The 57,671-nt window shown below is 48.6% G+C and carries 52 protein-coding genes and 1 pseudogene (2 of these 53 running past the window's edge); 7 read left to right on the top strand and 46 right to left on the bottom strand.

All coding sequences use genetic code 11. From position 1 onward, the window contains the following. The 14 genes from ACFQ3W_RS07920 to adhE all read right to left on the bottom strand — a co-directional run. On the bottom strand, positions 1-337 hold the start of the coding sequence (locus ACFQ3W_RS07920; protein ID WP_379318369.1) for a metal ABC transporter substrate-binding protein. It extends 635 nt beyond the left edge of the window; only the first 337 of its 972 coding nucleotides appear in the window; the start codon lies at positions 335-337; its stop codon lies beyond the left edge, outside the window. A gap of 194 nt (positions 338-531) precedes the next feature. Continuing rightward, entirely contained in the window at positions 532-2,547 is a 2,016-nt protein-coding gene (gene metG / locus ACFQ3W_RS07915; RefSeq protein WP_379318367.1) for a methionine--tRNA ligase, read from the bottom strand. Between the two features lie 381 nt (positions 2,548-2,928). After that, on the bottom strand, positions 2,929-3,216 hold the full coding sequence (gene yidD / locus ACFQ3W_RS07910) for a membrane protein insertion efficiency factor YidD (protein WP_379318365.1): 288 nt from the start codon (positions 3,214-3,216) through the stop codon (positions 2,929-2,931). A 2-nt stretch (positions 3,217-3,218) separates the two neighbouring features. After that, positions 3,219-3,677, bottom strand: a complete 459-nt coding sequence (locus ACFQ3W_RS07905) for a Fur family transcriptional regulator (protein ID WP_379318644.1) — start codon at positions 3,675-3,677, stop codon at positions 3,219-3,221. A gap of 131 nt (positions 3,678-3,808) precedes the next feature. Next, positions 3,809-6,136: a stalk domain-containing protein gene (locus ACFQ3W_RS07900; RefSeq protein ID WP_379318363.1), complete on the bottom strand. Its 2,328-nt coding sequence runs from the start codon at positions 6,134-6,136 to the stop codon at positions 3,809-3,811. Between the two features lie 254 nt (positions 6,137-6,390). Continuing rightward, entirely contained in the window at positions 6,391-8,004 is a 1,614-nt protein-coding gene (gene nagZ / locus ACFQ3W_RS07895) for a beta-N-acetylhexosaminidase (protein ID WP_379318361.1), read from the bottom strand. Positions 8,005-8,021: 17 nt separating this feature from the next. Next, positions 8,022-9,644 carry a response regulator transcription factor gene (locus tag ACFQ3W_RS07890; RefSeq protein ID WP_379318359.1) on the bottom strand — a complete coding sequence of 541 codons (1,623 nt, stop codon included), beginning with the start codon at positions 9,642-9,644 and terminating at the stop codon, positions 8,022-8,024. Next, entirely contained in the window at positions 9,613-11,463 is a 1,851-nt protein-coding gene (locus ACFQ3W_RS07885; protein ID WP_379318357.1) for a cache domain-containing sensor histidine kinase, read from the bottom strand. The genes ACFQ3W_RS07890 and ACFQ3W_RS07885 overlap by 32 nt, the downstream gene beginning before the upstream one ends. Positions 11,464-11,527: 64 nt before the next feature. Continuing rightward, positions 11,528-12,355, bottom strand: a complete 828-nt coding sequence (locus tag ACFQ3W_RS07880) for a carbohydrate ABC transporter permease (RefSeq protein WP_379318355.1) — start codon at positions 12,353-12,355, stop codon at positions 11,528-11,530. Next, positions 12,355-13,239, bottom strand: coding sequence for a carbohydrate ABC transporter permease (locus tag ACFQ3W_RS07875; protein ID WP_379318353.1), 885 nt, complete (start codon positions 13,237-13,239; stop codon positions 12,355-12,357). The genes ACFQ3W_RS07880 and ACFQ3W_RS07875 overlap by 1 nt, the downstream gene beginning before the upstream one ends. An 88-nt stretch (positions 13,240-13,327) precedes the next feature. Further along, the gene (locus ACFQ3W_RS07870; protein ID WP_379318351.1) at positions 13,328-14,713 is read right to left on the bottom strand and encodes an ABC transporter substrate-binding protein; all 1,386 of its coding nucleotides are present in this window, start codon (positions 14,711-14,713) and stop codon (positions 13,328-13,330) included. Positions 14,714-14,898: 185 nt separating this feature from the next. Next, positions 14,899-15,639 (bottom strand): pyruvate formate-lyase-activating protein, encoded by a 741-nt coding sequence (gene pflA / locus ACFQ3W_RS07865; RefSeq protein WP_379318349.1) that lies wholly within the window; start codon positions 15,637-15,639, stop codon positions 14,899-14,901. A gap of 47 nt (positions 15,640-15,686) precedes the next feature. Continuing rightward, complete coding sequence (pflB, locus tag ACFQ3W_RS07860) at positions 15,687-17,948, bottom strand: formate C-acetyltransferase (protein ID WP_379318347.1); 2,262 nt, start codon at positions 17,946-17,948, stop codon at positions 15,687-15,689. A gap of 254 nt (positions 17,949-18,202) precedes the next feature. Then, complete coding sequence (gene adhE / locus ACFQ3W_RS07855) at positions 18,203-20,818, bottom strand: bifunctional acetaldehyde-CoA/alcohol dehydrogenase (RefSeq protein ID WP_379318344.1); 2,616 nt, start codon at positions 20,816-20,818, stop codon at positions 18,203-18,205. A 476-nt stretch (positions 20,819-21,294) separates the two neighbouring features. On the opposite strand from adhE, the gene ACFQ3W_RS07850 reads away from it, so the two are divergent. Next, on the top strand, positions 21,295-22,011 hold the full coding sequence (locus ACFQ3W_RS07850) for a Crp/Fnr family transcriptional regulator (RefSeq protein WP_379318342.1): 717 nt from the start codon (positions 21,295-21,297) through the stop codon (positions 22,009-22,011). 154 nt (positions 22,012-22,165) lie between these two features. Here ACFQ3W_RS07850 and ACFQ3W_RS07845 read toward each other — a convergent pair whose 3' ends face one another. From ACFQ3W_RS07845 to ACFQ3W_RS07800, 10 genes and pseudogenes are all read right to left on the bottom strand, one after another. Further along, complete coding sequence (locus ACFQ3W_RS07845) at positions 22,166-22,948, bottom strand: formate/nitrite transporter family protein (protein ID WP_379318340.1); 783 nt, start codon at positions 22,946-22,948, stop codon at positions 22,166-22,168. 29 nt (positions 22,949-22,977) lie between these two features. Next, a complete protein-coding gene (gene nirD, locus ACFQ3W_RS07840) occupies positions 22,978-23,316 on the bottom strand; it encodes a nitrite reductase small subunit NirD (RefSeq protein ID WP_379318338.1) in 339 nt (112 codons plus the stop codon). 32 nt (positions 23,317-23,348) lie between these two features. Then, entirely contained in the window at positions 23,349-25,784 is a 2,436-nt protein-coding gene (nirB, locus tag ACFQ3W_RS07835) for a nitrite reductase large subunit NirB (RefSeq protein ID WP_379318336.1), read from the bottom strand. Between the two features lie 226 nt (positions 25,785-26,010). Beyond that, a complete protein-coding gene (locus ACFQ3W_RS07830; protein ID WP_379318334.1) occupies positions 26,011-26,733 on the bottom strand; it encodes a hypothetical protein in 723 nt (240 codons plus the stop codon). 131 nt (positions 26,734-26,864) lie between these two features. Further along, positions 26,865-27,431, bottom strand: a complete 567-nt coding sequence (locus ACFQ3W_RS07825; protein ID WP_379318332.1) for an FAD-dependent oxidoreductase — start codon at positions 27,429-27,431, stop codon at positions 26,865-26,867. A 63-nt stretch (positions 27,432-27,494) separates the two neighbouring features. After that, on the bottom strand, positions 27,495-27,812 hold the full coding sequence (locus ACFQ3W_RS07820; RefSeq protein WP_379318330.1) for a winged helix-turn-helix transcriptional regulator: 318 nt from the start codon (positions 27,810-27,812) through the stop codon (positions 27,495-27,497). Positions 27,813-28,060: 248 nt separating this feature from the next. Further along, a pseudogene (locus tag ACFQ3W_RS07815) lies at positions 28,061-28,250 on the bottom strand (sugar phosphate isomerase/epimerase); the annotation flags it as partial. A gap of 12 nt (positions 28,251-28,262) precedes the next feature. Continuing rightward, positions 28,263-29,345, bottom strand: coding sequence for a Gfo/Idh/MocA family protein (locus ACFQ3W_RS07810; protein WP_379318328.1), 1,083 nt, complete (start codon positions 29,343-29,345; stop codon positions 28,263-28,265). After that, entirely contained in the window at positions 29,338-30,108 is a 771-nt protein-coding gene (locus ACFQ3W_RS07805) for a sugar phosphate isomerase/epimerase family protein (protein WP_379318326.1), read from the bottom strand. Before ACFQ3W_RS07805 ends, ACFQ3W_RS07810 begins: the two co-directional genes overlap by 8 nt. Before the next feature lie 30 nt (positions 30,109-30,138). Further along, on the bottom strand, positions 30,139-31,200 hold the full coding sequence (locus ACFQ3W_RS07800) for a Gfo/Idh/MocA family protein (RefSeq protein WP_379318324.1): 1,062 nt from the start codon (positions 31,198-31,200) through the stop codon (positions 30,139-30,141). Positions 31,201-31,347: 147 nt separating this feature from the next. Between ACFQ3W_RS07800 and ACFQ3W_RS07795 the strand changes: the two genes are divergently transcribed. Then, the gene (locus tag ACFQ3W_RS07795; RefSeq protein WP_379318322.1) at positions 31,348-32,169 is read left to right on the top strand and encodes an AraC family transcriptional regulator; all 822 of its coding nucleotides are present in this window, start codon (positions 31,348-31,350) and stop codon (positions 32,167-32,169) included. 64 nt (positions 32,170-32,233) lie between these two features. Here ACFQ3W_RS07795 and ACFQ3W_RS07790 read toward each other — a convergent pair whose 3' ends face one another. After that, the gene (locus ACFQ3W_RS07790; protein ID WP_379318320.1) at positions 32,234-32,920 is read right to left on the bottom strand and encodes a TerC family protein; all 687 of its coding nucleotides are present in this window, start codon (positions 32,918-32,920) and stop codon (positions 32,234-32,236) included. 461 nt (positions 32,921-33,381) lie between these two features. Between ACFQ3W_RS07790 and msrB the strand changes: the two genes are divergently transcribed. Beyond that, entirely contained in the window at positions 33,382-34,365 is a 984-nt protein-coding gene (msrB, locus tag ACFQ3W_RS07785; RefSeq protein WP_379318641.1) for a peptide-methionine (R)-S-oxide reductase MsrB, read from the top strand. Positions 34,366-34,424: 59 nt separating this feature from the next. Here the strand turns inward: msrB and ACFQ3W_RS07780 are convergent, their stop codons facing one another. After that, complete coding sequence (locus tag ACFQ3W_RS07780; RefSeq protein WP_379318318.1) at positions 34,425-35,006, bottom strand: CGNR zinc finger domain-containing protein; 582 nt, start codon at positions 35,004-35,006, stop codon at positions 34,425-34,427. A 138-nt stretch (positions 35,007-35,144) separates the two neighbouring features. On the opposite strand from ACFQ3W_RS07780, the gene ACFQ3W_RS07775 reads away from it, so the two are divergent. Next, complete coding sequence (locus ACFQ3W_RS07775) at positions 35,145-35,636, top strand: DinB family protein (RefSeq protein ID WP_379318316.1); 492 nt, start codon at positions 35,145-35,147, stop codon at positions 35,634-35,636. A gap of 142 nt (positions 35,637-35,778) precedes the next feature. Here ACFQ3W_RS07775 and ACFQ3W_RS07770 read toward each other — a convergent pair whose 3' ends face one another. The 7 genes from ACFQ3W_RS07770 to ACFQ3W_RS07740 form a co-directional block, all read right to left on the bottom strand. Further along, positions 35,779-36,393, bottom strand: coding sequence for a YitT family protein (locus tag ACFQ3W_RS07770; RefSeq protein WP_379318639.1), 615 nt, complete (start codon positions 36,391-36,393; stop codon positions 35,779-35,781). A gap of 363 nt (positions 36,394-36,756) precedes the next feature. Further along, the gene (locus ACFQ3W_RS07765) at positions 36,757-37,260 is read right to left on the bottom strand and encodes a Crp/Fnr family transcriptional regulator (RefSeq protein WP_379318314.1); all 504 of its coding nucleotides are present in this window, start codon (positions 37,258-37,260) and stop codon (positions 36,757-36,759) included. A gap of 109 nt (positions 37,261-37,369) precedes the next feature. Beyond that, positions 37,370-37,870, bottom strand: coding sequence for a hypothetical protein (locus ACFQ3W_RS07760; protein ID WP_379318312.1), 501 nt, complete (start codon positions 37,868-37,870; stop codon positions 37,370-37,372). Then, a complete protein-coding gene (locus ACFQ3W_RS07755; protein ID WP_379318310.1) occupies positions 37,867-39,135 on the bottom strand; it encodes a DNA polymerase IV in 1,269 nt (422 codons plus the stop codon). The genes ACFQ3W_RS07760 and ACFQ3W_RS07755 overlap by 4 nt, the downstream gene beginning before the upstream one ends. Then, positions 39,135-39,503 (bottom strand): hypothetical protein, encoded by a 369-nt coding sequence (locus ACFQ3W_RS07750; protein ID WP_379318308.1) that lies wholly within the window; start codon positions 39,501-39,503, stop codon positions 39,135-39,137. The genes ACFQ3W_RS07755 and ACFQ3W_RS07750 overlap by 1 nt, the downstream gene beginning before the upstream one ends. A gap of 203 nt (positions 39,504-39,706) precedes the next feature. Beyond that, complete coding sequence (gene map / locus ACFQ3W_RS07745; protein ID WP_379318637.1) at positions 39,707-40,453, bottom strand: type I methionyl aminopeptidase; 747 nt, start codon at positions 40,451-40,453, stop codon at positions 39,707-39,709. A gap of 11 nt (positions 40,454-40,464) precedes the next feature. Continuing rightward, positions 40,465-41,163, bottom strand: a complete 699-nt coding sequence (locus tag ACFQ3W_RS07740; RefSeq protein WP_379318306.1) for a TetR/AcrR family transcriptional regulator — start codon at positions 41,161-41,163, stop codon at positions 40,465-40,467. A 150-nt stretch (positions 41,164-41,313) separates the two neighbouring features. Between ACFQ3W_RS07740 and ACFQ3W_RS07735 the strand changes: the two genes are divergently transcribed. Further along, on the top strand, positions 41,314-41,673 hold the full coding sequence (locus ACFQ3W_RS07735) for a BlaI/MecI/CopY family transcriptional regulator (RefSeq protein WP_379318304.1): 360 nt from the start codon (positions 41,314-41,316) through the stop codon (positions 41,671-41,673). A gap of 10 nt (positions 41,674-41,683) precedes the next feature. Then, complete coding sequence (locus ACFQ3W_RS07730) at positions 41,684-43,141, top strand: M56 family metallopeptidase (protein WP_379318302.1); 1,458 nt, start codon at positions 41,684-41,686, stop codon at positions 43,139-43,141. A gap of 126 nt (positions 43,142-43,267) precedes the next feature. On the opposite strand, the gene ACFQ3W_RS07725 is transcribed toward ACFQ3W_RS07730, so the two are convergent. The 5 genes from ACFQ3W_RS07725 to ACFQ3W_RS07705 all read right to left on the bottom strand — a co-directional run bounded on the left by ACFQ3W_RS07725 (position 43,268) and on the right by ACFQ3W_RS07705 (position 48,861). Then, positions 43,268-43,555 (bottom strand): stage VI sporulation protein F, encoded by a 288-nt coding sequence (locus ACFQ3W_RS07725; RefSeq protein ID WP_379318300.1) that lies wholly within the window; start codon positions 43,553-43,555, stop codon positions 43,268-43,270. A 145-nt stretch (positions 43,556-43,700) separates the two neighbouring features. Then, entirely contained in the window at positions 43,701-45,749 is a 2,049-nt protein-coding gene (gene recG, locus ACFQ3W_RS07720; protein ID WP_379318298.1) for an ATP-dependent DNA helicase RecG, read from the bottom strand. A gap of 44 nt (positions 45,750-45,793) precedes the next feature. Then, entirely contained in the window at positions 45,794-46,663 is an 870-nt protein-coding gene (locus ACFQ3W_RS07715) for a DegV family protein (protein ID WP_379318296.1), read from the bottom strand. Positions 46,664-46,716: 53 nt separating this feature from the next. Continuing rightward, positions 46,717-48,486: a DAK2 domain-containing protein gene (locus ACFQ3W_RS07710; protein WP_379318294.1), complete on the bottom strand. Its 1,770-nt coding sequence runs from the start codon at positions 48,484-48,486 to the stop codon at positions 46,717-46,719. Between the two features lie 15 nt (positions 48,487-48,501). Further along, positions 48,502-48,861, bottom strand: a complete 360-nt coding sequence (locus ACFQ3W_RS07705) for an Asp23/Gls24 family envelope stress response protein (protein WP_379318292.1) — start codon at positions 48,859-48,861, stop codon at positions 48,502-48,504. Between the two features lie 379 nt (positions 48,862-49,240). Between ACFQ3W_RS07705 and rpmB the strand changes: the two genes are divergently transcribed. Continuing rightward, the gene (rpmB, locus tag ACFQ3W_RS07700) at positions 49,241-49,429 is read left to right on the top strand and encodes a 50S ribosomal protein L28 (protein WP_009225259.1); all 189 of its coding nucleotides are present in this window, start codon (positions 49,241-49,243) and stop codon (positions 49,427-49,429) included. A 185-nt stretch (positions 49,430-49,614) separates the two neighbouring features. Here rpmB and spoVM read toward each other — a convergent pair whose 3' ends face one another. The 8 genes from spoVM to fmt all read right to left on the bottom strand — a co-directional run. Further along, the gene (spoVM, locus tag ACFQ3W_RS07695) at positions 49,615-49,695 is read right to left on the bottom strand and encodes a stage V sporulation protein SpoVM (RefSeq protein ID WP_036621610.1); all 81 of its coding nucleotides are present in this window, start codon (positions 49,693-49,695) and stop codon (positions 49,615-49,617) included. A 139-nt stretch (positions 49,696-49,834) separates the two neighbouring features. Next, the gene (rpe, locus tag ACFQ3W_RS07690; protein WP_379318290.1) at positions 49,835-50,506 is read right to left on the bottom strand and encodes a ribulose-phosphate 3-epimerase; all 672 of its coding nucleotides are present in this window, start codon (positions 50,504-50,506) and stop codon (positions 49,835-49,837) included. A 4-nt stretch (positions 50,507-50,510) separates the two neighbouring features. Beyond that, positions 50,511-51,416: a ribosome small subunit-dependent GTPase A gene (gene rsgA / locus ACFQ3W_RS07685; RefSeq protein ID WP_379318288.1), complete on the bottom strand. Its 906-nt coding sequence runs from the start codon at positions 51,414-51,416 to the stop codon at positions 50,511-50,513. 32 nt (positions 51,417-51,448) lie between these two features. Beyond that, a complete protein-coding gene (pknB, locus tag ACFQ3W_RS07680; protein ID WP_379318286.1) occupies positions 51,449-53,605 on the bottom strand; it encodes a Stk1 family PASTA domain-containing Ser/Thr kinase in 2,157 nt (718 codons plus the stop codon). Further along, the gene (locus tag ACFQ3W_RS07675) at positions 53,602-54,375 is read right to left on the bottom strand and encodes a Stp1/IreP family PP2C-type Ser/Thr phosphatase (RefSeq protein ID WP_379318284.1); all 774 of its coding nucleotides are present in this window, start codon (positions 54,373-54,375) and stop codon (positions 53,602-53,604) included. Before ACFQ3W_RS07675 ends, pknB begins: the two co-directional genes overlap by 4 nt. Before the next feature lie 6 nt (positions 54,376-54,381). Next, on the bottom strand, positions 54,382-55,428 hold the full coding sequence (gene rlmN, locus ACFQ3W_RS07670) for a 23S rRNA (adenine(2503)-C(2))-methyltransferase RlmN (protein ID WP_379318282.1): 1,047 nt from the start codon (positions 55,426-55,428) through the stop codon (positions 54,382-54,384). A gap of 252 nt (positions 55,429-55,680) precedes the next feature. Then, on the bottom strand, positions 55,681-57,060 hold the full coding sequence (rsmB, locus tag ACFQ3W_RS07665) for a 16S rRNA (cytosine(967)-C(5))-methyltransferase RsmB (RefSeq protein ID WP_379318280.1): 1,380 nt from the start codon (positions 57,058-57,060) through the stop codon (positions 55,681-55,683). Next, positions 57,057-57,671 carry the 3' portion of a methionyl-tRNA formyltransferase gene (gene fmt, locus ACFQ3W_RS07660; RefSeq protein WP_379318278.1) on the bottom strand. The gene runs 330 nt beyond the window's last position, so 615 of the gene's 945 nt are visible here — the last part of the coding sequence; the start codon falls outside the window, past its right edge; its stop codon occupies positions 57,057-57,059. Before fmt ends, rsmB begins: the two co-directional genes overlap by 4 nt.

Here is a 57,671-nt window from a genome sequence, read left to right as displayed (position 1 = left end):
ATTCCGAACCTAACCCTTTGAGAAAATTCGGTACCCAGCCCTCCAAGCCCGCTCCGTTATACAAAAAAAGCTGTGCTTTGGAAGTATTTAAAATATCCTGGCTCCGCGGGGTCCAGTCATGAGGCTCAACGCCCGTCGGAAGCAGGTTGATAACGTTCGCGTTTTCCCCGCCGATCTCCTTAGCGAACTCATAGATCGGATAGAAACTCGTGACTACGTTTACTTTGCCAGCCACGATCTCTCCACCGGATTTTTTACTGCAGCCGGACAATACCATAACTCCTGCTAGCAGCAGAATAATCGCCAGGCTCCAGCTTTTTTTTATATGAAAATTCATTCCGTTCTCCCTTTCTTAATCGTAATGATTACCAAAAGGATTATAGGACCTTTATTAAATCATTGTCAACTATTAATTGAAAGTTTCAATATAAAATACATTTAGCCTCTCGATTAGTTAGTTGTACCTTCATGCGCGCACAAAAAGCGAGCGAGGAAACTCTAAGTTTCCTCGCTCGCGTGGGCTTCCAACAGTTATTTCACAATCGCGCCATTTGGCATGGAGTTCGGTACTGTCGCCAGCGTCAGCTGATCTCCTTGGGAAGCCGCCAGGATCATCCCCTGCGACAGCACTCCGCGAAGCTTCACCGGCTTTAAGTTGGTTACGCAAATCACTTTGCGTCCAACCAGCTCCTCGGGCTTGTAATACTTCGCGATGCCCGATACAACCTGGCGCTGCTCAAACCCCAGGTCAAGCTGCAGCTTCAGCAACTTGTCGGCCTTCGGCACCGACTCGCAAGCGATTACCTCTGCTACACGCAGCTCCACTTTGGCGAAATCGTCGATGCCAATTTCATCCTTCAGCTCCGGCTTCTCTACCGTCTGGGCCGCTTCCCCTGCCGGAGCGGCTTCCGGTGCCGGTGCCGGCGCTTCGCCCCCGGACATCGAGTTCACGATGAACTCGATTTCTTGCTCTGCATCGAGCCGCGGGAAGATCGGCTCGCCTTTAACAAGCCGCGTTCCGACCGGAATGAGGCCAAACGTCTTGGCGCTCTCCCAGGCGGTCAACTCTGGCGAGAAAATACCCAGCTGCTCCCAAATTTTTGCCGGAGCTTTCGTCAAGAACGGTTGCAGCAAAATCGAAGCGATGCGCAGCGATTCAACCAAATGCACCATGACCGAGGCAAGCTCCGCTTTTCTCGCTTCATCCTTGGCGAGTACCCATGGCTGGGTCTCATCAATGTATTTATTCGTCCGGCTGATGAACGCCCCGATGTGGGTGAGGGCTACGGAGAATTCCATTCTCTCCATGACTTCCTCCACCTTGCTGACCGTACTTAAAGCCATCTCCGACAGCTCCGCATCAAATGGCGTTACGTTCGGCTGATACGCAGGAACCTCTCCGCCAAAATATTTATCCACCATGGCCACCGTACGGTTGAGCAGGTTGCCAAGGTCATTAGCAAGGTCGGAATTTACCCGCTGTACAAAGCTTTCCGGCGTAAACGATCCGTCCGAGCCAAAAGGAACCTCACGCAACAAGTAATAGCGTGTTGCATCCAAACCATAGCGGTCAATCAGCACATTCGGATCGACTACATTGCCTTTCGATTTAGACATTTTCCCGCCCTTCATCAGCAGCCAGCCGTGACCGAACACCTTTTTCGGAAGCGGCAATCCGAGCGCCATCAGCATGATCGGCCAGTAGATCGTATGGAAGCGGACGATTTCTTTCCCAACCAAATGGACATCGGCCGGCCAGTACCGATTATACAGCTCGGAATGATCAGTTCCATAACCAAGTGCCGTAATATAATTGGACAAAGCATCGATCCAGACGTATACGACATGCTTCGGATCGCCTTTGACCTTGACACCCCAGTCGAACGTTGTGCGAGATACCGCCAAATCTTCGAGCCCTGGTTTGATGAAGTTATTAATCATCTCGTTTTTACGCGATTCCGGCTGGATGAACTCAGGGTTATCCTCGTAAAATTTCAACAACCGATCAACATAGTGGCTCATCCGGAAGAAATACGATTCTTCCTTCACCAACTCTACCGGATGCCCGCTTTCCGGACTTTTCCCTCCGATTACATCGCCATTTTCATTGCGAACGACATCGACCAGCTGGGATTCGGTATAGTAGGTTTCATCAGGGATACTGTACCAACCTTCGTATTCTCCTTTGTAAATGTCACCCTGTTTTACTAGACGATCAAAAATCTCTTCGACTACTTCCTTATGACGAGGTTCAGTTGTACGGATGAAATCATCATAGGAAATATCGAGCTTCTGCCACAGCTGCTTGATCCCAGCCACGATCTCATCCACGAACTGCTGCGGTGTTTGCCCTTTCTCCTGGGCTTTACGTTCAATTTTCTGCCCATGTTCGTCTGTTCCTGTCAAGTAACGCACATCATAACCCCGCAGCCGTTTATAGCGAGCCATTGCGTCCCCAGCGACCGTTGTATACGCATGACCGATATGCAGCTTGTCGCTTGGATAATAAATCGGCGTCGTAATGTAAAATGTAGGTTTGTCAGACATACAAAATTCATCTCCCTTTTCGAATAAAAAAACAAAAAACTCCCGCCCCTAATGGGACGAGAGATTTACTCACGTGATACCACCCAAATTCCCCGCGTCTTCACAGACGGCGGACTCTGCCAGTCGTAATCGACCCTCCGTTAACGCCGGACTAAACGCCGCACCCTTACTTCAAGCATACGCACTAACGCAGCATGGCAAGCTCGAGAGCAGTTCCTCCCGGACCATTTTCCAAAGGTGACTCAGGCCGGTTTGCAGCTTCCCCGGCTCTCTGCAGCTGAATCCAATCTTTGTACTTATCCGTTCACTGGAAGTATATAGCTTTCTTCTATCTTAAAAAAAGACGAAAGTAGTGTCAAGCCGAAAGCGGCAAGTATAGCCTTATTTTCTTGCTTGCCCGCCATCCAATGACGGTGTCCTGTGATTGTCGCGATGCTTCTTCTCAGATTTCGGCGGTACAAGATCGATCCCACCGGGATGAAAAGGGTGACATTTGACGATACGTTTCGCCGCCAGCCAAGAGCCCTTAAGCGGACCGTGTACTTCAATCGCCTCCAGCGCATAAGCGGAGCAGGTCGGATAGAAACGGCAGGTCGGCGGCTTTAGCGGAGATATAAATTTACGATATACATGTATCGGAGCCTGAAACGTTTTGCGTACTACGCCCATAATCAGGACACCTCATTCTGGCCCGAGAGCGGCTTTCCAACGCCATCCCGTCGGCAGTTTTTACAATACCCGAAAACCTCAAATTTATGTTTGACCACTTGGAACTGCTCCGGTGCATCGGTCAGCGGCATGGGGCAAAAATGAATCGGATACGTTTTTTCGCACTGCAGGCAAATCATATGATGATGGTGCTCGCCTTCGCTGCTGCAGCTCACTCTGAACTTCAGCCCATCCTCAAAAACAACCTGCTCCAGTACGCCAAGCTCCTCCATAACTCGCAGGTTCCGATAAACCGTATCAAAGCTTAGTCCGCTGTACTCTTTGCACATATATTCATATACGTCTTTTGGGGTTAAAAAAGCATCTCGCTCCGCGAACAGCTTGGCTAAACTTTTGCGCTGGTCTGTTATTCGCAGGCCACGGTTAGACATCACTTTAATGATCTCATTAGTCGACAGCATGTGACATTCCTCCCGTCTAAACCACTCCATGCGTCTCTCCTAATAATGCCCCAAATCCAGGACCTCGTCAATGTGACCGGGTACACAAACAAGGCTGCCACTCGGGCAGCCTTGTTGTTACTTAAGATACCTTACTGATTTTTCTTTGGAGGAATTTGCTGGAACAACAGATTGACGGACAAGTTGCTGCCCGGCGCTGCTGTAAACAGAAACTCCACAGTTTGCTCACGGTCACCAGACCGGAATAACACCACATTTTCGCTCGGCGTATTTAAACCGCCCGAATTAGGTATTTGTACAATATCGCCGTTCACCATAATACTTCCGGCATAATAGCCCCCACGACCGTTAAATGTGATCAATGTATTAGGTGCTACACGGTATAGCTTGATGCGATAGAGCACGCCGAAGTTTCCTGCATTCAATCGGTATTCTCCATTTTTTAGTGCATCCGAACCGATCAGGTATGGATCAATGGAGTTATCGCCGATTAATAGGCGAGTCGGTTTTTCGCCAATCAAATCGTTGAACTCGATGTTGCGGTTCGCTTCCATGTAGGTCCCGCGATTATGAATATCTGGTTCAAGCGCTGTTAGATAAGGTAAAGAGTTAAACGGATCCTTCTCACTTCCGAGCATGATAACGCTATATTGCAAAGTATGATCACTGTATAAGTCCGCAAGCAGGGAAATAACATCCCCTTGTTTCATACTGGAGGCACTGAGGTCGTTCAAAATAATTTTGCTTTCTCCTGGAGCAATCCACATATCCTTATATTTGTTACCGAGCTGCAATGATTCGTAATAACGTGATACCGACGCTTTACCAGCGGCTGCAGCATAAGTGCTAGGACCGCCGAAGCCAAGACTACTTTGTGTCAAACGAGCGGTTTCCGAATTGTCGTTCGTAGCGATCACATACATCTTCACCGACTTACCGGTGGAGTTAGCATGGTGAATCATAAACCGGGTATTGCCGATCGCATTTTCGCGGTACAGCACACCCTCTGAGTAGACCGTTTCCGGACTGTTGCTGCGGATCAATGTCACAGGCTCAGATACAAAGGAATATCTAACTTTATCCCAAGTCGGAACTTGTGAACCGTCAAAGGTATATTTTTCGCCCGCAGGGACAAAGATTTTATTAAATTCATCCTGCGTATAAAGCGTTTCGTTCGTAATCGTAATGGTCTTCTCTACCGTGGTAGAAAGGCCGAACACGTTCACTACATTCAACCGAATCGTCATGGTGCCTGGAGTGAAGAAAGCAAGCTGCTTATTCTCCCAAACACGATCTTTAATACCTACTTCATCCGTACTTAAATCTGTGTACGTAATGAGTTCACCCATTTTATACGTGTCTTTATCCGTTTTAAAATCGGCTACTGGAGGAGTATGCGGTTTGTTTACGGTGACGTTCAACGTGTAGGGTTCGCTCCATTGTCCGCTGGAATCCTGTACACGGTATGTAACTGGATAAGTTCCCGGGGTATCAAACATATCCTGGCGGCCGGTCCATTCTTCATTTACGATTGGCAAACCGATCGGTGACGTTGAACTGGTGACGTACTGAACCTGGGTTTCCCCAGCGATGATCTCCTTATTGCTGATCGTAAACGACGCAACCGGGAGGGTAGACAGGTTCACAATCACTCGTTTGCCTACGGAATCCACCTTATAGGTGATGCTTAGCGCATTGGTTATTGCCGTCAGTGGAACCATGAAGTTGCCCTTAACGTTGTAGGACTTGCCCTTCATCGCTTTCGTGACGCCGTTCACTTTATACGAATTCGTATTAACTTTAAATCGAAGTTCATCGGCTGCACGCTTAATGATCGTTTCTTTTGTTTTGCTATCATAAGAAAACTTGAATCCAGCCCGCTCCACAATCGCGCGAATGGAAATATACGAAACTCCGTTCTTGACCTCCATCGGATAGCCGGCAAGGTATTCCTTTCCGTTTTGGTACATCTTCTTGCTGTTCATCATCAGGATCAGTTGACCTGAATCAGAGCCTTCAACGCTTTGATCGGTTGACGGGGTTGCCGGCTGAGTAGCCGGAACGGCTGAACCATTATTGCCCGTATCTGTGCTGCTGCCTGTGTCAGTACCGGAATTTGTCCCGGTATTCGTTCCATCCGTTGTTGTAGGATTTGTATTTGTTCCCGAGTTTGTATTCGCTCCGCTATTCGTGCTCTGTTGATTATCAGATGGTTTAATCTCGGTTCCCTGAGGTACGGCCGTACCGGAAGTACCGGACGTTTGACCGGAAGGCTGAACCAAATTTTTGCCGTCATTAACGTTCTGACTCACGGACGGCGATGTTGGTACTGTCGTTTGCTCCGATACCGCCGCGGCAATCGGTTGATTCTGAACCAGTTCGGCGGCATTGGCCGGAATAACCAAAGCTACCTGCGATGCTGCAATAACCGTGGTGACTAACAATCTTTTGAATTTCATGCCTAAACTCCTTTTACTCTCCCATTTTGTACAACTCTCTCATTAACACACATTCTATTAAACGCATAGAAAGATGAAAAGTTGCTCCTTTTTCCAAATTGAACGATTCAAAAACCGGGTTGAAGCCGCCCAAATGCCTGATAAAACAAGGTTTACACAATAAAAACTTTTTTCCACTTGAATAAAGAAAAAGGAAAAGCCGTCCATTTGCGGACGGTTTTTCTGACACAACAAGATTAATATTAATTAGGACTTTAATTCATGCAGTCGAAGCTTACCGGGGATACTCCCTGCGGCTGCAATTTCCCGGCTAGCACCTTGGCCAAAGCCTCCAGCGCAAACTGGCGATTTTCGTATAAACACAGGTATGTGTTAACCTCCGGAAAAGCGTTGATATCGTATGGATTTCTTGTGGATGCCACGATGAGCCGCTTGTCGCTAATCAGAGCCAGCTGCTTGACCAGCGCTTTTTGCCCCTCCGGGATTTGCCCTTCTGCGGTGTAGGTAATGACAACAATTTGCTCATAATCCGCGCTTTGTTCGAGCACTGCCCTTACTTCCGACTCGGACGGGCGGGTGCCGATCGTAGTCAGAACAGTTTCTGCATGTAGAGGACGCAGCGCATCAACCAGCGTGTACTGGTGCACCGACGGCTCATCTACCTCGGTACGGTGGCGAAGCTCCGGCCAAATCACAAGAACAGGTTTGTCTTGCACCAGCGGCAAATTCCCAGAGTCCCGAACAAGCGTAATGCTGCTCTCTGCCGCACGGCGCAAAAGCGCTTCGCTTTCATACTCAGGAGTTAATGGAATTGGTAAAACGTCTTGCTCCTGAGCTTGGACAGCCGCCATATTGCCGATGCGCTTGGCTTTCAAGGCAAGGATTCGCTGGACGGAAGCGTCGATTCGTTCCTCGGATAAACGGCCGCTTTGGATCGCCTCGTAAACATGTTCGATCGCAGCGATTTGTTCGGACAGTGTATGACTGACGAGGACGAGGTCGGCCCCAGCTTCAATAGCCCGGACGGCCCCCTCAGCTACGCCGTAGTGATTCGCTATCGCCTGCATTTCGAGACAATCAGTGACAATCAGCCCGTTAAAACCTAATTCCTCGCGCAATAAATCGGTCAATACCCGCCGCGAAAGGGTAGCCGGAATTTCATCGGGCTCAAAGGCCGGGAATATGACATGTGCGGTCATTATCGCATCAACCTCGGCTTCGATCGCTTCTTTGAATGGTACTAGTTCCACCTGATGCAGCCGCTCCTTATCATGGGGCACAACAGCCAGACCTAGATGGGAGTCTACGGCAGTATCCCCATGGCCGGGAAAATGCTTGGCTGTTGCGCTGACCCCGTTCTCCTGGTATCCCCTGATCGCTGCAGCTCCGTGAACCGCTACATGCTCAGGGTTCTCGCCGAAAGAACGGACGCCAATGACCGGGTTGGCGGGGTTGTTATTGACATCGACACAAGGCGCAAAATTCAGATTGATGCCAAGGGCCCGCATCTCTTTCGCAGCAAGAGCGGCCACCTCTGCAGTCAGCTGCGGATCGTTCGCAGCGCCAAGCGCCATATTACCTGGAATGCGGCTCATTCCCTCATGATCGAGCCTTGCTACCATTCCGCCCTCCTGATCAATGGAGACAAACAGCGGGATCGACGAAACTTCCCTGGTCAGATTTTGCAGACTTCGCGATAACGCCGCGAGCTGTTTCACCGACTCAATATTGCGCCGAAAATAAATCACTCCGCCAACTTGATACTGCTGCAGCAGAGTTTTGATATGTTCGTTTGGGGTCAAGCTATCAAACCCGCAAATAAACAGCTGACCGATTTTTTGCTTCAGGGATAATTTTTGAAAGTCCAACCTCGTCACCTTCTTATTTAAGATACATGGGATTCCCGCTGGCGGAAATCAGATGGGGTCATCCCGGTATATTTTTGAAAAACCTTCGTGAAATATCGCCGCTCCTGATAGCCGATTTCGGCGCCTATTTGGGTGATCGACCGCTCGCTGCTGCGCAGCAGGCACTTTGCCATCTCCATCCGCTGCCGTGTTAAATACTCCACAAACGTTTCGCCAAAATGGTTTTTGAAAAGCAGGCAGAAATAGCTGCTGCTGATTCCGAGATAATCAGCGATGTCCTCGATACCAAAGTCGTTCCCTAAATGGTTTCGAATATAGTCCCCAGCTGAGATCATCAAAAGCTCGGAAGATTTCTTGGACGAGAAGCCGCTGCGCGATTGTCCCATCAAGGAGACGATGAGCGACAACAGTTCCTTCATGCTGAGCGAGCCCTGCAGTCTCTGCCATATAGCCTTCTCACGTTCAACAGACAACATTTGCAACTCTCGCATTTCCCGCAGCATATGAATCAGCAAATAGTGCAGAAGCTTCTCCGCTCCGCCAACCTGTGACTCATCCAAATGGCCGAAATAGGATTTCAGTTCCCCAATCGTCTGGTCAAAGGACTCTTGATTCCCGCCGCGAAGCGCGCTGCCGAGCTGCTCCATCCAGCGCCACTGCGCATCTGCCGCATACATATCGGGACCGAAATCCCCGGCAGGCTTCGTCTCTGCATTCAAAAACCATTCCTCCGAACGGTCTAGGATTAACATTTGCTGCTGGTGATGGTAGGCTGCTGCCAGCTCATGCAGCACGTGCGGCTGCTGATCCAGACAAATTCGCAGCGCTACCTGTTCACTAACCCCATCACCCTCCCGAAGCAGCATCTGCCGCAACCGTACATATTTCGGGAATAGCCGTTCTTTTGTAATCGGTTGGTCAGTTGGTGGAGCCGAAAATATGATGCACCATTCGCCCTCCCGGATTTGCAGCACGGTTAACCCCTCCATCATATCACCGAATACATCCTTAAGAGTACGTTTAATATGAAGGTTCCATGCTTTTCGCTCATGACTATTCCAGGTAATGGAGCGATAAGAATATCCATCCAGATCCAAAAGCATGACACTGTATCGTCGTTCCTCCCCCATGCCTTCCTCTTCGGCCCAGAGAAGACTTTCCCTTTCCGTCTCCTGCCCCAGTAATGTATGAAGCAGCACGTTCTCGTTAGCCAAATGTACCGCCTGGCTCAGGCAGCGCGTTTTGCTTTCCGTCCTCCGCTTCTCGCCGATTTGCCTTGCCATCTCCCTGACCGTGTTCTCCAATTCTACGTAATTGATCGGCTTACATATATAATCCTTAACGCCATAGCGGATGGCCGTTCTGGCATATTCGAACTCCTGATATCCGGTCAGCAGCAGAAATTCACAAGGGAAATTGAGTTCGCGAACCTTTTGCAGCAGGGCAATTCCGTCCATCACTGGCATACGAATGTCGCTTAAGATCAAGTCAGGATGGTGCATAGCAGCGAGCTCGAGCGCCTCCTTGCCGTTTTTGGCTAAGCCGGAAATCATAAAACCCAATTCCCCCCAAGGGAGAACTTTCGCTAAATTGTTGAGAATGTGGATTTCATCGTCCACCAGCAGAGCTTTTAATATCATGGTTATCACCCGCCCCACAAATAGGAATTACACATTGTACCGAGGTCCCTTCTCCAGGCGCCGAGCATATCAACAATCCGTATTTCGGCCCATACTTGATTCTAAGCCGATCATAAACGCTGCGCAGCCCAAGTCCCCGGCGTTCATGGTTCGGATAAGCTCCGAGCGACTGACAGTCAGGATCGTCCCGATCTGCAAACTGGATGTATGCGAGCTGCTCATTCGTCATTCCTATGCCGTTATCCTCGACTCGGAGCAAAATACGGTCTCTGTCCCTTATTCCCATTATGGTGATTTTTCCTTTGTACGAGATCCCCTCAAAGCCGTGCTGGATGCAGTTCTCCACCAGTGGTTGAAGGGTTAGCTTAGGCAGCAGACATTGCATTATTTCCTCCGGAATGTCAATGTCATAATCAAACAGCTCGTCGAACCTGAATTTTTGGATTTCTAAATAGCTGCGTAAATGCTGGGTTTCCATGCTCAGGCTAATCTCTTCCTTATCCTGTACGCTGATGCGCAATATACTTGCCAGACGAAGCACCATTTCGCTCACCTTTCGTCCTTCGTTCTGAACGGCTAGTACATTGATCGACTCTAGAGTATTAAACAGAAAATGAGGTTTGATTTGTGCTTGCAGCACCCTCAGCTCGGCATTTGCTTTCTGCAGCTGCTCCCGCTTAACCTGATCGAACAGTTCATTGATTTTGTCCATCTGGCTATTGAAGCCCTTTTGCAGCAAAAGCAGCTCATCGTGTCCTTTCTCGTCGACTCTGGCGCTAAGGTCCCCGCTCTCTACCTTACGCATAAAGCGGACGATCACACCGATCGTTCCGGTAATGCGGTTCATGAATAACAGATTAAACAGCGTCGCCGTCAGTAAGCATACGCCAATAATGGCCACGAACCATTTGGCAAAGGTCGTTACCTCCTGAGACAAATAAGACCAGGAGGTGACCGAAACCAGACTCCAAGGATATTCCTGAAGGTTGTAAATGGAAATGACGCTCTCTTCTCCGTTGAACTTTCCTTTAAAGCTCTGATAACCCTCGGAAAATGATAGCCGCTTATTCAAATAGTTTCCAATGGGCTGGCCATCCAGTTTAGATTGGTAGTCGTACAAAATAAGGCCTTGATCATTCACCAGCATAAACCTTGTATCCTTCATATTGCTGCCTAACTTCAGGTTTTGAAATATTTTTTCGAACTCCCAATTTTTGATTTGAACGACCAGAACGCCAACACGCTCTAAATTGCTTAATTTCTTAATCAGACGAATTTGAGTAAACACATTTTCCGAGCTGGTTAACTCCGGGTATTCATGCGGAGCAATCCACTTCGGCATGCCGTTCAACGCCATCACTTCACGATATAACGGATGTTCTTTGAATTTCTCGTAGGGAAGCGTTTGAAAATTTTCCTTGTTGAAGATCGCGATGACATTGGAGTCCCGTCCGCCATGGATATTGTACAAAAACGCATAATCGATCGCCGGATGACTGTATAAAAGTGAGCGGAAGTTCTTCTGGTTGGCATTCAGCGTAAGTTGGCTCGTCGCCGTCAAATCCTGCGAATCCGGATCCTTCGCCACGAGTGCCGCTTGAAACACACCTTTAGCAATGCCGTTGTCCGTAACGTTGTCCATCTCATGAAAAACGTTCTTGATGCTGTAGCTGATCGCTTTGAGCGAGTACTCCGCCTGCTCGCTGTACTTGGTTTCAATCGAGTGAAACGTCACAAAAAACGTAATAATGCCAAGTATAAACAAAGGAATAATGACGAGACCAAGAAAAGCAGTTAACAGTTTGATGCGCAGGTTCATTTGGCGGCAGCTCCCAGCTTAACGACTACTTCTAATAACTATCCTTATATTACCACGGTCGTCGTTAACCTTTAACGCTCCCGGCCGTAACTCCTTCAATAATTTTTTCCTGCAACACCGCATAGATGATCATTACCGGCAAGACGCTGAACACAATCCCGGCCGACATTTGCGCGTAGTTCGTGTTGTAAGCGTCGCGGAAACCAACCATCCCTACCGGAAGCGTTCTTAACTCATCGCTCGACAGAAAATAGTTCGCCAGCAAAAACTCGTTCCAGTTCCCCAAAAAATTGATGATGAATACGGTAACGATCGCCGGTATAGTCAGCGGAATGATGATTTTGGCAAACAACCCCGTGGACTTTAATCCGTCCATGACGGCAGCTTCCTCAATTTCGCCGGGGAGTGAGCGCATGAAGGCGGCCAGGATAATGACCGAAAACGGGATTGCGTTCGCCACATAGGGCAAAATGAGCGCCATGTGAGTATCGAGAATGCCCAACGTACGCATGATCCCATAGATCGGCAGCAGCAGGGAATTGTTCGGAATCAGCATGCCGAGCAGAATGAGCTGAAACACTACTGCACTTACCCGGTTATATCGCATCCGCGTCACCGCAAAAGCTAGCATAGCCGCAAAGCCTATGGATAAGCAGGCCGATAATACACCGATATACAAGCTGTTAAAAAAATAGGTGCTGATTTTCGCGTTCACCCAGGCGTTGACGTAGTTATCAAATATGATTGCAGACGGCGGACCAAACGGATTTGCAGCGATCGCCTGATTATCGCTTTTCAGCGAAGAGAACAATACGAACAAGAAAGGATACAGGATGACGAGCAAATACGCCATAAGGAAAAAGTGTGGGATCGATTTTTTCAACACTCTCATCAGTATTCAACCCTTTCTGTGCGTCTTGCGATAAGCAGTTGATACGCTACGGTAATGATAATCGTAAAAACAAAAATAAGCACCGCAATGGCGTTGCCGAACCCATGGCGGAAACTGGTGATTGCGTACCTGATCATATACGTCGCCATCACGTCGGTCGATCCGGCCGGGCCGCCTTTGGTCATCACCAGCACGATATCCGCCGCCTTCATCGCGCCAGCTACGCTTAGCATGACCACGACGGAGATAATCGGCATAATCAGCGGAATCGTGATTTTTACCGCCCGCTGAATGCCGTTTGCGCCATCAATAGCCGCCGCTTCATCCAGTTCTTTCGGGATGGATAAAATCGCCGCCAGCACCATGACAATGTAGAATCCGGTCCACTGCCAGGCGTTGGTGATCAGGATAGAAATCATCGCCCAATTTTTATCGGACAACCAGTAAACCGGCGGAATTCCGAACACGCCAAGCACTTCATTCATCAGCCCAAAGTCCGGATTGTAAATAAACCCCCACAAAATGCCGATCACTGCGGTAGACATGATAGAAGGCATAAACACCGCCGTCTTGTACAATCCTTTCAGCCGCTTGACGTTTGCGATCAATAACGAGAAAAAAATGATAATAGGCACCTGTATAAAGCAGGAGAACAAAATAAAGTACACATTGTTCATCACTGATTTCCAAAAGGCTTGGTCTTTGAAGGCGGTCGCATAATTATCGAATCCGATGTAGTTGATATGCTTGGAGATCCCGTTCCAGCTGGTAAAGCTGTTGTTGATCGCCGTAAAAATCGGGTAAATAAAAAAAGCCAGAAACAAAACAAAGGCCGGGAGTATAAACAAACTATAAATTAGCGGGTTTCTGAGCGCTTTGTTCATGCCAATTACCTCCAGTTGGAAACAAAGGCGCCCCCACGTCAGATTGAGGCGGGTGACGCCCTTGCATATATTTATCAATCGCTTAAGTTTATTCTGCTGCTGCGTTAGCCGTATCCTGAGCGGCCTGCACGTTCTCCAGCATTTTGGCCGGTTCAATTTCTCCACCGATAATTTGCTGAATACCCAGGCTGAGCGCCGTGTTGACCTCCGCTTGGACAAGCGCGTCAAACGCCGGGAACGAGGTTCCGATTTCGCTTACTCCTTTGAAAATATCCTGCATAAGCGGATCGTCGGACGCCGTTTTCATTTGCTCCAGATCCATCTTCATGGCCGGCAGCACGCCGTCTTCCTTCAGACCTCTAAGTTGCATTTCTTCCGTCCACATATTTTTGATGAACTCTTTGACCGCCTGCAGCTTCCGCGGGTCTTCTGCTACAGCGTTGGAGAACCCGTAACCGTTATTCGCGTCCTGCATCACGATCACCGGATCGCCTTCATGCAGGGGAGGCATATTAAAGTAACCAATTTTGCCCACCATATCGCCGGCTTGCGCCGGATCTCGGAAGACTGAGTTGGCCCAGGAGCCATCCATCATCATGATCGCTTCACCCGTAATGATCTGGTTTCTCATATCCGCGTATTCAAGGCCAAGCTCGCCTTTTTTGTAGTATCCTTTCTTCACCCATTCCTGGTGCTTGGCGATCGCTTTGACCATATTTTCATCGGTCCATTTCGTCTTGCCGGTTTTGAAGCCGTAAGTGACTTCCGGCCCGGCATAATACGACCACAAATTGTTCGTCGTCATCAGCGGGATCCAGGCGTCCTTGGATGATTGCGCAAAAGGAATTTTGCCATCGGCTTTAATTTTCTCAGCAATTTGTTCCAGTTGATCCAACGTTTTAGGTACCGTGAGCCCTTTTTGTTTGAAATACTCCTTGTTGTAGAAAAAGCCTTCAATCGAGCCGCCGATCGGCAGCCCATATACTTTCCCGTCCACCGTGAAAGGAGCCAGAGTCGTGAACTTATCTTTGATGCCAAGCTCATCAATGATCGGCGTCAAATCGAGCATCAGCCCTTCTTTCGCATAAAGCGCCGCATCCGGGCTGCCGAACACATCGAAAATTTCCGGTGGTTTCCCAGCGGCCATTTCCCCGCGCAGCTTCTCTTTACGGTTTACTTCCGAATCCACAGCGTCAAGCTTAATTGTTAAGCCCGGAACGGCCGCTTCTGTTTGCTTCACGACATCCTGCAGCATGGCTAAGCGGAACTTCTTGGATTCCCCTACCTGCGTGTGTCGGATCGTAATTTCAAACGGATCATTGTTCTCCACCTTCGATTCTGTGCCGGCTTCCCCTTTGTTTGTCGCATCTTGCCCTTCCTTGACGGAAGTGTTATTTCCGGATTTTCCACACCCCACAAGCAGTGCGGATGCAACGAAAATGACAGACAGCAGCATCAGCAAACTTTTTCTCATATTTCTTGACCCTCCTCCAAAACGGTATGATTTGGTACACCCTCATTATAGAAAGCGTTTTTATCCTTGATAAGGAGGACATTTTTCTAGAATGGGGATAATATCGTCTACAGCGCAAAAAAAACGGTTAAACCAAACACATTGTGTAAGGTTAACCGTTTTTGTTAAGGTTCTATAAAATTACGTTACTTGCTAGCCGCTACCTGCTGCTGCCCCTCACGAATGATCCGGTAAGCACGTTCGATTTCCTCGTCTGTCGGAGGCTCAACCCCTTCAAGAGGGTAATCCCAACCGAGCTCCTGCCATTTAAAGATGCCCATAACGTGGTAAGGGAGGATTTCAAACTTTTCGACGCCTTTCAAGCTGCCGATAAATCTTCCAAGCTCAAGCAGATCTTGTTCGTCGTCATGAATACCAGGAACATATACGTGGCGAATCCACATGCTCCGTCCATGATCGGAAAGCCACCGCGCCATGTTCAGGATACGGTCGTTCGGTTTCCCGGTAAGCTTGATGTGCTTCTCGTTGTTGATATGCTTAATATCAAGCATCACCAAATCGGTGACATCGAGCAAATCGCGGATTTTATCCCCTTCATTGTAGCCGTTCGTATCAAGTGTTGTATGAAGGTTCCACCGTTTCTTCGCCTCGCTGAACAGCTCGGTAACAAACGGAGCTTGCAGTGTCGCTTCGCCGCCAGATACCGTCAACCCGCCGCCTGACGGGCGGTAGTAGCCGAGATAAGGTTCGATCTCGGCCAATACCTCCTCGGTAGTCATTTCTTTGCCTTCCGTCAAGCTCCAGGTATCTGGATTGTGGCAATATTGACATTTCAGCAGACAACCTTGCATAAAGAGAACGAAACGAATACCCGGTCCATCAACTGTACCAAAAGTCTCCAATGAGTGAATACGGCCTTTAAGCATCTTTCGTCACCCTTTCCTCTTTGGTTGCCCGTTTCCAACAATCCAGATTACATTTTTTCGTGGAATGTACGATGGATAACTTCCAGTTGTTGTTCACGAGTCAATTTAATGAAGTTAACGGCATATCCAGATACCCGAATGGTCAATTGCGGATATTTTTCCGGATGATCCATAGCATCAAGCAGAGTTTCACGGTCAAACACGTTGACGTTCAGGTGATGAGCCATGCTGCCGAAGTAGCCGTCCATCATCGATACGAGGTTCGATTGACGAGATTCTGTTTCTTTACCAAGCGCCTTAGGAACGATCGAGAAGGTGTTGGAAATACCATCCAAGCTATCTTCATAAGGCAGTTTAGCAACAGAACTCAAGGATGCAAGGGCACCTTTTTTGTCACGTCCATGCATTGGGTTAGCACCAGGAGCAAATGGTTCGCCCGCTTTACGTCCATCTGGTGTAGTACCTGTTTTCTTACCATATACGACGTTAGAAGTGATCGTCAAGATCGATTGTGTAGGCAATGCGTTACGGTAAGTTTTGTGTTTGCGAATCATACCCATGAAGGTTTTAACCAGATCAACCGCGATTTCGTCAACACGATCATCGTTGTTACCATAGCAAGGATATTCGCCTTCTGTTTCGAAGTCAACGGCGATGCCCGCTTCGTTACGGATGACTTTAACTTTCGCATATTTGATTGCGCTCAGCGAGTCAGCAGCTACCGACAGACCAGCGATACCGCAAGCCATCGTGCGGAGAATGTCGCGGTCATGCAGCGCCATTTCGATCCGTTCATAGCAGTATTTATCATGCATGTAGTGGATGACGTTCAAAGTATTTACATACAATTTAGCCAGCCATTCCATCATTGGTTTGTAGCGTTTCATAACTTCTTCATAGTCGAGATATTCAGAAGTAATTGCTGGCAAATCCGGACCGATTTGCGTGCCGTATCTTTCGTCTTTACCACCGTTGATCGCGTACAGCAAAGCTTTAGCAAGGTTGGCACGAGCGCCGAAGAATTGCATTTGTTTACCGATTTCCATAGCGGATACGCAGCAAGCGATACCGTAGTCGTCGCCATAGATTGGACGCATCAAGTCATCGTTTTCGTATTGAATCGAGCTAGTCTCGATCGATACTTTAGCACAGAATTTCTTGAAGGCTTCAGGCAAACGTTCGGACCAAAGTACAGTCAAGTTTGGTTCTGGAGCAGGTCCAAGGTTGTAAAGTGTATGAAGGAAACGGAAGCTGTTCTTTGTAACGCGAGTTTTACCGTTAACCGACATACCGCCGATGGATTCAGTTACCCAAGTAGGGTCCCCGCTGAACAGGTCGTTGTATTCAGGAGTTCTCAGGAATTTAACGATACGCAGCTTCATGACAAAGTGGTCAACCAATTCTTGTGCAGTTTCTTCTGTCAATGTTCCTTCAGCCAAGTCGCGTTCAATGTAGGCGTCAAGGAAAGAAGATACACGGCCGAGCGACATAGCCGCACCGTCTTGTTCTTTAACGGCTGCAAGGTAACCAAAGTATACCCATTGGAAAGCTTCTTTAGCGTTGTTAGCCGGTCTCGAAATATCGAAGCCGTACATTTCGCCAAGTTTTTTCAACTCGCCAAGTGCACGAATTTGTTCGGACAATTCTTCGCGAAGACGAATTACATCTTCATCGATCGTGTCAACTTCGAGGCTAAGCAGTTCTTGTTTCTTTTGTTCTATTAGGAAATCCACACCATACAGGGCAAGACGACGATAGTCGCCAATGATCCGGCCACGGCCGTAAGCATCAGGAAGACCAGTAATAATCCCAGCATGACGGGCAGCTCTCATGTCAGTAGTATAAGCATCAAATACGCCTTGGTTATGTGTTTTGCGGAATTTCGTAAAAATATCTACGATTTCAGTTGGCAAATCGAAGCCATATGCTTTACAAGCGCTGATGACCATCTTGATTCCACCAAACGGGTGAATCGTACGTTGGAAAGGCTTGGAACCTTGAACACCAACAACTTGTTCTTTCTCTTTATCCAAATAACCCGGAGTATGAGAAGTGATTGTGGAAGGGTTATTAACGTCCACATCAAGCACTCCGCCAGCTTCTCTTTCTTCCTTAGACAGGTTCGATACGATATCCCACAATGCTGTCGTGTTAGCTGTCGGACCAGCCAAGAAAGAATCATTACCAACATAAGATGTAATGTTGGTTTCGATGAAATCGCGAGTGTTAACCTCTTTCATCCATTTCCCTTTTTTAAAGCTTCTCCATGCGCTTTGCACTTCTTGAACTTCTTTTTCCATCACCGACATCTTTATTCCCTCCATTTATATAATTTGGTCGCGGTTGAAGGATTTTTAATCCGCGCCATTGTGATCCCTTAAAATTTGTGATACTTTTCACAACTCAGACAACAATTGTGCCCAACTGGATTCGTCGGGGTAACTTCCATCATAAATGTATGAGGGATCATTTACACTGTAATCATAGCTTAACCACTATAAAAGAGTTGTGACAAATATCACTCTAGGTGATATTTGTCACGTTTTCATTGCCTATTGTTCACTTATTCTTCAAATCTGCCGTAGAAGCCGTCGCGATATACTTCAGCCAGCTCGGTAACGAGCGGCAGCTTCGGATTCGCCGTGGTGCATTGGTCTTCAAAGGCGCGGTCAGCCAGGTAATCGACTTTGCTTTCGAATTCTTTAGCATCAAAGCCCAGAGCTTGGAACGTTTCAGGAATACCAAGCTTTTTGTTGAGTTCGCGGATCGCTTTGATCAAGCTCTTCACGCCTTCTTCTGTAGTGCGAGCCGGCAAGCCCAGAATGCGGGCGATTTCAGCGTAACGCTCGTCAGCTACGAAGTGTGTATATTTAGGCCATGCTGCGAATTTCGTAGGTTTCTTAGCGTTATAACGGATAACGTGCGGCAGCAGAATCGCGTTCGTACGACCGTGCGGAGTATGGAATTCACCGCCCCATTTATGCGCCAAGCTGTGGTTGATGCCCAGGAATGCGTTAGAGAACGCCATACCAGCAATCGTCGAAGCGTTATGCATTTTCTCACGAGCCAGTTTATCGCCTTCGAGAGCCGATTTTTCAAGGTATTGGAATACCAATTGAATCGCTTTGATCGCCAGGCCATCGGTGTAGTCGTTAGCCAGTACCGAAACATAAGCTTCGATAGCGTGAGTCAATACGTCCATACCGGTATCGGCAACAGCCGATTTTGGCAAGCTGTATACAAACTCAGGGTCGATGATCGCTACATCCGGCGTCAATTCATAGTCAGCCAAAGGATATTTCGTGTTGCCGTTCAGTTTGTCGGTAATAACCGCAAACGAGGTAACTTCTGAACCTGTACCCGAAGTCGTTGGGATAGCCACGAATTTCGTTTTTTGGCCCAGGCGTGGGTATTTGTAAAGACGTTTACGGATATCCATGAATTTTTGTTTCAGGTTGAAGAAGTCTTCTTCAGGATATTCGTAGAACAGCCACATCCCTTTCGCAGCGTCCATTGCAGAACCGCCACCGAGTGCGATGATGCAGTCTGGCTGGAATTTAGCCATCATTTCCGTACCGCGTTCTACAGTCGTAGTCGATGGATCTGGCTCAACGTCCGAGAAGATTTCGATCGCTACTGGAACTTGACGTTGACGCAGATAGTGCTCAACTCTAGCCACATATCCGAGTTTAACCATCATTGGGTCAGTTACGATAATAACGCGGGAGATGTCCGGCATTTTAGCAAGGTATTGGGTCGAGTTTTTCTCAAAATAAATTTTGCTAGGAACTTTGAACCATTGCATATTCACGGTACGACGATTCACCCTTTTCACGTTGATCAGATTGACAGCCGTTACGTTCGACGAAGTCGAGTTGCGTCCGTACGATCCGCAGCCGAGTGTCAGCGATGGCAGGTTCGTGTTGTAAATGTCACCGATACCGCCTTGCGAAGAAGGTTGGTTCACCAGAATACGGCAAGTTGGCATACTTTCAGAGAATTTTTGGATGATTTCTTCGTTGTCCGAATGGATAACCGAGGAGTGACCCATACCGCCGAATCTAACAACTTCCAGAGCGCGTTCGATACCTTGTTCTGCATTTTTAACTTTGAAGCAAGCCAGAACCGGGCTCAGTTTTTCTGCAGAGAGTGGGAATTTCGGCCCTACGCCGTCGATTTCGGCAACGAGAATTTTCGTGCCGGCCGGTACGTCGATACCGCACATTTCAGCGATTTTCGTAGCAGGTTGGCCTACGATCGCAGGGTTAACTGCACATTTATCAGCAACGATTGCCCCAGCAGTCAATTTTGCAGCTTCTTCTTTATTTACAAAGTAGCAGCCATTAGCAATCATTTTCTTTTTCACTTGGTCAAAGACAGGTTCTTCAATAATTACCGCTTGCTCGGAAGCGCAGATCATACCGTTGTCAAACGTTTTGGAGAGAATCAAATCGTTGACAGCTTGATCCAGGTTAGCACTCTTTTCAATGAAGCAAGGTACGTTACCAGGACCTACGCCGAGAGCCGGTTTGCCGCAGCTGTATGCTGCTTTAACCATTGCGGAACCACCAGTTGCAAGAATACAAGCTACATCAGGGTGGTTCATCAGTCCGTTCGTGCGATCCATCGAAGGATTTTCGATCCATTGGATGCAGTCAGCAGGTGCTCCGTGCTTCACGGCTGCTTCGAGCAAAATTTTAGCGGCTTCCGTACTACAAGCTTGTGCGGATGGATGGAAACCGAAAATAATCGGGTTACGAGTTTTAATGGCAATCAGAGATTTGAAGATCGTGGTGGACGTTGGGTTCGTTACCGGAGTAATACCCATAATAATTCCGACAGGTTCAGCGATTTTTTGGAAGCTATCAAAATCGTTATCTTCAATTACGCCTACCGTTTTGTCATACTTAATGCTGTGCCAGATGTATTCGGTCGCAAACATGTTCTTGATAATCTTATCTTCGTACACGCCGCGTCCAGTTTCTTCAACAGCCAGTTTTGCAAGATGCATGTGTTTGTCGAGTCCAGCCAAAGCCATCGCTTGCACAATCTTATCGATTTGCTCCTGATCCATGCTCATAAATGCTTCAGAAGCTTTCTTAGCTTTGTCAATCAGAGTTTGAATGTAGTCCTGTGCATTCGGCTGAGCTTTTGTCGCCACTTCGTTCTTAACGGCCATCTCTCTCATCCTCCTAAGTATTTAAGGGAACAACCATGGTGCTAGATAATTGATAGTGAAAAATTTCACTTGGCTTTTTTCCCTTAGGAAGCTTGTTGCTTCTCTTTATGGTTTGATCATATCACATAGATCACGGTTTGTATAGTGAAATTTTTCACGTACTATAAAATTATTGAAAGTTTTCACTTGCCATGAGTGACTTTTCATATATACTTTACATATTAGGACTTTTTACATTACATATTTGAACTTGTTTGGGACTTGGGACTTTTATCAGAAGTGGCAAACCGTCCCAATTTTCGAAATTTCCGCTGGGTGTCTAATACCGTAGTTTGGGGTATAATAAAGTGAATTTAGTCACAATGTTAAAATTTCGACACTTTTTTAGTCTTTACGGCTCCCAAAAATCGCTTTAAACGTTATATAATTAATTTAAAATTTTCAGAAAAATTTGGAGTACAAAGGGGAAATCCATAATGAGCGAAATAATCAATGCCACCCTGCCCCGCGGCAACACCAGCTGTTTCACAGAGCAAAATTTTAATCGCCTTCTCGTCACAATGAAAGACAAAGCTTATCCCGAGGGGACGCACTTGTTCTGGGAAGGTGATTTTTCCGATAAACTGTTTTTTATTAAACGCGGACGTGTAAAATTAACGAAATCGACAGATGAAGGCAAGGAATTGATCCTTTATATGTATGGGCGTGGGGATATGGTTGGGCAAGCCGATCCATTCTTCAGCACCAAGCATAGCTTTACTGCCGAAGTGATCGAGGATAGTGAGATTGGCGTTATCGAGCAAAAAGACTTGGAAATCATGATCTGTCAGCACTGTGATTTTGCGATTGACTTCATGAAATGGATGGGCATTCATCACCGCTTGACCCAAACGAAGTTTCGTGACCTGATGATGTATGGGAAACCGGGCGCACTCTGCTCGACGCTCATTCGTCTTAGCAATACGTACGGCGAGCAGCATGGAGACACGATTTTGATCAACAAAAAAATCACCCATACCGATTTATCCAATATGATCGGAGCAACCCGCGAAAGCGTCAACCGGATGCTCAGCGATCTGCGTAAAAAAGACGCTCTTGAATACGAAAACGGTATGATCGTGATCAAAGATCTCGTTATGCTGCAGGATATTTGCCACTGCGAGCTGTGTCCAAACGAAATTTGCCGGATCTAATCCAAACGGATCCGGTAATCCCACTCAACCTGAGGAGTCTGCCTCAGGTTATTTGTTTTGTGCTGAAGTTGCAAAACGAAAAGTGCGAGCTGCAGAGGTGAAAATCGCCTTTGCAAACTCGCACTTTTTTAGTGTCCTTATTTTACCTAATGAGCTATGACTTTTTGCGTACCGGCGAAATGAACCAGTAAGCCATCCCTACAAATACGGCTCCCCCGATAATGTTACCCAGAGTAACCGGAATCATGTTGTGCAGCCAACCGCCTAATGTAATCGTATCCGGGTGGTTAGGTAATAATAAAGACACACTGAGCAGTGTCATATTAGCTACGCTATGCTCATATCCGCTTGCGATAAAGGCATACAAGCACCACCAAATCAGCACGAGCTTGGCGATGTCTTCTTTAGCCCGGTTCGCCATCCACAGGGCAAGACACACGAGCCAGTTACAAAGAATGCCGCGGAAGAACAGTTCCATCATCGGGGCGCTCATCTTTTTAGCAGCGGCCGCAAAGATTAGATGCTCCGGCGCTGCAGTCTTAAATAACCCCGCACCTACGATCAAGAGACTCAGGACAACAGCTCCCGCTAAGTTGCCTAAAAATACGATCGTCCAGTTTTTCGCCGTATCCCCCACTGTCGTTCTTCGTGCTAGGGTACTTGCGGTAAAAAACATGTTGTTACCGGTAAAGAGCTCGGAACCGGCAAACACAACCAAGGTCAAGGCCAGACCGAAGGACATCCCCATCAGCATCGTTTGAAAAGGGGATTTGATTGCGGCCAGCGGAGCACCGATACTGAATATCAGAATGATGCCTAAACCTACGTAAGCTCCTGCCAGCATAGCCGACACGATGTACCTCGACAAACTTTCGTTCATCTTCTCTTTCTTCTTGACCGCCGCCTCCACAATCGCTTCAACATTTGGCGTAAACATTTGTTAGTTCCTCCCCATAAACTACGCTATTACTGCTGACCCGCTGCAATCCAAACCTGCCCGTCCTCCACCTTAACCTGGAACGTTTGTACTTGACCGTTATCCGGTGCCTGCACCTGGCCCGTGGTTAGATCAATTTTCCAGTCATACAGCGGATCGTAAAGATAGTTCCCCGATACGATACCTTCAGCCAGCGGGCCACTCTTCGGATGTGGACTCTTGTTCAATACAGCGAAGATGCCCCCGTTAGAAACGCGAAATACCGCAATTTGCTGTCCACCTATTTCTACTACTCGCCCAATTTGCGGCAGAAATTGATCCAAAGCTCCTGCCGGAAAAAATTTATTCATCGTCATGTCGTTACTCATTCCATACTCCCCTTTCGTCGCATGGACCACAGTTACAGTTGGTCGCTCATTTCTAGGCTGTGAAACAGTTTGTTCCGGTTTTCGTCGTCACCCAGCATCTTTTTCCACGGATCCGTCACTTGTTTCAGAGCAAATTCAATTCGCTCCACAAGCGCTTTTCGGCCTTCAATATCGTCTACAACGACAGATTTGATGTGGTCCAGACCCATACGTTCTACCCATTCAGACGTTCTCTCCAAGTAGTTGCCTGTCTCCCGGTAGTACTGCATGATGGCACCGCACAGCTCGATCAATTCCTCATCCGTTTTTACCTTGCAGAGCGAATCAGCCAGACGAGCCTTGATGCCCCCATTGCCACCGATGAAAATTTCCCATCCACCGTCATTACCGACGATGCCGATATCCTTCGTGCATGACTCGGCACAGTTACGCGGACAGCCGTTCACCGCCATTTTAAATTTAGCCGGGAAATCAAGCCGTTCGAATTTGCGCTCCAGCAAAGCCCCCATACCCATCGAATCCTGAGTACCGAAGCGGCAAAATTGCGAGCCCACGCAGGTTTTCACCGTACGCAGCGATTTAGCGTAAGCATATCCAGACGGCATATCCAGTTCCGCCCATACCTTCGGCAGGTCTTCTTTTTTCACGCCAATCAAATCCAGACGCTGGCCACCGGTCACTTTTACGACCTTCACATCATATTTCAGTGACACATCGGCGATTTTCTTCAAATCCTCCGGTGTCGTCACGCCGCCATACATCCGGGGAACCACCGTATAGGTCCCGTCCTTCTGAATGTTAGCGCCCATCCGCTCGTTGACGAAACGCGATTCCTTCTCATCCTCATACGTATCCGGGTTCAGCATGCCGAGATAGTAGTTGATCGCCGGACGGCATTTCGAGCAGCCCTCAGGCTGGTTCCACCCGAGCACGTTCATAACCTCTTTTGTCGTCTGCAAACCTTTCGCCTTGATCTCAGCTACGATCTCGTCCCGACTCAGCGTCGTACAGCCGCAAATGCCCTGTTTCGCCGCCGAAGTAAAGCCATCGCCGAGTACGTATTGCAAAATTTGTTCAACTACAGGCTTACATCCGCCACAGGATCGGGTAGCACCCGTACAAGCCTTGATCTCATCGACGGTCGTCAAGCCCTGATTCGTAATGACGTCTACGATCGTTCCTTTAGTGACGCCGTTACAGCCGCATACAATTTCTTCATCCGACATCGTTTCTACCGATTTCGTCTTTTTCTCACCGCTGCCGCAGCAGCCTCCTCCCATTAAGGAAGCATGCAGTTCATCCGTCATTTCGGCGTTTTGCTTGATCAGCTTCTGCAGCTCGGCTGAGTCATCGATGTCGCCAAACAATACGGCGCCAATCAGAGCGTTGTCTTTTAGCAATATTTTTTTATAGGTACGTTTCCATTCATCTTTGCTCGAAATGACCGTATGCTCCGGCCCGTCGATGAATTCCCCGGTGGAGAACACGTCTACCCCGGAAATTTTCAGCTTGGTCGAAACGACCGAACCTGCATATGGCGCAGTTTCCACACCACTGATATGCTTCGCCATAACGATCCCTTGCTCAAAGAGCGGGGCTACGAGTCCATAACAGATACCTCGATGCTCAGTACACTCCCCAACCGAATACACGCCCTCCATTGAGGTTTGCAAATAATCGTTCACGACGATCCCTCGACCTGTTTCGATGCCGCTCGCTTTCGCCACGGCTATGTTCGGCTTAATCCCAACAGCCATGACGACAAATTCCGCTTCCAGCTCAGTGCCATCGGCAAACTGAAGTCCACTAACACGTTTGTCCCCCAGCAGTTCTGTCGTTTGAGCGCCCATTTTGAATTTAATGCCCTGACGCTCTAGCTCCGACTTAAGCATTAAAGCCGCTTGATGGTCGAGTTGACGCTCCATTAAATCCTCCATCAAGTGCACGACGGTAACTTCCATGCCTAGTTGCACAAGACCCTTTGCAGCTTCTAAGCCCAACAAACCACCGCCAATTACAGCAGCTTTGCGGTAAGTTTTCGCCGCTTCCAGCATTTGATGACAGTCTGCGATATCGCGGAAGCCGACGACTCCTTCTTTATCGCTGCCGGGAATCGGCAGTATAAAGGAATTGGAGCCGGTTGCAATCAATATTTTGTCATAAGGTACCCGCAGCCCGTTCTCGGCCACGACTTCCTTGGTCTCTTCCTCAATCCGCACAACGGTTGTGCCTGTGTGAAGTGTAATTCCGTTATCCCGGTACCAGTTCAAATCGTTCAGGATGATGTCATCCATCGTTTTACTGCCTTCAAGAACATAGGAAAGCATAATCCGATTGTAGTTCGGATGAGGTTCGCTCCCAAACACTGTAATATCGAATTTCGAAGTCAGCTTCAAAATTTGTTCAACCGCACTGATTCCCGCCATCCCATTGCCGATCACTACTAATTTTTCTCTATCTGTTCCCATGTTTAGAATTGCCTCCTCCATAATAGGACTGTTAGGACTGCTTTAGTCACCCTAGTGCAACAACCTTTTATGTCGAAAGTATACATTTCAAATTGAAGGTACTTTGTGATTCCATTCACTTTAAATGTGAAACTTATCACAATAAATTGTCATAATTATTTCATGAAACTTATTGAAAAAATCCGCCCCCCCTTTTACAGGAGATGCGGATTTACTTAACATCCTTTTATTTATTGACCAGCATTAACTCTACACCGTCTTGCGGTTTCAGTCTCATATCCATCCCGCCATCTATCAGCTGCTTCCGGTTCACCTTCAGCGTCCATTTCTCTGATTGTTCCGGGACATACCCGTTGACGGAAACAATGAGCGTATTGTTAACATTAAATTTCACGACGCCACTTCGTTTCAGCAAGTCACGGACCGTCGTATTATCCTCATATTTGTTGACATAAATACGTCTTAGCCCAGGCTTGGAGCTTCCCCCATTGATGCTAAGAAGCAGCGAGGCCTGCTGTGGAATCGTTGCGTAGCTGCCCACCGTTTTAACATATACGAAAATGACATCGCCTGCTTGAAGCGGGTTGTCCCATGCTGAGGGAGGAAGGTCCTTATCATTCAGCCTAACTCCCCATTCCAACGTGGAGTCGAGCGAAACGTCACCGACCGAAAGAATGGATTTCCTGTCCTCTGAAAACTGGACAATTCCGCTGCTTTCCAAGGCCTGACGCAAAATGATGCCTTTCATATAATCGAAATGGAGGCTTCGTGTCACATCAGGAATATATGTACTGCCGTCAATGTTGAGCGTAATGGTTGGCGGCTGTTTTTCAGTCTTCACCGTTTCCGGGAGGGCGGGTTTTTCAATCGTTCGGTCCGGAGCGCAGGCTGCTGCAAATAGAGCTAACAGGGCTGCTAAGCAAATGATCCATCGTACTCTTCTACGCATCCGAGTGCACCGCCTTTCTAACAAACAGGGAATTCTTCCCCCACTACCATTTTTCCAATATTAACATATTTCATTCAGCAAAAGGAGGCCTCTCTAGAGAGACCTCCATGACTTACCTATACAAATCACAACTATTTAAGTACGTCATGATCGACATAGCGTTCGCCGTTCAGTTCACTGATTAATTCTATAGCAACTTTAGCACCGTCTCCGGCTGTAATAATTGTATGAACACTGACGCCGGCGACCGTTCCTGCGGCCCAAATCCGTGGAATGTTCGTTCGTCCGTTACCATCCGTAGCGATGACTGTCTTGATTCGAGGCTCACGGCCTTCCTTCAATTCAATTCCGGTAGCGTTTGCAAGTTCTGTGATTGCTCCAGTCGCGAGGATAATATGGGATGCTTCATAGCTGCGGCCGGATTCCGTCTTCACCGTAACTTTCGATCCGCCGTTGGTGTCGATAACCGTTACTTTTTCTTCAATAAATTTAGCTCCGAATTTTTCCGCTTGTTCCCGACCAATTTTCAATAAATCCGGTCCCGAAATGTCCTTAGCGCCATAATGGTTCTCTATCCATGCCCGCTTCGTCATGCTGGCATTGCTGTCCAGAACAAGGGTTTCCTTTCCCGCCTTGGCCAGAAACAATGCTGCGCTAGCTCCTGCTGGCCCTGCTCCGATTACAATGATTTCAGCCACAAGTACACCCACTTTCGATTTTTTTATTCATGCCGTCTCCGTCCCCGAAAACGGCACGTCCCTTTACTTAATCCATTGCTCGGCCCAGAATTGAACCTGCTCCATTACCGGACGAAGTGCACGACCTTTGTCGGTCAGTTCATATTCGATCCGGACCGGAGTCTCAGGATAAACGTGGCGGATTAAAACACCTTCACATTCCAAGTCCTTCATCCGCTCGGATAACATTTTATCGCTCATGGAAGGAATCTGATTGGATATATCCTTGAATCGCTTCGGTCCACTCATCAATGTTTGAATGATCAGACCGTTCCATCGTTTACCCAGTAATGAAAAAGCCGATTCAAATCGCGGACACATCGCATGAGAATGCTCATCCATAAATTTCACCTCGTTAATGTAAAAGCCTCTAGTAAAAAAACTTACCTTTAGTTAGTATATTTCATAATAACACATTTATATATGCGAAGTACAGGGGGTAACCTTCTTATCATGTCACTTTTTCATCTAAAGAAAAACGGCTACCTTGGCGGCAGCCGCTAATTAGTATATTCCTTTTTTAGGCAATTATACCCACCACATCTGACCCGCAGAGTCCTCCATCAATACTTGCTGCAAGTTGCGCACTGCCCGTGGCAGCTCAGTGCGATGATGGTCAGACCGCGGGATTCAACCGCCTTCTTGAACCGGTCGCTAGCCGCTTTATTTTCTAGGAGTTCATCGGTATTACAATGGGCGTTTCCCGGATTCCAACCGTTTCCGATCACCACGGCTTTTAGGCCCTTGAGCGGCTACTTTATCCAGTGCCTCCTCACTTATCTCCTCCTATTTTCAGTCAAAATATACTGTTTTGCCCGTTCTTGCCGATTCATAGATCGCTTCTAATATTTCGGTGACTACCAGCGCCTGTTCCGGCTTCACGAGCGGTTCTTTATCCTCCAAAATCGCCTCGACCCAAGCTCTCGCTTCGCGCGTGGCATCAGTCTCCTTCTTACCCTCGAAGAAAGCAACTCCGCCGGCGTCTAAATCCACCTTCGTCTCATACAAACGGCTTAGTCTTTCCCCGTTAATACGAAGGCCGTTCGTCATATCTGCCCCGCCTTCCGTGCCACAAAGCAGCGTCTTGGCTTCTCCGAATTCGACGACGTTAAGAGCCCAGCTTGATTCCAAAATAATGGTCGCGCCATTCTTCATCGTAATAAATCCGAACGCCGAATCCTCTACTTTAAACTGTTCTGGATCCCAAGGACCAAAGGCGTTCGCTGCGTTAGCACGATTTCCAAGCTTGTGGAAAACCGAACCGGTGACACTCTTAGGCTCGTAATTGTCCATCAGCCACAAGGTTAGGTCAAGGGCATGAGTACCGATATCGATGAGCGGTCCACCGCCCTGCTTCTCCTCATCCAGGAAGACCCCCCAAGTCGGCACAGCCCGACGCCGCAATGCTAGTGCCTTGCCTAAGTAAATGTCGCCGAGTTCCCCATTTTCGCACAGCTCCTTCAAATATAAGCTGTCGCTACGGAAGCGATTCTGGTAGGCGATAGACAGCTTCTTGCCGGTCCGTTTGGCCGCATCCAGCATTTGACGGGCCTGCGCAGCCGTCTTAGCCATCGGCTTCTCACACATGACGTGACGGCCTGATTCCAGTGAAGCCACTGTAATTTCTGCATGAGAATCATTCGGCGTGCAGACGTGAATCACATCGACATCGCTTTCTTTCAGCAGCTCCCGATAATCCGTATATACTTTCGCTTCTGGCGCGCCATATTCTGCAGCCGCTTTTACAGCACGTTCCTCCACGATATCACAGAACGCCACCAGTTGTACTTCAGATAGCTGAGAAAGGCTGGGCAGGTGTTTGCCGTTCGCGATTCCGCCGCAGCCGATAACTCCGATTTTCAATGTTTTAGACATTTAATGTTCCCCTTTTCTTGGAATATGCACGTAACCAATCCATACTTACGCTGATGCTTTCGAGCGAGTCGCCCGCGCAGTAATCTTGTTCGACAATAAGCCATTTCACATCTGCAGAAATCGCTGCATCCGCGATTTTATCAACGGCAATCTCTCCTCGTCCAAGCTCCACCGTTTCCGGCGAACCGTCGGCTCTAGTAACCACGTCCTTCAAATGCAGCAGTGGAAGCCGGTCCCGATATGTAACGATATACTCTAGCGGATCGGCTCCGCCAAATGCGACCCAGCAGGAGTCAAGCTCAGCTTTGAGCAGATTGGCGGGAACTTTCTCGTAAATGACATCCAGCACCGGCTTGCCTTGAAGCTTTTGTGTTAATTCAAAATCATGATTATGGTAGCAGAGAATCATTCCTTCCTCCGCACAGCCCTTTCCGATGACTTTCAAGTCTTCGATCACTTCATCCCAGCGATCTCTTTCTTCTTCAGCTAAATATGGAAAAACCAGATAATGATTGCCGATAGCCTTATTAAATGCAATTTCTTCGGCTAAAGCATTCTTGAGGCGATCATACTGCGTATGTGAACCTAAAGCGACCAGTCCTGTTTCCTGCAAAATCTGCTGCACCTGCTCTGCCGTCCGACCGTAAAAACCAGCAAACTCGACTCCTTGATAGCCAAGTTCAGCCACCTTACGCAGCGTTCCTTCAAAATCTTGTTCCAAGTGATCTCTGACCGTATAAAGTTGCAATCCGAGTTGTACCATACTGCTCACCTCTTCATCAAAATTTTATAACTAAAGGCAATCTGCGCTGCTCAGCTTGATATGCCGCCCTTCGCGCGAAGATTGTGCGACTGCGTGCATCGCTTCCAGCACATGATATGCAAGCTTGCCGCTGGCCTTGTGTTCACGATCTTCGGCCATCGCTTTGGCCATATCCTCGATACCACGGCCGCGCTCATTGGGCCCACATTCGAATAACGGCGGAACCACCTCCCATGCTTCCGATCCGGAACGGCGTATTTTGACATCACCATTAAAGCCGTTCGGATCTGGAACCAGCATCGTCCCCTTAGTCCCGTAAATCTCGATCCGAGGCAATGTGCTTCCTCCGGGAATATCAAAACTGGTTACTAGCGTACCGATTGCACCGCCCGTAAAATCAAGCGTGGCGCTATAATGGGTTGGGGTCTTTACCGGGATGAAAGAGCCCGCATTGGGTCCCGACTTCACCGTACGCTCATGAATCTGGATACCTGCCGAGCCGCTAATCCGGGCGATTGGCCCGATCAGGTGCACGAGTGCGGTTAAATAGTAAGGCCCCATATCAAACATGGGTCCTCCACCCTCGGCATAGAAAAATTCAGGATTCGGGTGCCAGCTTTCATGCCCGGCTCCCATCATAAATGCGGTAGCCCCGAGCGGACGCCCGATCAATCCGTCCGCAATCACCTGCCGGCTCGTTTCAAGGCCAGAACCCAGAATAGTATCGGGGGCACATCCGACCCGCAGATGTTTAGCATCGGCAAGGTCAAGCATTTTCCGAGCCTCCTCCAAGGAAATGGATAACGGTTTTTCGACGTACACATGCTTGCCGTGCTCCAGTGCGGCGATGTTTAACGCTCCATGGGATGAAGGGATCGTCAGATTCAGAATAAGCTTGATTTCAGGGGCTTGAAGCATTTCATCCACGGTGTATACGTTTTCAACACCAAATTCCTTAGCCCGTTCACGCGCCTTTTCCGGCAGTTGGTCAGAAACTGCCATTATCTTGATCAAGTCGCTTTGACCTAAATAGGTTAAGTAAGCCGGACTAATATTTCCACAGCCGATGATACCCATATTGACACGTGTCAAATGTCTCAACTCCCCCAAAGCAGTTAATGAAAGCCCTTGCTGATTCCACTACCATGGTATTTCAAAATACCTTGTTGTAAAATGAATAATATGATTTAAACATGAACAATCTGGTTATTATTTTTTGGATTCCTGTGGAGGACAGCTATGGAGGATAATGCAGACCTGAAAATTTTGTTTGCTGGTTATTCGGTGCACCGCAAGCCGTTTCACACGAATCAAGTTGACGGGCCCGTCAATCATTTAATTCGGCTGCAAACCTCAGGAAGATGCCGTGCCCGTTTAAATGGACGGTTGGAGCTTCTCGAAGCGGGGGATCTGCTGCTCTTCGCCCCAGGGGATCATTATGAGTTGAAAGTGGAAGCGGAGCCTAACGGGCTTGGTGAAGTCACCGTCGACAGCGGGGACTATCACATTTTTCTTACTGGAGAATGGATTGAAGCATGGTGGAAAAAGCAAGTCCGGCCGCACCGGATCAAAGTACAGCTGACCGACGGCCTGGTTGGGACTTTTCGGCAGATCATGCTGGAGCAGCGTAGAATTTCAAACCTGGCTCCCGAAATTGCGGAATACTACCTCAAAATTTTGTGTATGGATATTGACCGAAATTTGCAGGAACAGCCGCGGCCCAATTACCCCACTTATTTGGCCCACCGCATCAAAAACTATATCGAAGAAAATGTGGCCTCGCCCTTTAAACTGGAGGATGTGGCCTCCTATGTCGGAATCAGCGTTTCCCGAGCGGTTCATTTATTTAAAGAAACCTTCGGTCAAAGCATCATTCAGTATACGCTGGAAGTTCGCCTGAATATGGCACGTGAAAGGATTATCTTTAGTCCGCTTTCCCTTGAGCATGTTGCCGAGAGTTCAGGCTTTCCCAGCTATAATTACTTTCATAAAGTATTTCGCAAACGTTATGGGATGTCGCCTAAGCAGTTCCGGCAAGCGGCACGAAATAACGGAGGGTAGGGCGAATCTACAAAAACGCCGCCAGTCAAATTGACCGGCGGCGTTTTATTGCAAACCTTTTTTCCTAAGATTGCGTACTATGATGCAGATGCACTCTTCTTTTTCTTTTCATGAGCGTCCCGAGTCCAACGACCGCGACGATGATGAAAAGCTCAAATCCATACTTGATCCATGCGCTAGCAAACCAATCGTGAATCAACGGTTCTTCCACAATCATTTTCGCTGCGGTCCAAGCCAGTACCGCCGCGCCGATCGTAATGACCATCGGGAATCGCTCGGTCAACTTCAGGATCATTGTACTGCCCCATACCATGATCGGTACAGAAACGGCGAGTCCGATAACAACAAGGAGGAAATCGCCATGGGCCGCTCCGGCTACGGCCAATACGTTGTCGAGGCCCATCATGGTGTCGGCGATAATGATCGTGCGAATAGCAGCCCATATTCTATTTCCGGCCTTAATATCATGACTTTTCTCATCAATCAATAATTTGTAGGCAATCCATATTAAGGCAAGCCCCCCAGCCAAGCGAAGCCCGGGAATGTTGAGAAGCTGAACCACAAGCAAGGTCATAATAACCCGCACTACAATGGCACCAACGGTCCCCCAAATGATTACTTTCTTCTGATCTGCTTTTGGAACGTTTCGAGCCGCAAGGCCAATAACGATGGCGTTGTCTCCCGCAAGAACCAAGTCAATAAGAACAATCGATAAAAGTGCTGTCCAAAATTCTACCGTTAAAAGTTCCATCCTTTCTCCCCTTTCTGTTATTTAACCATGCTCAGGACCCACTTTTTAGAAAATCCCCTCTACCCGCTAGAAAACCATAGTGTTTAGATAAAGGTAGTTTTTCTATAGATTAAAGACATATACCAGTGGGTTTACGGGAAGAAACCCTTTCTTTAATCAAAAAATGCGCCGTGTCCATATTGGGCACGACGCATTTATGCATCAAAAAAGACCTTTACCCAATATTCGCAACGGGCAAAGGTCTCGCTAACAACTTAAATGTTGCCAATAAAGCCGGGGGTATGTATACTCCCGTAATGACGACTTTATTGATTATAAGCTACTCCCCTTTGGGAACCAAGCATGTTTAATTAAAGTAATTATAGCACGTACTTTCAATATGCGCCAGCACCAGTTTTTTGAGGACTATTTTGGGTTTTCTGGAAAACACGCTATAATGATAGGGAAACGGAGGGATTATGATGAATCCAACACAATCTGCACGACTGGAGCTAGCAACCTTTGCAGGGGGCTGTTTCTGGTGCATGGTATCGCCATTCGAACAACTGCCCGGCATACATGGCATCATCTCAGGATATACAGGTGGAAATACGGAAAACCCTACTTATGAGCAGGTTTGTGCGGGGCACACAGGTCATTACGAAGCCGTTCAAATCACGTTTGATCCGTCCGTATTTCCTTACAAAAGACTGCTGGAGCTGTATTGGCAGCAAATCGATCCAACGGACGAGGGCGGACAATTTCATGACCGTGGAGAATCATACCAGACCGCTATTTTCTATCATAATGAACAGCAGCGTGAAGAAGCGGAGCAATCCAAACTCGAACTTGCACAAAGCGGTCGCTTCGACAAACCGATCGTAACCCCAATTCTCCCTGCGGCCCCTTTTTATCCGGCTGAGGAGTACCACCAGCAATACCACCGGAAGAACCCCGGGCATTATAAACGGTACCGGAAAGGCTCCGGCCGCGAAGACTTCCTTGAACGACACTGGTCCGGTCCGGCTGACAAGGAGGAACTGCATCGCCGCTTGTCAGGAATCCAGTATGAGGTGACGCAAAACAGCGCCACAGAACGCCCTTTCACCGGCGAGTACTGGGACCACACTGAAGAAGGCATCTATGTCGATATCGTATCTGGAGAACCGCTGTTCAGCTCTCGTGACAAGTTCGACGCCGGCTGCGGATGGCCAAGCTTCACACGTCCCCTGCGGGACTACAACATTAAAGAGAAAAGCGACACCAGCCATTTCATGGTACGCACTGAGGTGAGAAGCCGGATTGGTGATTCCCATCTTGGTCACGTATTCGATGACGGGCCGGAGCCGACGGGACTTCGTTACTGCATCAACTCTGCGGCACTGCATTTTGTCCCAAAAACGGACCTTGAAAAGGAAGGATACGGAGAGTATCTTACTTTATTTGATAGCCCGTCTGAAGAATAAAGATCTAAAAAAAGGGATTCCTAAGCAGGAGTCCCTTTTGCTTTAATCTGAACGATTGCTTATGATGACCCGTTCTCCATCTCGTCAGGATCATGCTCCGCCTTTTTTCGTGCCCGAAACCGCCGCACCTTCATCAGGTTGCCGCACGTTTTGTCGTCGCAGTATTTTTTCGTACGATTTCGAGTATCATCATAAAACACCCAGCGACAGTCCGGGTTGTCGCATATGCGAATTCGTCCGTCTCCTCCTTCAAGTAGGGTTTGTCCAAAGCTTGCAGCGATTTCAGCTAATACCTGCTTCCAGTCGTCGTTTATCGGTGTAAGTTTCAGTTCGATCCCTTCGCCCTCACCCGCAAATTGCCGACGTACCACTCCCAGCTTCATATATTCATTCAACAGCGCCCAATCCTCTGTATTCATTTGACTGTCGTCCGCTAAACGGCTAGCCAGCTCATGTAGCTGTTTCCGAAACTTCCTCATATGAAGGATCTCGTCCTCATCAGCGGGAACTGTTGCTTTAAGACCCCAGCTGCCCAAGAAATATTCCTGCCATTTATCCTGCCCCAGCCGGTCTCCACTCTTTCCGCTTCCACGCCAATCATGCCACTCACTATTCAGAAAATCACTCCATAACCTTTCCAATGCTATAGTCCTCCTATTTTGAACGTAACTATCTATACTACAAATAAGTAGTTACATTTCACCTAGCTTCATGTTATAATCTGATTGTAACCTGTAAATGGTAATTTAGCCAGTTACGATGATAAGGAGGATGCAATTTTGAGTGCAAATGCATTGGATCTGCTGCTCGTCCAAAAAGACAATACCTGGGAGCTTGAGGAATGGATCGTCCCGTTATCCACCGCACTTCAGAACGTGACCACCGAGCAAGCCTTATGGACGCCGCCGGGTGGAGGAAATACGATCTGGCAGACCGTCAATCACATCAATTTTTACAACAAACTCGTCCTCAGTCGGTTAAAAGATACCCCTCCCAGCGTATCAGCACAAACAAACGATGAAACGTTCCAAGTTGCGTATGATGCCGAAGATGTCGAAGCCTGGAATGCCACGCTGGCCGAAACGAAACGCATCGCCCTTGAGCTGCGTGAGACAATCGCTGCTTTGAGCGAGTCCGACTTGGAAGCGCCTTACCGCTCCTCCGGCCCAGAGACAATCGGCCACGCGCTCTCCTGTTGGATGCTGCATGACGCCTATCATTCCGGCCAAATCGTGCTGATCCGCAAAATGCAGGGCTCTTGGAGGTCATGAAATAAGCGTTACTATCCCCCCAAGAATCTAACCAAAAGCCGCTAGTGAGGACGGAAATATTTCAGACATAAGCACACCTCCCAATGAATACAACTACACTTTCATAAGCTCTGACGTGTTAACAAAAAAAACGGCCCGAGCATCAAGCTCGAGCCGTTTTCTCTTTGACCCGGTAAGGCAAATGCAGGGACATTCGCGGTTTCTGTCCGTAGTAGACTGTCCACGTAATCGTTTTGCCTGCAATGAGCACCGCCATAATGGTGAATAGCGTTTCTTTTAGTGGTAAATATATGAGTGAAATCATAAGGACAGAAGCATCCAAAATCATAAACACCGTTCCGATCTTTAAACCGGACCGCTCACTTAACAGCATCGCCAAAATGTCGTCTCCGCCTGTCGCACCGCCAGCCCGAAGCACCAAGCCAGCCCCGATCCCTGTTAACAGACCGGACAGCAATGCAGCCAGCGGCAAACGATCTTGCAGATTCATCGTTAGCGGCGAGAACTGCTCGCACAATTCGTAAAATAACGAAAAGGTCAATGTTGCAATCAAAGTATGGACGACAAATTTTCGCCCCTTCAAGAACCAAGCCAGCAACACAATCGGAAGATCAAGCGCAATTGAGGACAGCGCCGGCGAGAGATTGAACAAATATTTGCCGAGCAAAGCCAGGCCAACGAATCCGCCTTCCGCCAAACCGTTCTGAAAATTGATATGATAGTACGTAAAAGCCAGCAAACAGGACCCGACTATCATTGTTGCCAATGACCTACCGTCAACTTGCCTTTCTGCTTTTTCCCTCATTAGGAATCCCTCTTATCGTAGTTTGGTTGACCTTACGGCAACACCCTACGGAGAAGATCCATGAGGACTTCATCCTTCGCATCATTACACGCCTCTTTCGTAGGGTTGGTTTACCGTAAACCGACGTTCCACGAAAAGAAGCTAAGTATAAGAGAGATCACAACGTTTCCAAATCGTCCTTTGGGATTTCGTCCTTCGGGGACACATGGTATCCTGATCCTTTCTATTGGTTTTGTTTCTATTCATATTATACCACAACGGAAATCATGACTGTACCGTAAAACCGGAAAATAATGAAAATTTCTTTCATTATTTTCAACGATCCTGGCTTCGCAGCAGTCGGTTCACGGTCTCTCGTCTTACACCGATCAGCTGTCCGATCTCCTCTTGGGTTAAATAATCGGTCAAAGGAACACCGTGGGCGTGTTGACCAAGCCATTTGGTGAGCAGTTCCAGACGTTCGGCCGGTGTGCCGACCGTCAAATGGTCCAGCCGCTCCTGCATAAATCGGACTTTCTCCTGAAGCAGCTTAGCCACCTCCAGCGGTTTCTGCGGATCCTCCTGCAGCTCCCGGTACCATTGCTGGGCCGGTATCGCCTCTACTTCGCTGCGCATAAGTGCTGTGGCCGTCCCGTGAACCTCCTTGGGCGAAATCAAGGAATGATGCGGGACCGTCTCGCCCGGATACAAAATATTGAACAGGACAATGTTCCCATTCTCATGCAAGCGTGTCACTTTAAACAAGCCGCTCTTTACGTGATACAAAAACGCACCGTCATCCCCTTGGCGGAACAGGATTTCACCTTTATGCAATATCATCGTATCTCTCCATTCCGGTATATCGCGATTAGAATGATTATAGCAAAAAAGAGCTAGGCTGTCCCGTTCACGGTCAAAGGACATATATCCTCGGACTTACTCTCATGTTTTATTTGTTACTTGGTTGACTTCCTGAGCTATACATACTTGTTACAAGATTGTCAGCATATCGTCTAATTCTCAAGCTTACTTCGGCACGCATATAGTCTCTGGTGACCGTAAAGCTATCTTCATACTCACGGCAAATATATCGGTAACGAATCATTCGATCATCTTTTCCATTTTCAAAAACGCTGATATTTTTTTCCGACAAGGATCTTTTTACTTTGGATAAGTCTGCATAAATGTTTTTGGCAAGAACCTGAGCCACCTTTGAATAAAGTAATCTTAGAGTTTCAGAGGAGTGTTCCACTTCTTGAGCTTTTCTTATGACAATGGAGTGCATGATGGGCAGTAGAACATAATCTCTCATCATATTAATTTCTTCTGTTGTTGGACGACTTTGTTGGACTGCTTTATCATCGAGTCTGTTCTGATATGCTTCTTTATGCTGTGGCAGCATCATTCTGCTGGATTCCCACAATCCGTTTTTTTCAAGTTTTTTGCTCATTTATAATGCCCTCCTATCTTCGTCGACCTATCCGCTGCTTGCCCGGCGTTGGTAAGCGAAGAAGCTCTCATGATTGCGGCGCTCCCATATCGATCTTTTATGCGGTCGGTAGCTTTCTCTAAGGCTCTGGATTTCACCTGATCCTCAAAAAGTGTAAGCTGGTAATTCCCATCATCCACCAGTTGGCTTAATGTTACCCCGGCGCGTCGGACGGGCATTTTGTCCCAATATTTATAGAAAATCATCTTCACTGCCTGGAATACGGCATTTGTATTGTTAGTAGGATCCGGCATCTTCATTTGGCGCGAGAATCCAGTAGGTGCTTCATAGGGGCTGCACATACAACTGACAGTAACTACAGAGCCCATATATCCCTTACGTCGGCAATCGCGGCAAACCTCCTCTGTAAGTTCAAGGAGAACTGTATCCACCTCAGATTTATCATTATAATCCCTAGGCAAAGTCATCATATGGCCCACTGATTTTGGCGGTGCACTAAATGTTCTGGGTGTAACTGGACTATCATCTAATCCGTTAGCCGTTCTCCACATCACCTCCGCGTGAATGTCCGATTGCTTACCAAAGCGAGCTCGAAATTTTTCTTTAAGACTCGGTAATGGTGTTCTGGCAATATCGCCGATTGTATTCATTCCAAGACGAGTAAAATGTGCTGTCATGCGTGAACCGACGCCAAACATCTTATTTACTGGCTCAGGCCAAAGTAAAGTTTCCACGTCTGATTTAGATAAGGTAAATATGCCGTCTTCGTTCTTTTTGGCCCATATATCGGTTGCGATTTTAGCCAATATTTTATTGGAACTTATTCCGATTCTTACCCATACGCCTGTTTGACTTAAAACTTTTTGCTGAATAGATTTTGCAATGGCTATTGGGTCTCCAAAGAAGGGCAGGCTTGCAGTGACATCTAAAAATTGTTCATCGATACTAAAAATTTCAACGAGATCTGTAAACTCCTCATAAATTCTCGTAATCATAAGTGAAATATCTATATAATGCTGCATTCGAGGACGCATAATAACAAGCTCCGGACACTTCCTCAGCGCGTCGCCAAGACGCTCCGCTGTAGTTACTCCAAAGCTCTTTGCAATAGGACAAGCTGCTAAAATGATTCCTGAACGGCGTGCAGGGTCTCCGGCTACAACAACAGGTTTATTCTTACAGCCTGGATGATCCGCCTTTTCAACGCTGGCGTAGAAACTCATGCAATCGGCCAGAAGGATAACTTTCTCACGTTTTCCACTCATCACGACTGCCTCCGCACATTCATCAGTATGGTCATCAGCTCTGCTTTTACCAAACTCCTCAACATGGTGAAATGGTGGATGTAACCGCGAACTTTGTATTCAACATTAATGCCTAGTGCATTGGTATCGATTTTCAAAACTTTAATATTTCGTTTCTTCATCGTACTTTTAATGCTTTGCAATTCCGAATAGATGGAGTTCTCAACATCCCTAAGGTAAAAAAGAACATGATTGAACACAATTCTATCCTTATAGATTTTTAACTCTTGCACATCTCTTGCTAACATATCCAGTAAAATGGGCAGTAACGTGTATTCCTTGATGATTTGAAAATCCTCTTCTGTTTCGATTCTTGGATTAACACTCATATTAACACCACCACAATACGAACATTTATTCTTATTATATACCGAACATACATTCGTTATGCAAGGGAAGTTCATGGAAATGATACCCCCGTTTCGTCGCTAGGCTTCGGCAAGGCTACCTTTAAATGAAAAAAGAGGCTATACCAACGGGTCATATAGACACCATCAATATAGACTCTTTATCTGCTTGCAAATCAACTTCATTAGTGAGCGGTTAAAATAAGCGGACCGTCCTGCGTAATCGCAATCGTATGCTCATACTGCGCCGACAGCTTGCCGTCAGCCGTTCGTGCTGTCCACTCATCGTCATCGATCGTTATGCGGAATGTACCTTCATTAATCATTGGCTCAATCGTAAAGACCATGCCTTCCTTCAAACGAATTCCTTTACCCGCTACACCGATATGCTCATAGCTCGGTTCCTCGTGCAAGCTTCGTCCGATGCCGTGTGCCAGCAGATCGCGCACCACCGAAAATCCGTTTGCTTCCGCGTGGGTTTGGACAGCGGAAGTGATGTCACCGAGCCGCTTCCCGGGAAGCGCCTGGGCGATACCAAGATCCAAACATTCTTTCGTGACCCGCTGCAGCTTTTCCGCTTCCGGACTTATATGGCCAATCGCATAACACCAACATGAATCGCCAAACCAGCCGTCGTATTCCGCAACAATATCAAGCTTAAGCAGATCTCCATCTTGCAGTTTTCGGGATGAAGGAAATCCGTGCGCTACTACATCGTTGAGCGATGTGCAGGTTTCTGCAGGAAACCCGTTATACCCTTTTGTAAACTGCTTGCCGCCTAATTTAGTAATATGTCTGGCGACAAAATCATTGATTTCCTGTGTAGTAATCCCGGAAGCAATAATTTTAGAAACCTCCCGATGGCAGTCCGCAACAATTTGGTTCGCCGTTTTCATCTCTTCGATTTCTCGCGGCGATTTCAAAATAATCATCATATCACTCCTTAAATTTGCCTCTGCATAGTCCTTTCGGTAAACAAAACTGCGGCAATGTCCCTGGCATCGGCGCGCAGGGTGCCACGGCGAAGCGGGAGCGAGGCGGCTCCCGCGAGCGCAGCCAGCCGGAACTCGGCAAACCGCAGCGCCGCTGAGTTCTCACTTAGATCTAAGGCACTCGGCTTTGCAGGTACTAGCTCCCCATCTCCCAGTACAGCCGCAAACGGAAGCAACACCTGCTCGCGAAAAGCCGCTGCCAGGGGGACGGCCCGTGCTTCAGGCAGAGGGCGAAAGTCGTCTGCAGCTAGTTTGTACAGTAAATACAGGCCATGATCGTCCGCCCAAGCCTCCAGCAGCCGGATCCCGGCGGCGAAAAGAGATTTCTCCTCTGCAAGAGGCACTTGCCTCATCCTTCGGTCATGAGATAAGTCGCTCAGGCGCTCGGTCACAGAAGGGGAAGGGCTGGTGAACCCGTCCAGCCATTCGCCCGCTCGCTCCATACAAACCCACAACAAATCATGGAGCAGATCGCCTTTATTGCTGTAATAATGATATACCGTTCCATATCCAAGACCGGCCTGCACCGCCACGTCGCGAATTTCCATTACCAGTCCCTTATCCAAAAATACATCGGCGGCCGCTATGCGAATTTGAGCCAGCCGGCGTATGCGAATTTCTTCATTTTGCTCCTTTGTTCGTGGGGTCATACCAGTTCAGGGACCTCCTTTTGTTTTGACCTACTCTCATGTCAATATAAAACATCGGCAGACAAATAGCAAGGGCTACTTGACATGGTCAGACTATTGAAGTAGTATGAACTCGATACTATTGCAATAGTCTGAAGGGAAGAATTTGGCATGGACATAAAACTGTTTGACTCCGAGCTTAAGGTGATGGATGTTTTATGGAAGGAGGGAGACTTAACCGCGAAGCAGCTTAGCGAAATTCTGGCCGAGCAGGTTGGCTGGAATAAGAACACCACCTACACCGTGATTAAAAAATGTATCGCCAAAGGAGCGATAAAACGGCTCGAGCCCAACTTCTTATGCCGGGCCGCCATTTCGAAAGAACAGGTGCAGGTGCAGGAAGCGGCGGAGTTGATCAATAAAGTGTTTGACGGCTCCCCCGATTTGCTGTTCGCCTCTCTCATTAATAGCAAAAAGCTGTCCAAAGAAGAAATCGAAAGATTGAAGCAGCTTGTAGACAAGTTGAAATGAGGTGTCCCGTATGGATGTTTTGCAAATGAGTCTTTCCGCAGCGGTCCTCATTATCGCCATCGTGATCATCCGCGGGCTTTCCTTGCACAAGCTGCCCAAAAAGACATTTCTGATCCTTTGGGGAGTAGTCGTTTGCCGCCTGCTGGTTCCTTTTTCTGTTCCATCGCGTTTCAGTTTTTTTACCGGTGTAGACGTATTGAAACGGATATTTTCTGGAACGGCCGGTATGTACGATATAGGCATGAGCGATCTTTCCTTCGCTGAGCAGCAGCCCAGCGGTGTGGCGTCGGGAGCATTGGGCGTATCAGGCTTGCCTACGGCATTCTTTTCACCCGTGTTGATCATTTGGCTGGCGGGCATGGGCGCCTCCGCATTATTTTTCATCGCGACCTATATACGGTGGCTCAGGGAATTCCAAACTTCCTTGCCCGCCCAGAACGATTTTATCGACACTTGGCTGCGGGAGCATCCCATGCGGCGGCATGTGCAAATCAGACAATGCGATAAAATCCAAGCGCCGCTGACCTACGGGGTATTCCGGCCTGTGGTGCTTCTGCCTAAAACAACCGACTGGACGGACGAGGCAAGACTGCGCTACATTCTTACCCATGAATATGTGCATATCAAAAGATTTGACGCCCTAACGAAATTGTTGCTGGCTTCCGCTTTATGCGTACACTGGTTCAATCCTTTGGTATGGGTGATGTATGTGCTCGCCAATCGTGATATTGAACTTTCCTGCGATGAAACGGTAGTGCGGACACACGGGGAAACAACCAGATCCGCCTACGCCATGACGCTGATCGTTATGGAAGAAAAGAAAAGCAAGATAGCCCCTTTGTTTAACAGCTTTAGTAAAAATGCGATTGAAGAAAGGATAACGGCGATTATGAAAATGAAAAAAGTTACGGCTTTGGGAGTCACTGCGGCGTTGCTCCTGGTTGGCGGCACATTGACCGCATTCGCAACCAGCGCTGTTAATGTGAATTCAGGCTCAGCTTTGGCGACGGCAACAGAAAGCGGCAGCTGGTCCGGCGGGCTGATGGAAAAGGAACAAGAAGCGCAACAACGCAAAGCGATGGCCAAGGCGATGAAGGTCTATGAACCTTTCGGCCTTACTTATGACGAAAAAACCGGCGAGCTATTTTATCAGAGAACAAAGGTGCGCGATTTCTATGATGAACAGGCCGGGGTCGGTCAGTCCATGACGGATGGTTCCGTTGACCTCTATGCCGCCTATAAGAACGGCAAGCTGGCCGGGATTAATAAACGAAGTCAGGCTGAATTTGATCGGAATACTGCCGAAAAAGAAGCCGTAGAGAAAGAAATCGCCGAGAAAAGAAAGGAATTAGGCGTTCCGGACGGAGCCGATTTTTCCTATGAGGATGATTCCATAAGCAATATGCAGAGCACGGCCGATACCGTGTCCACTTCCGACACCGAAGGTGGTTTGGTGGACCTACGATGAATATAAAGCATGGCTTGCAAAAGAAAAAAGCCCCTGCAGCAAACACATTCATATAAATATACATCAGAGAAAAAAGGACCCTTGGTATAATCCATCCCAAGGGTCCTTTCATGTGTTTCCATCCCGCTACCGGAACATTCCCCACAATTTGATCAGGTGAAACGTATTGCGCGGGTCAATTTTCTGATCAATGACAAACTGTACGATCTGCTCTTCCTGTCCGCCGGTAATCCTCTCACCCAGCAGCGAAGCCGCAGTTCTAACAAGCCTGCGCACTTTAGGGCGATCCTGAAGATCCGCTTTGGTCAAGCCTTCCACGAGCTGCTTCATGCGCTCCTTCATCGCCGGGTTTTTCATCTTCAATTTGATCCGCTCCACCAGCTGTGGGCTAATTCCGTATTGATGGTAACTCAAGCACCTGCACCTCCTGTCCCGTCATTTCCGGACCTCAACCCTAATATATGACGGAAAGACTGTCCATAGTGCTGAAAAAAAGGCCTAGGGACCTAGGAGCTACCTAAAAAGGGCGAGTGGCTCTGCAAAAGGCCGCCCACCAGCCCTAATCGATCAACTCGCCCTGGAACACCTGCTCGCGCCGCAAATGCTCACGCAGCGGCCCATATTCGGGCGACGTCCAAAAGGACGGGTCGCCCACCAGCCGGACGGCGTCGTCCCGCGCCGCCTCAAGCACCGCATAATCGCTGACCATGTCCGCGATTCGAAACTCCGGCACCCCGCTCTGCTTGGTGCCGAAAAAATCCCCGGGACCGCGCAGCTCCAGGTCCCGCCGAGCCACTTCGAAGCCGTCGTCCGTATCGGTCATGACCTTCATTCGCTCCTGACCGACCTCCGACTTCGGATCCGCGATAAGCACGCAGTACGATGCGTGCTCCCCGCGGCCAACCCGCCCTCGCAGCTGATGCAGCTGCGACAAGCCAAACCGGTCGGCATCCATGACGATCATCAGCGTCGCATTCGGCACATCGACCCCGACTTCGACCACCGTGGTGGAGACGAGCAGTTGCACCTCGTTCTCATAGAACGAGCGCATCACCTCGTCTTTCTCTGTCGAAGTCATCCGGCCATGCAGCAAGCCGACCTTAAAATTCGGAAAAGCCTGCTGCATCGATACATACAAATCGATAGCGTTCTGCACATCCAGCTTGTCCGACTCTTCGATAAGCGGGCAAATCAGATAGGCTTGTCTGCCTAGCGACACCTCGCGAGAGATGAAACCAAGAACACGATCCATCATGCTATGCTTCACCCAATATGTAGAGATCGGCTTGCGCCCCTTCGGCCGTTCGGACAGCGTCGACACATCCATATCGCCAAAGGCTGTAATGGCGAGCGTACGCGGAATCGGAGTCGCCGTCATCGTCAGCACGTCCGGATTGAAGCCCTTGCGCCGCAATATGCTGCGCTGATTCACACCGAACCGGTGCTGCTCATCAGTAACGACCAGACTCAGCGAACGGAAAAACACGTCCTCCTGAATCAGCGCATGCGTGCCGACAATGATATCCGTGAGCCCCATCTGCAGCGAACCGAGCAAATCCTTGCGCTTACGCCCTGTCACGCTCCCTGTAAGCAGCCCAACCGTAACGCCAAATGGCTCGAACAGCCGGGTTAACGAGCGGACATGCTGCTCGGCCAAAATCTCCGTCGGCACCATAAAAGCGCCCTGATGCCCCGATTTGATCGCCGCAAAAAACGCAATCGCAGCAATAACTGTCTTCCCCGATCCGACATCCCCCTGCAGGAGCCGATTCATGCAAAACGGGGAGCGCATGTCCTGTAGAATTTCAAGCTCGACCTTCTTCTGCGCATCGGTCAGCTCAAACGGAAGACTCCGCACAAATTCCCGGATGACCTTGTTGTCTACCACATGGGCTACGCCATCCAAACGCTCGTGATTCATCGCCCGATAAGCCTGGAGCTTAAGCTGGAACAGGAACAGCTCCTCATATACCATCCGCCGCCGTGCAAGCTGTCCCTCCTCGCTGTCCTGAGGCTGATGGATACGCTGGATCGCCCGTTTTCGCGCCATTAGATCATATTTGCGCAGCAGCTCAGGCGGCAAATTTTCCGGAATCATTTCCCCGTACTGCTTCAAGGCCTGATCGATCGTCTTGCGAATCCAGGCCTGCGTAATTTTGCCCCCCACCGAGTAGACTGGCTGTAGACTTCCGCTGCGCAGCGTTCCCCGGTCTGGGAACTCGGAATCTGACACGGTCAACTGGCTGCGCCGCAGATCCCATTTACCCGTAAGGATGATTTCCCGCCCAGTCGTCAGTTGGTCCTTCAAAAAGTGGCGGTTGAACCAGGTCGCCGTAAACATCCAGTCCTCGGCCACCATTTTGCACGTCAGTCTCGATTTGCGCCCATATCGCTGTAATACAGGTACGCCGACGATTTTTGCCTGTACTGTCACTTTTTCTCCGTCCTTCACCTCCGTCAGAGAGCGGAGCCGGTAATCTTCATACCGAAACGGATAATATTCGATCAAATCATTAACCGTAAAGATGCCAAAGGCGTGAAGCTCTCCTTGTTTAAGAGCGCTCACGCCGCTGACTTGCCTCACGGGGATTTCGTTTAACTCCATCATTTCATCCCTCGCTTTATCGAAGGCCGGTTATAAAATACCGGGCATTAAGCCGGCCAAATGAAGGTAGCCACTGTGCCGGGACCAACATGCGAGCCCACTACGGCACCGATGCTGGTACGGACGATTTCGTGAAGGGTAAAATGCTCCGAAAGAAGTTGAATTATTTCCTCGGCTCCTTCCGGATTTACGCAGTCGCACACCGCCACATTGATGTCCTTCAGTCCTTTTAGGTCGTTTACGAACAACTCGATAACGCGAGACACCGCTTTTTTGCGTCCCCGCACTTTATCGACGGCATAAATAACGCCTTCCTGATCAACTGATAGAATCGGCTTGATATTTAGCAAATTTCCTAATATCGCCGCGGCCTTTCCGATGCGTCCACCCTTTTGCAAGTACTCCAGCGTATCGACCAAAAAATACAGCCGACGAGCTTTTCCCAGCCGTTCAACTTCACTGTAAATCTCCTCAACGGACGCCCCACGCTTTGCCATTCTGGCGGCATGAACGACCTGCAGACCGAACCCGTAAGTCGCACACAAGGAATCGATGGGTGTAATATCGATCTGCCCGTCAAGCTCTTCCTCCAGCATTTGCTTCGCCAAAACCGCAGATTGATACGTACCGCTCATACCGGAGGAAAGATGAATCGAAATGATCGACGAACCAGGATACTTATCCAGCATGTCCCGATAAACCTCTACATACTGGGAAGGTGAAGTTTGCGAGGTCGTCGGTAGATCACGCGACTTCGCGAGCTTATCATAGAACTCTTCTGCGGTGATGTCGATGCCTTCAAGAAAAGATTGCTCACCGAAGGCGAGCCGCATCGGTACGATATGAATACCGTATTCCGATACTACTGCCTGCGGGATGTCTGCCGTACTATCGGCAATAATGACAACCTGCTTCATAGGTATCTTCACCCTTTCCTATTTCGCTTTCGCCGGTTCATCGTATATAAATTTTAACCTTCTACCGAGAACAAGTAATAATAAATCGGCTGTCCTCCATTATGGACCTCAACTTCAACATCCGGATACGTCTCATGAACCCAGGCCACCAGCGCCTCAGTCATCGCTTCGTCTGCTTCTTCCCCACTAAGAACCGTGACGATCTCATCCCCGGCGCCCAGCATTTTACCGAGCAGCCCTTGGCTCGTTTCAAGCAGTCCTTCTTCCGTAGCAACAATCTTTGAGTCGGCAATACCTATATAGTTGCCAGCCTTGATTTCCAAGTCGTCAAAGACCGTGTCGCGAATCGCATAAGTGACTTGCCCCGTTTTGACGTTGTGTACAGCTCTTAGCATATTGTCCTGATTGGTTTCCACGCTCTCCTCTTCCTGAAAAGCGAAAGCTGCCGCAATGCCCTGCGGAATGCTCTTGCTTGGAACGACAATAACGCTGCGCTCCCCTTCAAGCAAATCGCGTGCTTGCTGCGCGGCAAGAATGATATTGGAATTGTTGGGCAGAACAAAAACATGCTGAGCCGAAATAGATCCAATCGCCTTCACGAAATCCTCGGTGCTAGGGTTCATCGTCTGCCCACCCGATAAGACGACGTCGACGCCCAGGCTGGTGAAAATTTCGGAAACACCTTGGCCCGAAGCCACGGCGATAAAGCCGTATGGCGCAAGCTCGTCAGCCGGCAGTTCAGCCGGATCAACGGGACGAGCTGGCTCTGCAGGAATGTCAGCAAACAGTTCCGGCATTGGGGCCGCGTCCATCCCCGCAGATAGCAGATCACGGTGCTGCTCACGCATATTTAAAATATGAATTTGCGTAATTTCACCATAACGAAGTGCCAAATTTAGCACATCACCAGGAGTTTTGGAATGCACGTGCACTTTGATGATTTCATCATCTGCTATAACGATAATGGAATCCCCATTGACAGACAACGCTTTCCGGAACTGTTCCTCATCAAACACAACGTTCTTAACCTCGCCCAGCTTACGATTGATGAAAAATTCCATATCATATAAAAATTCAATGTCTTCCGTCTCGAGCTTGGCCTGTGCAGTAGCTGGAACATGTATGGTCTTAGCTGGAGCATGTTTCTCCATCTCAAACGAAACGACCGGAGTAGAAGCTTGTCCTTGAACCGTCGTATCTGCGCTTCCACCATTCAACCATTCTAAAAATCCTTCATAAATATATACGAGTCCTTGACCACCTGAATCAACAACACCCACCTGCTTTAAGACCGGAAGTAGCTCCGGAGTTCCAGCAAGCGCTTCCTTTGCTTTAGCCACCACTTCAGCCATCAGCTCGACTATATCAGTCGTTCTTCTTGCGTAATACACTGCGTGTTTGGCTGCTTCCTTCGCTACTGTTAAAATCGTTCCTTCCACAGGCTTCACCACTGCCTTATAAGCAGTATCAACGCCGCTTTGCAGGGCAGAAGCAAATTGTACCGTATTCAATTCCTCCAATGAGGCGGCATACCGACCAAAGCCGCGGAACAATTGGGACAAGATGACGCCGGAGTTCCCGCGCGCGCCCATAAGAAGTCCCTTGGACAAGGTGCCTGCTCTGCTTCCTAGTCCTCCCGCTCCATTGTTTTTCAATTCCGTCACGCCAGCCGTCATCGTCAGATTCATATTCGTACCGGTGTCCCCATCGGGAACCGGGAATACATTGAGGGAATTGACGTGCTCAGCATGCTCGGAAAGCCGCTTTGCACCGGCTAATACCATGGCGGTAAAATCTGTTCCATTTAAAGAACGCTTACTCAATGAAAATTCCCCTTCCTAGCTTGATACACGTACTCCTTGGACGTTGATATTCACCTGATCTACTTCGAGTCCAAAGATTTCACTTAACACGTATTTCACCTTAAGCTGTATGTTGTGTGCAACCTCAGAAATTTTCGTACCATAACTGACTATAATATAAAGATGAATAGCTAATCGGTCGTTAACCAGGCTGATTTCAACACCCCGGGCTAAATTTTCCCTTCCTAGCAATTCTGCAATACCATCCTTAAACTGCTTTCGGCTTGCCATTCCAACTAGTCCATAACATTCCATGGCGGCCGATCCAGCAATAACCGCTATCGCTTCATCCGAAATGTCAACTTTACCGTATTCGGTCTTTAGTTCTATAGCCACGCCACACACTCCTCCCTAGAAATTATTATGGACTAAACAACATTGTACTATAAGAACAAAGAGAAATAAATAAAAGAACAAAGAAGAAGGTGTGCAAAAAGTCATTTGAATCGCTGTAGAGGGGACAAGTCGTCATTCGAGTAGCCCCTTCTATAGAGTCGACCTTTGTAAATAAACTTAACTGATTGTTGACGGGACTTTTTTTACTGTGATATTATATTTAAGTATTGTTTTATGCGCTTTCTATAATCTTTCCTATAGTCATCCCTTTTATTGGCTGTAGAAATGATAGACGGAAGGCCGGCTTGAACAATAACTGTGAATTCGAAAATAAACCGTTATTTTCAAGACAGGTGTACTGGAACAGGAGGTGTAATGAATGGCTCGCAAATGTTATGTGACTGGCAAGAAGCCAGGCAGCGGTAACCATGTATCTCACGCAAACAATCGCAATCGGCGCTCTTGGGGCGTAAACGTGCAAAAGGTCCGTATCTTGGTAGACGGTAAACCAAAACGCGTATACGTTAGCACTCGGGCTTTGAAATCCGGTAAAGTGACCCGCGTGTAATTCGGGACAAGACATATAGACAAAAAGCACCTTATCTCATGAGGTGCTTTTTTGATGCGCTTTTTCTTTGGAATTTCGTCAAGGGCCTTATTCGAAAGTTCCGGAGCGAACCCGTGGGCATTGGGAGGCGGAACCCGCCCGCGTGCGCCCTCTCACTGCTGCTAAAAGCAGCACGCGGCCGCCCGTTAGTTTTTGTGAAACGTGTTCAGAACGGCCTTGACGAATCCTCCCAAAAATTTAGGCAGCTTGAATGTGTAAAATTTCATCGTTCACCCTCCCCATCATGCTCATGCCTTCACCCATATTGTATGTTCGTTGTCATTTGTCCGTGTATTTCCGCCACAAAAAAAAGGCTACATGAGAACCCTGCCTCATGTAACCCATTGTATGCGGGCGATGCTTCGCCTATGCCAATCCGGCAAGGCTTTTACGGATATCCTCCATCGCCTTCCGGCGGTCGGCTTGTCCAAACACCGCATTGCCGGCAACCAGCACATCGGCCCCGGCCTCTACGACCAAAGGAGCTGTTGACGCTGAAATTCCCCCATCGACTTCGATCCGCAAATCTTTCAGACCAAGTTCGTTCTTCCACGCTTTCAGCTCGCGAATTTTACGAAGCGTGCTCTGAATAAAGGCCTGTCCGCCAAAACCGGGATTTACCGTCATGACGAGCACAAGGTCAACATCCTCCAGCACCTCGCGAATCGCCGCGGCTGGCGTACCCGGGTTGATGGCTACCCCTGCTTTTACGCCATGCTCTTTTATCAGATGCAGTACCCGGTGAAGGTGAATACAAGCTTCCTGGTGTACAGTAATCAAGTGGGCTTCGGCCCCCGCAAACGCAGGTATGTACTGCTCCGGATTTTCAATCATTAAGTGAACATCCAGCGGCAGCTTGGTCAGTGGTGCAATTGCCTGCATGACTAACGGTCCAAACGTCAGGTTAGGAACGAAATGACCGTCCATGACATCCACATGCAGCCAATCGGCTCCGCCCCGCTCCACATCAGCCACTTCTTCGCCGAGTTTGGCGAAATTGGCTGATAGTATAGACGGTGCAATATAAACGTTGTTCATGACGCTAATACCTCCGTTTTTTCTCCTTCATCTCTTCATGGAATTGCACATAGTGTTCGTAGCGGCTCGCAGCAATGTCGCCATTCTCCAGCGCTTCTCTCACCTTGCAGCCGGGCTCATGGAGATGACTGCAGCCACGGAATTTGCACATATCGGCTAGTTCTCTAAACTCCCGAAAGCAGCTTGAAAGCTCATCTACACCCAGTTCGAGAAAATCCAGCTGGCTGAAACCCGGGGTATCGGCAACGTATCCGCCGTTTTCTAGCTCAATGAGCTCCACGTGACGGGTTGTATGACGGCCACGGCCTAGCTTCATGCTGATTTCGCTCGTTTCAAGCGTTAATCCAGGGAGCATGGCGTTGAGCAGCGATGATTTTCCGACGCCGGATTGCCCCGAGAAAACGCTGATTTCTCCGGCTAATCGTGACTTCACATCCTCGACGCCTAATCCGGTAACAGAGCTCGTTATGATTACATCATATCCGATTGCTTGATACAGCTTCCCTGTCTCTATCGTAATATCGGAGGAGCGTTCATCCATTTCCTCTTCCAGCAAGTCCTCCTTGGTCAGACAAATGAGCGCCTGAAGACCGGCATGCTCAATGTGCACCAGAAACTTGTCCAGAAGCTGCAGGTTAAGATCAGGCTCCTTCAAGGAAAAAAGCAATACTGCTAGCTTTGCATTAGCAATCGGAGGACGGATGAGCTCTGTTTCACGCGGCAGAATCTCATCCACCGTGCCTTCCCCGTTTTCGGTTGGAGAATACATCACCCGATCTCCAACCAGCGGGGTTACGCCTTTCTTCTTGAAAATGCCACGCCCCCGGCATTGGACTAAGTCTGCTGCGAGGTCCTTTGGCTTTACGTAATAATATCCACTTAACGCCTTTACAATCAAGCCTTCAGGCATATATGCCGGCCTCTCTTTCGTTTCGGTCTGCCTTAATTGCCATGCTTGGTTTCTTTATTGGCGACTTTGACTTTACTGTTTCCACCGCTAGTATGCTTAGCGGTGGAAATGGTCGTTTTGGGCTGAGTCATCCCGGTATCCGGGGGATTTTGTCCGTTATCCGAGTCCAGCGGCGCTCCATTTTCCGGTGTATTGGTATTGCTTTGAGGGAACTCCGGTACAGGAACCGTTCCCTGTTTGGCATCAATGTAGGAGACCTGGTAAGTTTCTAGTAAGGCTCCATCCCTAAACACAGAAACCGTTCCGTTTTTATTCGGTGCTAAAATAAGCTTCACTGAAAGATATTGCGCTTTTCCAACCTTTTGTGTGCCCCATTCTTGGTTTTCACCACGGGCATCTCCATAGGTGATACGAATCTTACTGATTTTCCCTTCTGTTGCGGGAACTACGGGAACTTGATAAGTGTACTCTAACGCCTCAGGCGGGTAACCCGAGCTGACAAACAGCGTCACTTCAGAACCCGGTGTTACTGAATCCTTTGGCGCGAACGGCCACTGCTTCGTTACTTTCCCAGCCTCGATTTCAAAGCTAGGCTCCTCTTTGATCCCGTCTTTCGCCAGCTTCAGACCAAGTTTCTCAATCTCAGCAACCGCTTCGGATTGCGTTTTGTTGAACAAATCCGGCATTTTCACCTCAAGCGGACCCTTGCTAACCTTCAGCACGATAACCGCGGCAGCCGGATCAAAATCCGTTCCCGCATCAGGGCTTTGGCCGATGACGGTTCCCGGTTCCTTATCGCTGTTTTCTTCGGTCTGAGAAATTCGATCCTTATCCACGCCCTGTTCCACCAGCTTTTGTACAGCCGTTTCATAAGGCATATCTATCACCGAGATCATTTTGGGAAGCGTTTTGGCTGTGCTGACCGTGATGTCTAGTGTCGAGCCTTCCTTCACCATCGTACCTTCCGGCTTGCCCTGTTCATAAACGACGCCCTCAGCGACGCCTTCTTTAAACTGACGGGTGACTTCGCCTAATTTGATTCCGTCCTTCTCGAGTAATGCGACAGCATCTTTCTCCTGCATATTTACGACATTTGGTATTTTAACCTCAGGAACGGTCACGAGTTGGTTGACATACCAAGCGACTCCGGCCATGGCGAGCAAAATAATCACGGTAAGGCTTACCCAAAATGCCGGCCTGTTCCAACCTTTCTTCCTCTTCGAGCCGACGCCCCGCTCCTCCGAGGCTTGGCTGTCGCGTGTCAGCTTCGATCCCCCTTGTGTACTGCTTTGAGGTTTGATGGCCGGAACGATTCGCGTGCTGTCTTCATCAACGTCATCAATAAAGTTCAATTTCGGTTCCGTTTGGCGTTCCGGCAGCAGGCACGTCTCGAGATCACGAAGCATCTCCTTCGCTGACTGGTATCGTTCGGCAGGATTTTTGCGCATGGATTTCAAAATAATATTTTCCACACTTTGCGGAATCATCGGATTGACCATTCTCGGTTCATCGAAGTGCTCCTGCAAATGCTTCAACGCTACGCTGATCGGGCTTTCGCCAAAAAAAGGAAGGCGTCCCGTAAGCATTTGATACAGCACGATTCCTAAGGAATAAAGGTCGGACTTTTCCCCTGTAGCTACGCCCTTAGCGTGCTCCGGTGAAAAATAGTGCACCGAACCGACCACCGATCCGGTTTGGGTTATCGTTGCAGAAGTAACGGCACGGGCAATGCCAAAGTCAGTAACCTTCACGCGCCCATTACGACCGATTAAAATATTATGAGGCTTAATATCCCGATGAATGATTTGATTATGATGAGCATGATCCAAAGCGTCGGCAATTTGCGATGCGATGCGCACGGCCTCATCGACTTGCAGCGGAGCGCGCTCTTTTATAATTTCATTTAAATTTTGACCTTCGACATATTCCATAACAATATAATGCACTTCGTCTTCCTGCCCTACATCATACACGCTGACGATATTCGGGTGAGACAGTGAGGCGGCAGACTGCGCTTCTCGCCGGAAACGCCGAATAAATTCCTCGTCATTCACAAATTGTTGGCGCAGCACCTTAATGGCTACGTTGCGATTCAGCAGAATGTCTTGTGCCTTGTAAACCAGCGCCATGCCCCCTCCGCCGATTCGTTCGATAATTTGATAACGACCGCCCAATTCGTGTCCGATCATGAATTCCACTCCTTTATGCCTGACCTAGCGTCCTCTAGTTGTTCCAGCAAGGCAACGCTTATGTTATCGTCGCCCCCCGCATTCAGTGCTAACTGAAGCAAGTGGTCGGCACGATCGTTCAAAGCGAGATCGTTCGAGCCAAGCGTCAGGGTCATTTGTTCCGTTGTTACATAATTGCTGAGGCCGTCACTGCAAAGCAGCAGTATTTCACCCGGCTCCAGCGTAACTCGGTTCATATCCACCTCAACCCGCTCGTCCGTTCCGAGCGCCCGAGTCACTACATTGCGATGCGGATGGAAATTAGCCTCCTCCGCACTGATCTGCTTGTTCTTAACCAGCTCATTAACAAGCGAATGATCATCGGTTAATTGGACTAGCTCGCCGTGCTGAAATTTATATGCCCTGCTATCTCCGATATGACCGATCATTCCTTCTTGATTATCCAATAGAACGGCGACAACGGTCGTCCCCATGCTGCGATATTCCTCATGCTCAGTCGCTTTCTTGAACACGACCTCATTTGCATGCAAGATCGCCTTTCTAAGCTGTTCGCCGCAATCCTCCACGGACAATCCCGCCGGCAAGGCCGCCAGGTCCTGAGTGATGGTCTCCACCGCCAAGCGACTGGCAATATCACCCGCTTGGTGACCTCCCATGCCGTCAGCAACTATGCCTAGCGTATACCCTCGCTCAAGCTGGGCAACCCAGGTACAGTCCTCATTGATGGAACGGACCCGTCCTACATCACTAACAAATACCGTTTTTATCAAGTTTTCTCACCTCGCACCAGACTCCATATGCTTCGCCCGCAATTGACCGCAGGCAGCCGCAATATCATGGCCTTGCTCCCGGCGAATCGTCACATTGATGCCTTTATCCGCCAGTATGCGTTGAAATTGAAAAATATCGTTCCTTGATGTTCTGACATACTTCCGCTCTGGAACATAGTTGACCGGAATCAAATTCACATGACACAGCATATCCTTCAGTACACCAGCTAGTTCCTCCGCATGCTCCGGCTGATCATTAACGCCGCCGATGAGCGCGTATTCGAACGTAACTCTGCGCCCTGTTTTGGCGATATAGTAACGGAGCGCCTCCATAACATCGTCAAATGGAAAACGGCGGTTGACAGGCATAAGCTTGGACCTCAGCGCATCGTTTGGAGCGTGAATCGAAATGGCCAAATTGATTTGGGTATTCTCGTCAGCAAATCTGTAGATGTTCGGAACGATACCGCTCGTTGATACAGTAATATGCCGTTGCCCGATGTTCAAGCCCTTTTCATGAATCATAATCCGCAAAAATTTCATCGTGGCATCATAATTTTCGAACGGCTCACCCGTCCCCATAATGACGATGCTGCTGACACGCTCGTCGCGGGTATCTAAAATTTTCTGCGCTTGTACAACCTGTGCGACGATTTCACCAGGAGTAAGGTTGCGCTTCAAGCCGCCCAGCGTGGACGCACAAAAAGTACAGCCCACTTTGCAGCCGACTTGAGTAGTGACGCAAATGCTGTTTCCATAGTTATGTTTCATGATGACCGTTTCAATCGCGTGATCATCGTGCAAACCGAACAGAAATTTTACGGTGCCGTCTTTCGATTCAAGCTTCGTAATTTCATTAAGCGTAACAAAGGCGAATTGATCGTTCAGCTTCTGCCTGAGCGTCTTGGACAAATTAGTCATGTCCTCGAAGGAACTCACGCGCTTTACGTACAGCCAGTCAAAAATCTGTCCGCCGCGGAATGCCGGCTCGCCTTGCTGAACCGCCCATTCCTGCAGTTCCTCCAAAGTATAATCGTATATAAAAGGTTTCATTTTCACACACCTATCCTAAGCAATATCGAGTATCTTACCCTACTCATTCTTCCCATTTTATCATAAATTGTGTATTCACTAAAGTGCAGCAAAATCAAGTGGAATTTTCAGGGTCAGTCCCTTTAATCATACTCTTTGTTGAAATGACGTCAAATGCAAAGAGGCCAAGCTTTGCAACGGATGCTTCCGTGCAAGCCTGACCTGTAAATAGATAGCTGGACAAAGCTTTAATTGCTTCCCTTACGCCAGTCATTAGTCGTTCTTCTGCTTTACTAGACGAGCGATATAGAAACCGTCAGAGTGATAATCCTGCGGCAAAATTTGCAGTCCGATCAGCTCCCTTGAGTCCGCTGTATCCAAAGGGCGCTGATGCCATCCGTTCGGATCATCCTTGGCCAGCTCAAATTCCGGATGCTGGTGCAAAAACTGCGCGACCATATCGGCATTCTCGCGAGGTTCTATCGTACAGGTGCTGTAAACGAGCACACCCCCGGGCTTAAGCAGCCCGCTGACAGCGTTTAGCAGTTCCTCCTGCACTCCGGCGATTTCCGCAACATCCTCCGGCGTTTTGGCCCACTTCAGATCAGGCTTACGGCGAATGACGCCGAGGCCGGAGCAGGGAGCATCGAGGAGAATCCGGTCGAAAGAAGCGGGCGCAAAGCGTTCGTTCAGCTTCGTGGCATCCCCTGACAAGGTGCGGACATTGCCTAGCCCGAGCCGCTCGGCATGATCCTGAATCAGCTTGGCTTTATGCGGGTGAATGTCATTCGCTATGACTTCCCCGCTCCCGCCGAGGATCTCAGCAATGTGGCATGTTTTCCCTCCAGGTGCTGCGCAGCAATCCAGCACCGACATTCCGGCCCTCGGAGCAACCGCTTCTGCCACAAGCATCGAACTTTCATCCTGAACGGAAATGAGACCTTCCCGATACCATGGCGTTAAAGCCATGTTCCCGCCGCTATGTACGATGATACCGTCCAAAGAAATCGGCGATGGGGCGGCTTCAAGACCTTTTTCCTTCATCTGCTTAATCATATCCTCCCGGTTAATCCGGGCACGATTAACCCTTACGCTGACCGACGGCGGTTCGTTGTTGGCCCGGCAGATGGCTTCGGCTGTCTTCTCTCCGTACTGTTCAATCCAACGGGAGACAAGCCATTCCGGATGAGAGTGTTCTAAGGCAATCCGCTTGACCGGCGGCAAATTGTCCGGCAGCTTCAGCTCATCCTTCCGCCGCAGCACGCTGCGCAAAACGCCGTTCACCATACCAGAAATTCCTTGATGACCACGTTTTTTAGCGATGTTGACCGCCTCATTCACGACAGCATGCGGAGGAATTCGATCCAGATAATAAAGCTGATAGAAGCTTATCCGAAGCAAGCTTCGAACCCATGGCTGCAGTTTGACCAGCCCCTTCGTAACAAAAGGACCTAACAAGTAATCGATGGTGTTCAAGTGCGAAATCGTACCATAGACGAGTTCGGTGGCAAGGCCTGCATCAGGTCCGGATAAACCGGACTTCTGCAGCGCCCCGTTCAGCAGCAGGTTGCTGTAAGCTCCCTCCTGCTCCACTGCGGTCAGTACCTGCAGCGCGGTGTCACGTGCCGATGGCTTTGCTGTGCCGCGGCTCATGACAGAACCATGCCTTTCTTCATTTGACCGCCGCGAACGAACTCGCCAACCTGCATCGCTTTTTTACCGGCAGGCTGTACTTCTGTCAGTAGCACGGATCCGTCCCCGGTCTTTACTTCAATGCCGTGTTCCGAGAGCTCAAGCACAGTGCCAGGAACTTGTCCAGATGTCGCTGATGCCGTCTGTTCTACGGGCTTGGCGATCGCCCATACTTTAAACACATCACCATTCCAGAGCGTAAAGCCCCCCGAAAAAGGGACAAGTCCTCGTACCCGGTTATATATTTCACGCGAAGTGGCGTTCCAATCAATCCGCTCGTCCTCGCGAGTCAGGTTCGAAGCATAGGTGGATTCGGCATCGTTTTGCGGAATCCGTGCGGCCTTGCCGGTCAGAATAAGCGGCAGCTGCTCCATCAGCAGTTTGGCCCCGGCTTGACTGAGTTTCTCGAACATCGTCCCCGACGTATCTTCATCTTCAATCGGAACGACCGCTTTGGCGATCATATCCCCGGTATCGATCCCCCCGGCCATATACATGAGTGTAATGCCGGTTTCCTTCTCCCCGTTGATAATTGAACGCTGAATCGGTGCACCGCCGCGGTATTTTGGCAG

The sequence above is a fragment of the Paenibacillus puldeungensis genome, from assembly GCF_042678945.1.
Lineage (GTDB): Bacteria > Bacillota > Bacilli > Paenibacillales > Paenibacillaceae > Fontibacillus > Fontibacillus puldeungensis.
This window is presented reverse-complemented; position numbering and strand designations above follow the sequence as displayed.

Coding starts and splice junctions, on each gene's coding strand:
- ACFQ3W_RS07790 (WP_379318320.1), bottom strand. CDS start 32,920: ATGGAACTTTTAACGGTAGAATTTTGGACAGCACTTTTATCGATTGTT.
- ACFQ3W_RS07850 (WP_379318342.1), top strand. CDS start 21,295: ATGAGCGAAATAATCAATGCCACCCTGCCCCGCGGCAACACCAGCTGT.
- ACFQ3W_RS07905 (WP_379318644.1), bottom strand. CDS start 3,677: ATGCTGTCGACTAATGAGATCATTAAAGTGATGTCTAACCGTGGCCTG.
- ACFQ3W_RS07760 (WP_379318312.1), bottom strand. CDS start 37,870: ATGAGCAAAAAACTTGAAAAAAACGGATTGTGGGAATCCAGCAGAATG.
- map (WP_379318637.1), bottom strand. CDS start 40,453: ATGATTATTTTGAAATCGCCGCGAGAAATCGAAGAGATGAAAACGGCG.
- ACFQ3W_RS07845 (WP_379318340.1), bottom strand. CDS start 22,948: ATGTTTACGCCAAATGTTGAAGCGATTGTGGAGGCGGCGGTCAAGAAG.
- rpmB (WP_009225259.1), top strand. CDS start 49,241: ATGGCTCGCAAATGTTATGTGACTGGCAAGAAGCCAGGCAGCGGTAAC.
- pflB (WP_379318347.1), bottom strand. CDS start 17,948: ATGTCGGTGATGGAAAAAGAAGTTCAAGAAGTGCAAAGCGCATGGAGA.
- msrB (WP_379318641.1), top strand. CDS start 33,382: ATGAATCCAACACAATCTGCACGACTGGAGCTAGCAACCTTTGCAGGG.
- spoVM (WP_036621610.1), bottom strand. CDS start 49,695: ATGAAATTTTACACATTCAAGCTGCCTAAATTTTTGGGAGGATTCGTC.
- adhE (WP_379318344.1), bottom strand. CDS start 20,818: ATGGCCGTTAAGAACGAAGTGGCGACAAAAGCTCAGCCGAATGCACAG.
- rsgA (WP_379318288.1), bottom strand. CDS start 51,416: ATGCCTGAAGGCTTGATTGTAAAGGCGTTAAGTGGATATTATTACGTA.
- ACFQ3W_RS07875 (WP_379318353.1), bottom strand. CDS start 13,239: ATGAACAAAGCGCTCAGAAACCCGCTAATTTATAGTTTGTTTATACTC.
- ACFQ3W_RS07770 (WP_379318639.1), bottom strand. CDS start 36,393: ATGATAGTCGGGTCCTGTTTGCTGGCTTTTACGTACTATCATATCAAT.
- ACFQ3W_RS07715 (WP_379318296.1), bottom strand. CDS start 46,663: ATGAAGCAGGTTGTCATTATTGCCGATAGTACGGCAGACATCCCGCAG.
- ACFQ3W_RS07890 (WP_379318359.1), bottom strand. CDS start 9,644: ATGATATTAAAAGCTCTGCTGGTGGACGATGAAATCCACATTCTCAAC.
- ACFQ3W_RS07765 (WP_379318314.1), bottom strand. CDS start 37,260: ATGATATTGCATAAAGGTGAAATCCTGTTCCGCCAAGGGGATGACGGT.
- ACFQ3W_RS07880 (WP_379318355.1), bottom strand. CDS start 12,355: ATGAGAGTGTTGAAAAAATCGATCCCACACTTTTTCCTTATGGCGTAT.
- ACFQ3W_RS07735 (WP_379318304.1), top strand. CDS start 41,314: ATGGACATAAAACTGTTTGACTCCGAGCTTAAGGTGATGGATGTTTTA.
- ACFQ3W_RS07900 (WP_379318363.1), bottom strand. CDS start 6,136: ATGAAATTCAAAAGATTGTTAGTCACCACGGTTATTGCAGCATCGCAG.
- ACFQ3W_RS07885 (WP_379318357.1), bottom strand. CDS start 11,463: ATGAACCTGCGCATCAAACTGTTAACTGCTTTTCTTGGTCTCGTCATT.
- rpe (WP_379318290.1), bottom strand. CDS start 50,506: ATGAACAACGTTTATATTGCACCGTCTATACTATCAGCCAATTTCGCC.
- ACFQ3W_RS07795 (WP_379318322.1), top strand. CDS start 31,348: ATGGAGGATAATGCAGACCTGAAAATTTTGTTTGCTGGTTATTCGGTG.
- ACFQ3W_RS07750 (WP_379318308.1), bottom strand. CDS start 39,503: ATGAGTGTTAATCCAAGAATCGAAACAGAAGAGGATTTTCAAATCATC.
- recG (WP_379318298.1), bottom strand. CDS start 45,749: ATGATGGAGTTAAACGAAATCCCCGTGAGGCAAGTCAGCGGCGTGAGC.
- ACFQ3W_RS07820 (WP_379318330.1), bottom strand. CDS start 27,812: ATGGATGAGCATTCTCATGCGATGTGTCCGCGATTTGAATCGGCTTTT.
- ACFQ3W_RS07730 (WP_379318302.1), top strand. CDS start 41,684: ATGGATGTTTTGCAAATGAGTCTTTCCGCAGCGGTCCTCATTATCGCC.
- yidD (WP_379318365.1), bottom strand. CDS start 3,216: ATGGGCGTAGTACGCAAAACGTTTCAGGCTCCGATACATGTATATCGT.
- ACFQ3W_RS07805 (WP_379318326.1), bottom strand. CDS start 30,108: ATGGTACAACTCGGATTGCAACTTTATACGGTCAGAGATCACTTGGAA.
- pflA (WP_379318349.1), bottom strand. CDS start 15,639: ATGCTTAAAGGCCGTATTCACTCATTGGAGACTTTTGGTACAGTTGAT.
- ACFQ3W_RS07740 (WP_379318306.1), bottom strand. CDS start 41,163: ATGACCCCACGAACAAAGGAGCAAAATGAAGAAATTCGCATACGCCGG.
- nirB (WP_379318336.1), bottom strand. CDS start 25,784: ATGGGAACAGATAGAGAAAAATTAGTAGTGATCGGCAATGGGATGGCG.
- nirD (WP_379318338.1), bottom strand. CDS start 23,316: ATGAGTAACGACATGACGATGAATAAATTTTTTCCGGCAGGAGCTTTG.
- metG (WP_379318367.1), bottom strand. CDS start 2,547: ATGTCTGACAAACCTACATTTTACATTACGACGCCGATTTATTATCCA.
- ACFQ3W_RS07755 (WP_379318310.1), bottom strand. CDS start 39,135: ATGAGTGGAAAACGTGAGAAAGTTATCCTTCTGGCCGATTGCATGAGT.
- pknB (WP_379318286.1), bottom strand. CDS start 53,605: ATGATCGGACACGAATTGGGCGGTCGTTATCAAATTATCGAACGAATC.
- ACFQ3W_RS07810 (WP_379318328.1), bottom strand. CDS start 29,345: ATGTCTAAAACATTGAAAATCGGAGTTATCGGCTGCGGCGGAATCGCG.
- ACFQ3W_RS07870 (WP_379318351.1), bottom strand. CDS start 14,713: ATGAGAAAAAGTTTGCTGATGCTGCTGTCTGTCATTTTCGTTGCATCC.
- rlmN (WP_379318282.1), bottom strand. CDS start 55,428: ATGAAACCTTTTATATACGATTATACTTTGGAGGAACTGCAGGAATGG.
- ACFQ3W_RS07830 (WP_379318334.1), bottom strand. CDS start 26,733: ATGCGTAGAAGAGTACGATGGATCATTTGCTTAGCAGCCCTGTTAGCT.
- rsmB (WP_379318280.1), bottom strand. CDS start 57,060: ATGAGCCGCGGCACAGCAAAGCCATCGGCACGTGACACCGCGCTGCAG.